Below are 56,464 nucleotides of genomic sequence, written 5' to 3'. Positions count from 1 at the left end.
GTCGAGGGCGAGCAGGGCGATCAGCAGCAGTGCAAGGTTGAGGGCCTGGGCCGGCGTGGAAGGCTGGTACAGGTTCAGATGAATCAGGAAGTCCTGGATTTGTTGTTCAAACAACAGAAAGCTGGCAATCACCAGTACAGAAAAGCACAACAATGACAGCCAAAAATGTTCGGCTGGCCCCTTTTTCGAAAACGCACGATACCACCGGCTGCGCTTCATCAAAGCATCCCTTTTGAGTGTTAAGACTTAAGTTCCGTGTCAGTGTCCGGGGCTGTTTTTAGAGCAATAAAATCCCTCGCCTGGTGGGCTGGTTTTATGCGTAATGGCTGATGGCTTTCACGGTATTCATGAACTTAGCCGGTTGTGGTTTTTTTGCAAGTTTGCGAATGAAGGAGTTTTAAACGGGGGCTTTAACGAGGGTGGCGTAACGCAATTTATGCAAATTTTACAATTAGTTGTATGGCTTTTTGCGAGGCGTCAAGAACGCGTTGGCGGCGCTTCGCATACGTATCAAGTTGATGACAAATCCTGTGTGTTCGTTATGTGCGTTATTGCCGCTGGCTATAAGTATTGTATTGATTTTAGGTTGTCGAGAATGACTCCACTTAACCCGTATGAATAAGGTTAAGACTTACCCCGTCAACCTGAAGCCGCCGGACAACTTATCCTTTAGATAGCTCACTAACGTACTGACCGACTTGGGTACATGAGGCGAGTAGGGGCGGATCAGGTAAATCTCATCGGCAAATGCGCCTTTGAGTGTCCACCCCTTGAGCACCTGTACCAGTTTGCCGCTGGTGAGCGCGGCATGGGCGCTGAAATCCGGGAGCAGGGCGATGCCCAGGTGGTTGAGCGCCGAATCACGCAAGGCTTCGCTGTTGTTAGTGGAAAAGCTGCCGGAGATCGGCACGGTGACGCGTTCGACCTTTTTGCCGCCGCGTTCGAACGTCCACGCGGGTTGGTCGGCGCCCCGTGGGTAATAGAGGCAGTTGTGCGCGGTGAGATCGCCGGGCTCGCGCGGTTCTCCGTGGTGTTGCAGGTAATCCTGTGTGGCGACCAACACCGACGTGGTGTCGCACAACTTCCATGCCACATGGGTTTCCGGCACCTGGAAGCCGTGCCGCACCGCCAGGTCGTAACCTTCGGCCGCCAGAGAACTCAAGGCATCCGACACATCCAACTGGATACGCACCTGCGGGTATTGCTGCAAGAACGCCGGCAGGTGCGGCACCAGTTGCTGCCGCGCAAACGCCACTGGCGCGGTGAGGCGCACCAGCCCGCGAATCTCCCCGGCCGAGTCGCGCACCGAGGAAAAACTGCGGGCGATATGTTCATAGGCGCTGCGCACTTCCCGGGTCAAAGACAGCCCTGCATCGGTCAGCCGTACGCTGCGCGTGGTGCGGGTGACCAACCGCGTGCCGGTGGCCTTTTCCAGGTCCGAGATGCGCTGGCTGACGGCGGATTTACTCACCCCCAGGCGTGCGGCGGCGGCGGTGTAGGTACCTTGCTCTTCCAGCACCGACAGCCAGTGAATGTGGGTCCACAACCCTTCGATCTCAGCTTTTTCCATGGTTCTATTGTTCGCATATGAGGACAATCAGTTCTGGATTCTGCTCTGGTTTGGAACAAACCGAAAGCCTATCGTGTGTCCCAACGTTACCGACCCAGGGGCCACTGCCATGACTGCAACGATCGAACATTACATCAACGACCAGCGCGTGAGCCGCGATGACCGCTATCAGGACGTCTATAACCCGGCCACCGGCGAAGTGACCGGCCGCGTCGCCCTGGCCAGCCGCCAGACCGTTGGCGAAGCCGTCGCTGCCGCCCAGGCCGCGTTCGCCAGCTGGGCTGACACACCGCCGATCCGCCGCGCCCGCGTGCTGTTCGAGTACCTGCACCTGTTGCGTGAACGCAAGGACGACCTGGCGCGCATCATTGTCGCCGAACACGGCAAGGTCTTCACCGACGCCCAGGGCGAGGTGGACCGTGGCATCGACATCCTTGAATTTGCCTGCGGCATTCCCAACCTGCTCAAGGGCGAACATTCCGACCAGGTTTCCCGTGGTATGGACAACTGGACGATGCGCCAGCCCCTGGGCGTGGTGGCCGGCGTTACGCCGTTCAACTTCCCGGTGATGGTGCCGATGTGGATGTACCCGATCGCCATCGCGGCGGGCAACACCTTCATCCTCAAGCCAAGCCCGACTGACCCGAGCGCCTCGCTGTTCATGGCCGAGTTGCTGCGTGAAGCCGGCTTGCCCAAAGGTGTGTTCAACGTGGTGCAGGGCGACAAAGAGTCGGTGGATGCGCTGATCGAACACCCGGACGTCAGGGCCGTGAGCTTCGTCGGCTCCACGCCGATTGCGCAATACATCTACGAAACCGGCGCCCGCCACGGCAAGCGCGTCCAAGGCCTGGGTGGCGCAAAAAACCACATGGTGGTGATGCCCGACGCTGACATCGAAAAAACCGTCGACGCACTGATGGGCGCCGCCTACGGCAGTGCCGGCGAGCGTTGCATGGCGATCTCGGTGGCGGTGCTGGTGGGCGATGTGGGGGACAAGGTGATTGCCGCCTTGACCGCGCGCGCTAAAGAACTGCGCATCACCGACGGCCGCGACTTGAAGGCCGAGATGGGCCCGATCGTCTCGCGTGCTGCGCTGCAACGCATCAGCGGCTATATCGAACAAGGCGTGCAAGCCGGCGCGCAATTGCTGCTCGACGGGCGCGACTATGTGCCCACCGAACCCGGCCTGGAGAATGGCTTCTGGCTTGGCGCAACCTTGTTCGACCACGTGACCCGAGACATGAGCATCTACCGCGAAGAAATCTTCGGCCCGGTGCTGGCCTGTGTGCGCGTGGATGACTTTGCCGAAGCGATCAAGCTGGTCAACGACCACGAATTCGGCAACGGCGTCAGCTGCTTTACCCGCGACGGCAACATCGCCCGCGAATTTGCACGGCGTATCGAAGTGGGCATGGTCGGCATCAACGTGCCGATCCCGGTGCCGATGGCCTGGCACGGCTTTGGCGGCTGGAAGAAGAGCCTGTTCGGCGACATGCATGCCTACGGCACTGAAGGCGTGCGCTTCTACACCAAGCAGAAGTCGATCATGCAGCGCTGGTCGGAGAGCATCGAGCAGGGCGCAGAGTTTGCGATGCCGGTGTCCAAATAACCCAAGAACGCTGTAGATCAACTGTGGGAGCGGGCTTGCTCGCGAATGCGGCGTATCAGTCAACACATGTAGCGCCTGGCACCCTGCATTCGCGAGCAAGCCCGCTCCCACATTTTTTACCGCGTTTCAGGTTTCAGGCATTCGATCGAGCGATCCACCGTCGTCCTGGCCATTTCCAGCAAATGCCACACCGCCAGAATCTTCGCCCGTTCGGGACTTGCAAGCTTCTCACTGCAATTGAGTGTCGTGGCCGAAGCGCTGTCGAGCAAGCTGGCGGTGTAGAGCAGGGCATCTTCGAAGCTCAAGTCTTCGATTTGAACACCGTGGGTGGGCAGGTAATGGTCGATGGCGCGGTTGAACGCGGCGCGGGCTTTGGCTGAGCTGAGGGGTGGGTCGGGGACGACTTTATTCATGGTGTAACTCCGTAATGGCTTAGGAGTCGACACCCGTCGCGACTAAACGAATGGGTGGCGGCTGTACGCAGGTTAGTCGACCGGCCATCACGGAAAATCCGGCGCACCCGAAGGTGCCCTGCGCACAGCCACCATAAAACTGATGGAAGACCGTGCACGTGATGAAAGGTCGGGCGACTAAACCCGATCACTGATGAGCAGTGAAGGATCGCAGACTAGCCATCGATTCCAACAGGCACAAGGCGGCAGGGATTGTCTAGGAAACGTCCTGCAATTAAAAGCGACGCGCCTTGCTGGCCCTTTACAAATCATGACGAAAGGCCAGCAATGCCCCGTCTTCACCTGATGCATTGAGGCCCCACTGTGGGAGCGGGCTTGCCCGCGATAGCGCAGGGTCAGTCAGCGCCTCGGGCACTGATAGGCCGCAATCGCAGGCAAGCCAGCTCCCACATTGTTCACCGCGTCAGGGCGCTAGAACACCGCCTTGACCTGCAACCCCAGCACCAACGCGTTATCGATGTTCTCACCCGAAAACGCCCCCGGCTCGATGATGTATTGCACATCCGGGCGCACCGTCAGCCACGGCGTGGCCTGGTAGCCATAACTCAGCTCAATCAACTGCTCGGCATTATTCAAGTTGGGGTAGTCCGTCCCCGCGGTAAACGCCGCCAATTCCTGTACATCACGACTGCGCGGGTTTGGCACTGCGCGGCCATAACCCAGGGCAACGGTATCGCGTGGGCGGCCGTCGAGCGGTTTGTACAGCACCATGCCCGCGCCATACCATTTTGTGAACGGTGAGGCCGCTTCACTGGCTGCCGAGTATTGGCCGAAGGCGTGCAGCACGCGGCCCGCCGACGCGCTGGACGCCCACACCGCCTGGTCGATCAACAGGTAGTGGCCGCCGCGACCGCTGACGTCTTTGTTGCTGCCGATCCGCTTCACGTCGGAACTGTCGTAGTAATACCCCAGCTTGTATTCACCCGGCAGCGGGCCTGCGTGTTTGTAGACCAGCTCAATCGGCACCACGGTGCCGGTGGTGCGCTTGGGGTTCAAATGCCAGGCGCGGCTAGAATTGCCGTTGCTGTCCGGGTCGACGTTGAACGCCGCCACGCGCAGTTGCCACGACGGTGAAAAGTCGTATTTCACCCGCGCGCCCAGGCGTGCATTCGGGTAGTTGGTCCAGCCGCTGCCGCCGGACATGTTCAACGGGTGCCCGCAGATACCGGCGTTCATGAAGTTGCACAGGATGCCGCTGTCGAGGCCGCCGAGGTCATTGCCCATGGCCATATAGCCCAGCTTGACGTTCAGCGCGGGAGTGAACAGCGTGCGCTCGTAGCTCAATTCGGTGAGACGGGTGTAGAGGCCGCCGTAGTTTTCCTGGATCGGCAGGCGGTTGCCCACCAGGTCTTCGGAGGCGCTCGTGCCGCGCCGGTCGTTGATGGTCAGCTGGATACGGTCGCCGTTGTTGAAACCGTAGAGCTTGCCCAGGTCGAACTGCACACCGAGCTTGATGTTCTGCGAGTAGCGTGCGGCGCGGTGCTGGCCGCCGTCGGCGTTGTAGGCGGTCTCGCCGCTGTAGTCGCCGGTAAAGCGCACGCCTTGCTCGTCGAGCTCACGGCGCAGGCCACCCCAGTCGCCGGTCAGGGTGGTGTCGTCGGCTTGAACGGGCAGGGCGGCAGCAAAGGCCAGGCCCAGAACCAGGCGCCCAAACGGTAGGTGAGAAGTGGAGGTCATGCGGGATTTTCCAAACTGCCTGTGTAGAAGGAACGCGCGGTGCGGGGGGCACCGCGCGAACAGCGGGTGGTTACGGCAGGGCGTAGGCGATCACGTAGTCGCCACGGTCAGTGGACTGGCGTGCGCCGCCGGCAGTGATGACGATGTATTGCTTGCCGGTTTTCGGCGAAACGTAGGTCATCGGGCCGCCTTGGCTGCCCACTGGCAGGCGGGCTTTCCAGACTTCATCACCGTTGCCGCTGTTGAAGGCGCGCAGGTAGAAGTCCTGGGTGCCGGCGATAAAGATCAGGCCGCCCTGGGTGGACAGTGTGCCGCCGAGGGTCGGCAGGCCAACCTTGATCGGCAGGTGCATGCGGATACCCAGTGGGCCGGTGTCTTCAACGGTGCCGACCGGCACTTGCCAGGCGATCTGCTGGGTCTTCATGTCGATGGCGGTGAGGGTGCCGAACGGCGGTGCCTGGCACGGAATGCCGGCCACCGAGAGGAAGCGGTTTTTGTTCACCGCGTACGGCGTGCCCTTGAGCGGCACGGCACCCATGCCGGTGTTCAGCGCTTCACCGCCGGACGAGGCCTGGGCCTTGTTCTGCGACGGCACCATCTGGATCCACAGGCCCAGGCGCATGTCATTGACGAAGATAAAACCGTGCACCGGGTCAGTGGAAATACTGCCCCAGTTCATGCCACCCAGGGAGCCCGGAAAGCTCAGGGATTTATCGGTACCCGGCGCGGTGTACAGGCCTTCGTAGCGCATGCCTTTGAAGTCGATACGGCACAGCAACTGGTCGTACGGCGTGGCACCCCACATGTCCGATTCGCTCAGCGTCTGCGCGCCGATCTGCGGCATGCCGACCGATTTTGGCTGGGTCAACGAGTAAGGCTCGTTAGGGATGTTCGCGGCTTTGACCGGGACTTCCTTGACGTCGGTCAGCGGCTTGCTGGTGGCGCGGTCGAGCACATAAATCTGCCCGGCCTTGGTGCCGATCACCACTGCCGGCACGGCCTTGTCGCTGCCCGGTGGGGTGAAGTCGATCAGGCTTGGTTGCATCGGCAGGTCGAAGTCCCAGAGGTCATTGTGGACGGTCTGGTACACCCACTTTTCGGCGCCGGTGGAGGCGTCCAGCGCCAGCACCGAGGCGCCGTATTTGTGGTTAAGCTGGGTGCGTTCCACGCCGTAGATGTCGGTGGATGAGCTGCCCATTGGCAGGAAAACAGTGTTCATCAGCGGGTCGTAAGACATCGGCGCCCAGCTGTTCGGCGTACTGCGCACATAGGTGCTGCCGGCGGCAGGGGCTTGCTTGTCTTCAGGGTTGCCCGGGTCGAAGGCCCAGCGCATTTGCCCGCTGATCACATCGAAACCACGGATCACGCCGCCCGGCATGTCGGTTTGCACGTTATCGGCGACACGCCCGCCAACCACCACGGTGGTGCCGGCGATCAACGGTGCCGAAGACAGTTGGTAGTAGCTGTCCGGTACATCGCCCAGGCCGGCTTTCAAATCGACTTGGCCATGGGTACCGAAGTCTTCGCAGAATTTACCGGTGTCGGCATCCACGGCGATCAGGCGTGCGTCGATGGTGTTGGTCAGCAGACGGCGCTGGCATTGCGCACCGGCAGGCACGCTGGCGGCAATGATCGGCGAGCTGTTCGGTTGGGTCGGCTGGGCGATCGGCGCGGTGGCGTCGAAATAGGCCATGCCGCGGCAACGCTGCCATACCGCCGACTTGGCGTTGACCTCGTTCTTCCACAACTCTTTGCCGGTGTCGGCGTCCAGGGCGATCAGGTTGTTATGCGGCGTGCAGATGAACACCTTGTTGCCGATCTGCAGGGGCGTCAGTTGGTCTTCGGCACCGTTGCCGTCGCTGATGGCCACGTCGCCGGTGTGGTAGGTCCACGCCACCTTGAGCTTATTGACGGTGTCGCGATTGATCTGGTCCAGCGCCGCAAAACGGCTGCCGCCTTCGGTGTTGCCGTAGTGCGCCCAGTCTTTCTGTGCATCGGCTGCGGCGACCGGCGTGATGCCAGGGCCGGCGCCGGTTGGGGCCACGCTAGGGTGGGCGACGAACATATTGCCCGCCGCGACCGCCACGCCGACCGCCATCACGGCGGCGATGCCATACGCGCCGCGCGCAGGCCGGCCTACCAGCAGCGGATACACCAGCGCCACCACCAGGCCGATCACCGCAAACATGAACACCCGCGAGAACAGCGGCCAGAACACCAGCCCCACATCCGCCACCGCCCAGACAGCCGTGCCGACCAGGAAGGCGGCGAACAGCCACGCGCCAGCCGGTTTGCGACGCGCGATCAGCAAGCCGGAAATGGCCATGGCCACGCCGCCGATCAGGAAGTACCAGGAACCGCCCAGGCTGACCAGTTTGGCGCCGCCAACGGCCAGGGCCACGCCGAGCACGGCAATGACGATGCCCAGGCCCAGCAGCAGATATCTTGAGGCGCCAGCGGCGCGGGATGCTCGTTTCATGTCGACAGGACTCGAAGGTGAGTGACTAAAGGTCGAATGTTAACAAGATAAGTAACTGGTTAGTACATTACGCTCGGTAATAGTCTGTTACAGGCTGGGTGATGATTACGTGAGTCCAACTACCGGCGCAGCGCGCGGGCCCGCCACACAACGTCTGGTCTCACTTCCTATGCCGAGGTCGGCGGCGCTGGCACTCGGCATTGTGGTGGTGATTGGGTGCAAGGCCAGCGGCGTTCGAGCGAGCTCAAGCCAAGGCATCACGCTGCATCGACTGCAGGTTCTTCTCGATGGTTTCGCAGATAGTCTCCATCTGGATCTGGTGTTCGCTGGAGTGAAACGGGCTTTGCAGGTCGGTGCCGATGCGCTCGATTGCCAGCAGCATGAAGCCCACCACCGTCGACGCCAGTGGGGTGAACCAGCCCAGAGACTCCACCAAACCTACCGGCACGATCAGGCAGAACAGCGAAATAAACAGCCGTGGAAAGTACACGTAGGGGTAGGGCAGCGGCGTGTTGGCGATACGTTCCATGCCGCCCTGGGCGTTGGACAGGTCCACCAGGGTCGATTCCAGCCGTGCCAGGCGAATGCTGTCCAGGTGGCCGGCCTTGTATTCATGCGCCAATAACGTCGCCGAGCTGGTAAGGATGTCATTGGCAAAGTTGTTGGTGGCGCCGTTGCGCGCGAACTCTTCGGCCGGGATAAACGCGCGCACTTCGTCCGGGCAGGGCTTGCCCCTGAGGTGCGCCGCCAGGCAATTCACGTAGGCCACATGGCGGCGCAGCAGAGTGGCTTTGACCGGGTTTACTTCGCCGTCCGCATCATCCAGCAGGGTCAGCACCTGGCGTGCAAAGCTGCGTGAATTATTCACCATCGCACCCCACAGCGTGCGCGCTTCCCACCAGCGGTTATAGGCGCTGCTGTTACGAAAACTGATCAGCACCACCAGCGCCGAACCCAGCAGTGTAAGGGGCATCAGCGGCAGGTTGATCTTGGTGGTCAGGAACAGCATGAAATCCACCGTGACGGCGACATCCCACAACAATAGCCAGAACAGGGACCAGCCCACATAGCCCATGGTCTTGATGACCAAGCGGTACTTTTTGATGATGGCGGCTTTCAAACGTGAACCTCGCGGCGGGCGATAAGCAACAGTGCTTAAGCTCGGACGCCCGTTTGCGGAGAAAGGTTCGCCTGGGGCCTGAATCGTTTAAGTTGCGGTGTATCAGGTTTCAAGCGCTCATCGAGAGGCGGGGGCGGGGGGCGGCTGGCGTGATTATTTCGAAGCGAAGACTTTGTTGATTTTTACACTGCGAAAAATCCAGTGATTTGGATGACAGTGAGGGCTTTATTTCCCCGTTGCATAAGCGAGTCTTGAAAGGGCGATCCTGTTATCTGATCGAGGTGCCAACCACAAATGCCTCCTGACTCTTGAAATTCAAGATGCGCCTGGCGGCAGACACTGCATGGTTGGAGAGCGCTTCCATGCGTGGCGATTGCAAAGCCCAGGCGTGCCAATACAACGCAACCTCGGTGAAATGGCCAGGGTCCAGATCCACCAGATCTCCACTTTTAAGCAAGGTACTGGCTTTCATCTGTGGAACCATGCCGTAGCCGAGGCCATGACGTATCGCCCGAAAGCGCGCTTCGGGGAGCGACAGGTAGTGGCTCGGAAAGGCATCTGCGTGCAAGCCTAAGCGCGACTGTAAAAATTCTGACTGCAATGTGTCTTTGCGAGAGTAGGCAAGCACCGGTGCCTTGCGTGCGGCGTCGCGTGTCAGCCCTGACGGGAACCATCGCTCCTGAAACGCCGTCGATGCCACCAGTTGGTAGCGAACCAACCCTAGCGGTTCTGCAAAGCAGCCACGCATCGGCACTGGGCGCGTGCCTATGCAACCAATGACTTGCCCACTCTCCAACAGGGCGTACGTATGATCCTGATCATCGACCACCAGCTCCAGAAGAATGTTTTCGCTGATAAAAGTATCTGCCAATGCCGGGAAAAACCAGGTGTTCAAGGTGTCGCCGTTGACGCCTATCACCAAGCGTAAATAGTCCTCGCCGTTTCCTTCTATATCGTTGAGTAGTTCTTCCTCCAGCACGGTCGCGCGACGGAGGTAATTCATCAACTTTCTCCCTACCTGAGTCGGCTCGCACGGCCGGCCCCGCACCACTACTGAACTCCCCAGACGCGCCTCAAGTGCATGTATTCGCTGCGAGACTGCCGACGGAGTCACGTTCAAGTATTCCGCAGCCTTTTCGAAACTGCCACCTTCGATGACGGCCAGAAATGCCTGCATTTGCTTCGCATCGAGCTTCATTGTCAAACTCCTGATTAAGTATTTCTTATCGGTACTGAAATATACTTCGTTTAACTTCACTTTTACTTCGATGCATCCCATGATGGCCTCAGGGCGACAGACGGTGAGTTTCGCCCATACAGTGCCCGACCCGATCGTCGTCCACAGTTAAAGGGCGGCGCAGTGGACGTGCTGGTTTACCCCAGGAGTTAACCATGAGATGTCTGTTGGTGATGTTGCTCACGTTGACGTTGTGTGCGTGCACAACATCGGTTCGTAATTGGACCAGAGTAGACGGGCGCGCAACTGATAGTGCGCACGACAAGGCCCAGTGTCAGTACGAGGCCAAAACAGCGACGGCAAGTTATCACTCTTCGCCTGCGGCTAACGACAAAACCTCCGGCATGGGCAATGCCGTGGGTGACGGGATTGTTATTGCGCAAAAACAGATTGAACTGATGAACGACTGCATGCGTTTAAAGGGTTATGTCGGACAGTAAAAATAGACACAGGGTGGGCCGTTGATAGCCGCCTTGCTGTTCTATTGCGTTGTTTGCCAGTGGTTTGATGCCGTCAATGTTTTCCTGATTATTCAAGAATAAGGTGTTTGGTTTCCAGCAAAGCACAGTCAAATTTATTTGTCAGTGCTCGCGTTATCGGCCGTCTTGACTTTGCATATGTGTTTGTCATGGAAGTTTGCCTCCAAAGGACTTTAGAGAAAGTAGTTGTAAAAGGTGTTTAAAAATGAAAACCGAAAAAGTTCTGGTTCTGCGAACATGCGCTAATAATATGGCCGACCACTGTGGTCTGATCTGGCCTGTTTCAGGAGTGGTCGAATGCAAGTTTTGGGAACCCACCATCAAGCTTGAAAACGGGTTGGCTGGCGTTTTGTGGGGGCAGGGCGCGAGTGCGCAGTTGAGCCCACAGGCAGACGCGAAATGGGTTGTGTGTGAAGTGGCAGTGGGTGAGCTGATTTTCCTCGAAGAGGATGAGGGCGTAAAATTTTCGCGTGCTGAAGTTGTTCACGTCGGCACGCGAAGCAGTGCACTGGACTTTATTTATAACAATGCTTGCAAGTATGAAGCCTCCACGACAAATTTGATTGAGGCATTTGTTAGTCCTGACGCGCAATCAGCGACGACGTCTGTCCTTCCCGTCCTGCCGGTTACTACTAACACTGCTCCCGATGTCGTCAATCGTCGTACCACTGTGCGTCATCCGCAAACGCTGGAAACGGCCGTGTATGGCAGTACGCTCACTGGCGCTAATCAGAGCCAACTCATTGCCGGCTACGGCAGCACTGAAACTGCCGGAGACAGCAGCACACTTATTGCAGGCTATGGCAGTACCGGAACGTCGGGTTCTGATAGTTCGATCATTGCCGGCTACGGCAGTACACAAACCGCCGGCGATGAAAGCTCCCTGATGGCGGGGTATGGCAGTACACAAACAGCCAAGGTAGGCAGTGATCTCACCGCAGGCTACGGCAGCACCGGCACCGCCGGCTCCGACAGCTCGCTGATTGCCGGGTATGGCAGCACGCAAACGGCCGGGGGCGAAAGCTCCTTGACCGCCGGTTACGGCAGTACCCAAACAGCTCAAGAAGGCAGTGATCTCACCGCCGGTTATGGCAGTACGAGTACCGCCGGCTCCGACAGCTCACTCATTGCCGGGTATGGCAGCACGCAAACAGCCGGGGGCGAAAGCTCCTTGACCGCCGGTTACGGCAGTACCCAAACGGCTCAGGTGGGCAGTGATCTCACCGCCGGCTACGGCAGCACTGGCACCGCCGGCTCTGACAGTTCGCTCATTGCCGGGTATGGCAGCACGCAAACGGCCGGTGGCGAAAGCTCCTTGACCGCCGGTTACGGCAGTACCCAGACGGCTCAGGTAGGCAGTGATCTCACCGCCGGCTACGGCAGCACTGGCACCGCCGGCTCCGACAGTTCGCTGATTGCCGGGTATGGCAGCACGCAAACAGCCGGGGGCGAAAGCTCCTTGACCGCCGGTTACGGCAGTACCCAGACGGCTCAGGTAGGCAGTGATCTCACCGCCGGCTACGGCAGCACTGGCACCGCCGGCTCCGACAGTTCGCTGATTGCCGGGTATGGCAGCACGCAAACAGCCGGGGGCGAAAGCTCCTTGACCGCCGGTTACGGCAGCACCCAGACGGCTCAAGAAGGCAGTGATCTCACCGCCGGTTATGGCAGTACGAGCACCGCTGGCTCCGACAGTTTGCTGATCGCTGGCTACGGGAGCACGCAAACGGCCGGCGGAGAAAGCTCTCTGACCGCAGGGTATGGCAGCACCCAAACAGCCCGCAAAGGCAGTGATCTCACCGCTGGTTACGGCAGTACAAGCACTTCGGGCTCCGACAGCTCACTGATCGCAGGTTACGGCAGTACGCAGACTGCCGGCACAGACAGCTCCCTGACTGCCGGTTACGGCAGTACCCAAACGGCTCAAGTGGGCAGTGATCTTACTGCCGGTTACGGCAGTACGAGCACTGCGGGTTCCGACAGCTCACTGATTGCCGGTTATGGCAGCACGCAGACTGCCGGGGGAGACAGCTCCCTGACTGCCGGTTATGGCAGTACGCAAACAGCTCAATTGGGCAGTGATCTCACCGCCGGTTACGGCAGCACGAGCACTGCGGGCTCCGACAGTTCGCTGATCGCCGGCTACGGCAGCACGCAAACTGCTGGCACAGACAGCTCCCTGACTGCCGGTTATGGCAGTACGCAAACAGCTCAATTGGGCAGTGATCTCACCGCCGGTTACGGCAGCACGAGCACTGCGGGCTCCGACAGTTCACTGATCGCGGGCTACGGCAGCACCCAAACTGCAGGGGGAGAAAGCTCCCTGACTGCGGGTTACGGCAGTACTCAGACGGCTCAGGAAGGCAGTGACCTGACTGCCGGCTACGGCAGCACGGCCACCACTGGACCTGGCAGTATGGTGACTGCCGGTTACGGCAGCTCGCAGACCGCCGGTCACGCAAGTGCGTTGATTGCAGGTTATGGCAGCACCCAGACTGCGGGTTACAAAAGCATTCTGACTTCGGGTTATGGCAGCACTCAGACCGCCCAGGAAAGCAGTGATCTCATCGCCGGCTACGGCAGTACTGAAACCGGTGGTTACGACAGTTCGTTGATCGCCGGTTACGGCAGTACCCAGACTGCCGGTTACGGAAGCATTCTGACTGCCGGATACGGCAGCACGCAGACGGCACAAGAAGGCAGTTCACTCACCGCAGGTTATGGCAGTACGAGTACCGCCGGCGCTGACAGCTCGCTGATCGCAGGCTACGGCAGTACTCAGACCGCAGGACACGAAAGTACACTCACTGCGGGCTACGGCAGCACCCAAACCGCTCAGGAGGACAGTTCGCTGACTGCGGGATATGGCAGTACCTCAACTGCCGGATTCAACAGTTCATTAATCGCCGGCTACGGCAGTACGCAAACATCGGGATATGAGAGCACCCTGACTGCCGGCTACGGCAGTACCCAAACGGCCCAGGACAATAGCTCGCTCACCACGGGTTACGGCAGTACCTCGACTGCGGGTTATCAAAGTTCGTTGGTCGCGGGTTACGGCAGCACCCAGACCGCTGGCTATGAGTCTACGTTGACAGCGGGTTACGGCAGTTGCCAGACGGCTCAGGAGCAAAGTTGGTTAACTGCCGGCTACGGAAGTACATCAACAGCCGGCTATGAAAGCAGGCTGATTGCCGGCTATGGCAGTACGCAAACCGCCGGCTACAAAAGCACCCTGACCGCAGGCTACGGCAGCACCCAGACCGCCCAGGAAGAAAGCTCGCTGACGACCGGTTATGGGAGCACTTCAACGGCGGGCTACAACAGTACGCTGATCGCCGGTTACGGCAGCACTCAAACTGCCGGCTACAACAGCAGCCTGACGACGGGTTATGGCAGTACTCAGACTGCGGGTTACGGCAGTGTCATGACCGCGGGTTATGGCAGTACGCTAACCGCTTTGGACAGCAGTACGCTAACCGCCGGCTATGGCAGCACGCAAACAGCCGGGTTTAGCAGTTCGTTGATGGCCGGCTACGGCAGTTCGCAGACCGCCGGTTTTGAGAGCACATTAACAGCGGGTTATGGCAGTACCCAGATGGCGGAGCGCGACAGCACGCTCACCGCGGGTTATGGCAGCACCGGGATTGCAGGGCAGGACAGCTCGCTGATTGCCGGTTATGGCAGCAGCTTGACCAGTGGCACGCGCAGCTGTTTGACCGCGGGCTATGGCAGCACACTCATCAGTGGACTGCACAGTGTACTGACGGCGGGCTACGGCAGCAGTCTTACCTCAGGCATGCGCAGCAGCCTGACGGCGGGATACGGCAGCAACCAGATTGCGAGCCATAAGAGTTCGCTGATTGCGGGCCATGAGAGCACTCAGATTGCAGGGCACAAAAGTATGTTGATCGCCGGCAAAGGCAGTTCGCAAACAGCGGGTTCTCGCAGCACGTTGATCGCCGGCGCTAACAGTGTCCAGATGGCGGGCGACCGCAGCAAGCTGACTGCCGGTGCAGACAGCACCCAGACAGCGGGCGATCGCAGCAAGCTCCTGGCCGGCAGCAACAGTTACCTGACTGCTGGCGACCGGAGCAAACTCACTGCCGGCGACGATTGTGTGCTGATGGCCGGGGATCGTAGCAAGCTGACGGCTGGCAAGAACTGCGTATTGACCGCAGGCGCTGACAGCCGGCTTATAGGGAGTCTCGGCTCGACGCTTTCAGGCGGAGAGAACTCGACACTGGTTTTCCGCTGCTGGGACGGTAAGCGTTACACCAACGTGGTCGTCAAGACGGGCATCGACGGTGTAGAAGCTGATGTTCCCTATCAAATTGACGAGGACAGTAACGTTCTGATCAAGGCTGAGGACAACAGCCACAGTGAGGCGGACCCGTCTCAGCTTCAGCCATGAAATTTCTCTCTAAAACAGCCTGAGGCCGAGTGCTGAAAACTTACCCCCCAGGTGCTATCAATCATGCTGGTGAAGGGAAGCATGCCCGGGTTGACGCTGTGACAACACCCTGATGAAGGCCAATGCAAAACGCCCCGATTTGTTTGGGGCGTTTTGTTATCAATCGGCGACAGGCCGGTCGAGGCAGCGAACGCGGTGATCCTCGTAGTCTGCACTCTTCTTCAATGAATATGCAGTTATGCATTTATATGTTTGCGTTAATGCATATTCACGCCTAGGGTTACCTCGAGCCAGATCGGAACGCGCCCTCGAATACGGGCATCCCGGAACGTCGATAGCTCAGCAACACCGCTGCACCTTTACACGCTGGACGCGTGTTTTCATTCATGGAGGATTGAAAAATGTTAACCCCTGAAACAACCCGATTCACCGGCGACACACAGCCCAACTGCCTGATCGGTCATCTGCTCGACCCGCAATTGGTCGAAGTCGAAGCGGCTCATCAGACTAAGGCAATGGCTGCCGCCAGCCTGAATTTCAGCATGCAGAAACAAACCCAGACCAACTGGTGCTGGGCGGCTGTTTCCGCGTCGGTCGGCAACTACTACGGCACCGGGTCCTGGACCCAGTGCGGTGTTGCCAGCAACGCGCTGGACCGCAACTGCTGCAACCAGCCGGGACCGTGCAACGTCTACGGCTACCTGGATTCCGCGCTTCGGATCACGCGCAGCTACAACGGCATGAATCAAGGCTCGCTGCAGATGTCGGCCATCCAGAACCAGCTCAACATGGGCCGCCCCATCGGTTTGCGTTGCGCCTGGTACGGTGGCGGTGCGCACTTTCTGGTGATCTATGGCACCAACGGCAACTACCTGTTGATCGCAGATTCGATCTACGGCTATTCGACCCGCGCATTGAACTCGTTCCCCGGTTCGTACAACGGCGGCGGCAATTGGACCAACACTTACTTCACCGTAAAAAACTGAGGAGGGCTGCATCATGCAACTGACTTATCCAAAGGCGCCTTCCAACGGCGTACAGGTACTGCGTCCAGCGCTGCAAGCCGCGCTGCAGACCCAGGGCTTCGGCATCAATCGCCAATTCGCAGCCGCCGTGCCGGGCCAAATCAGGCTGAGCGAAGGCTATCGTGGCTACTCGCTCAGCCTGGAGGACCTGAGCCTCGGTAAAGGCCTGAAAGACGCTGAGGTCGGCGATTGGCATTACCTGGTATTTGCCGATGGCGCGACGATTGCCGACGCGCAATTGGCCGACGTACGCGGGCATGTCGAGTTCGCGTCACTCAACCACGGGACGTTGGCAGCGGCGACGGTGGATGCGCTGAAACTGGCGGAACAGTCGCCGCAATTGCAGGGTAAAACCGTGGAGCTGCGCGTGTTATTCATCTCGGCACTGCACGTTGTGGCCATCTGGCTGCACGCCGACGGCGAAGAGTTGCTGATCCCGATTGAACCGACCCCCAAGGAGCTGGCGGTCAATCAGTTGTACAGTGAGGCGGCGCTGCTCGCTTTGCTCAAACCGGCGGCTGATCAGGCCCGTCAGCGCTTCGACGCAGACACCCGTGGCGAGTTGGGCAGTTGATAAAACCCTAGGGTAAGAAAACCCGGACAGTGTCCGGGTTTTTTATCGAAACGAGTCAGCTAACGCAGGTCCGTCAGGCGTGATACGGACCCAGAGGCGGGCGGAGCAAAACTCACATAGGTTTTTTGAGATCATCCGGCGGGTTTTTTCTACTGGACTCAGCCAATGCTTTTTCTTTTTGCCACTGACGGCGCAAAGACCGTATTTTCTGAAACGCACGCTGGCTGGTATTGATCCAGCCAGTGGGCCTGGGGTCTACCAGCATACTGAGCGCCCGCGCATAATCGAGTGCCAGGCCTGGCGTCCAAGCCATGGTTTGCGCGCGTTTACGGATTTGAATGGCCACCCATAATTCCGGCGTAGTGAATATTTTTCCCAGAATACGGTAGAGGCCGTAATGCCCCCAGATACGCCCTAAAGACCCTTCCAGAGCCGCTTCAAGCACCTGTATGACGCTGCTGGAACAATTGCGGTGGGTGAGGTTATAGGTGGTGTCTTTACGGTATGTCTCCCAAAAGTCATGCAAGTGCTGTGGGTCATAGTTACGCAGGTGTACTTGAACGGTAGACGGGCACCATGCCTGCGATTCCGTGAGGTAATCGGACTGAAACTCTCCCGGCATGTTGTTATCGTCGGTGGCCCGCAACAGGCGCATGAACTGGTCGGGCGAATGGTCGATGTCCTCCGCTGGGTAAAGGCTCACGTACAGACCATCCGGCGCTTCCAGTGCGGCGTGCCCCGTTGATATCACCCCATTCTTGTCCACGGCGGCGATATACCGTTCTATCAATGGGCGGCGCACAACTTCAGCATTCGCTACACCGAGGGGCGTCCATATATGGACGATAAGGGCCTGGGCATTGTCGTCTGTCGCACTGTCCCGCTCGGTTGGTTTTTTGTGACTTGGCCCAGGAATGGGACTCTGCGCATCACCCTCCAGCGCAGGGTTGGAGACCATTCGGCGGGCGCGGCCAGCAACAAGCAACATATTCCAACCTGCAAAAAACAATCCCAGCCCGAGGCAGTAGGGGACCGTGCCGATATAGTCTGTCGGGTAGGGTTGAAAGAAGAAGATGGCCAAAGCGATTTCGACCCCGCCGCCGAACATTGCGATGCGCCAGGTTCGGTAGCGGACAACATAAGCGGACACGATCTGCAGTAACCCGTCGGCTAAAAACAGCGTGCCGAATATCATCGAAAGAATAAAGTTGCCGTGGTGGTGGCCCGCCAGGATCAGTGATGCCGCCAGCACAAACGAGAAGCCTTTGAGGTAGCGCAGCTTGCGCTGCCCGACGATCCCACTGTGAGCGACGATCAACGTCGCACTGCCTTCGAGCAACAATAACCAGGCGAAGGGGTTTATCGGGAAGTACAGTGCATCATCCAGTGCATCAATAAACACGATGCTCCCGGCAAGGATGCCGACAACCCCAATGGCTGTCAGCGTGCGCCAATATGACCGAAGGTAATCAACCCCTAATAGCAGTATGACAAGCCTGACCATTGCATCATCCTCTACCTTTCAGACAGGCGTGGAGGGCGCCACGACGTCATGAATGCCGTGGTACTGCGAGCGTCGTCCGCGCATGGCCGGTTCCTCGAACTGCCCCCCTGAGCGTAGACGATGGATTTACAGCGGGGTCAGCACATTCATCACGGTGTCCAGCGCCACGCGGGTGTCATCCAGTTGCACCAGCGAGGCGTGCCGGGCGCCGAGGGCGTCACGGTTCTGGATGGCGGTGAGGATGGCCTTGTGGCGGGGCAGGCTGAGGCCCTGGATGTCCGGGCGGCGGTTGGTGATGTTGATCGACTCGCGCAACGGCAGCGACAGCATGTTGCACATGTAGGCCAGCAAGTCGTTGCGGGTGGCGTCGGCAATCGCACGGTGGAAGTCCAGGTCGGCCTGCAACAGGTCGTCGTGGGTCTTCGCGGTTTCCATGCCCACGTAGGCTTTTTCGATAGTAGCGATGTCTTCGTCGGTGGCGGTGGTCGCGGCCATGGCGGCGATTTCCGGTTCGAGGATGCGCCGCACACCGGCCAGGGTGTTGAAGAACTCACTGTGGGGCGTGGACTGCATCAGCCAGGACAACACGTCCGGGTCCAGCAGGTGCCATTTCAAGCGTGGCCGCACCACCGCGCCCACCCGTGGCTTGGAATACACCAGGCCCTTGGCGCTGAGCACCCGCGTCGCCTCACGCAACACCGAGCGGCTGACCTTGTACTCCTCGCAGAGCGTGGCCTCCATGGGCAGGCGTTCTTCGGGTTTGAAGCGGCCGGAAACGATGTGCATGCCCAAGTCCTGAACGATCTGGGCATGCATGCTCTTGCGCGGCTTGGGCGGCTGGTGATCCATAACGAACGGGAGGCTCTGGCTAAATAGGCGGCATCATAGCATCCCAATTAGTGGGAATGACGCGGGACTTCAGCCCCACGGCAGCCCACCAGGAAGTCAAAGTCGCAGCCTTGGTCCGCCTGCAGCACGTGGTCGATGTACAGCTGACGGTAGCCCCCGACGATCAGCTTCTGCGGTGGCGCCAGGTCGGCCATGCGCGCGGCCAGCTCTGCGTCGGGGATGTCCAGGTGCAGGCGGCCATTGGCGCAATCGAGTTCAATCCAGTCGCCTTCCTTCACCGTGGCCAGCGGGCCGCCGGCAGCGGCTTCCGGCGCCACGTGCAGCACCACCGTGCCGTAGGCGGTGCCGCTCATGCGCGCGTCGGAAATACGCACCATATCGGTCACGCCCTGGGCCAGCAGTTTGGCCGGCAAACCCATATTGCCGACTTCGGCCATGCCCGGGTAGCCCTTGGGTCCGCAGTTTTTCATGACCAGGATCGAGTTGGCATCCACGTCCAGCGCCGGGTCGTTGATGCGCGCCTTGTACATGTCGAAGTCCTCGAACACCACCGCACGGCCTCGGTGCTGCATCAACTGTGCGCTGGCGGCCGACGGTTTGAGCACGGCGCCCAACGGGGCCAGGTTGCCGCGCAGCACGCAGATGCCACCGTCAGCGCGGATCGGGTTGTCGAGGGTGCGGATCACTTCGTCCTGGCCGTAGATCGGCGAGTCCTTGGTGTTCTCGCCCAGGGACTTGCCGTTGACGGTCAAAGCATTCGGGTGCGGGATCAGGTTGGCTTCGCCGAGGCGGCGCAGCACGGCAGGCAGGCCGCCGGCGTAATAGAACTCCTCCATCAGGAAGCGCCCCGAGGGTTGCAGGTCGACGATGGTGGGTATGCCACGGCCTATGCGTGTCCAGTCATCGAGGTCGAGCTCGACGCCGATACGCCCGGCAATGGCTTTCAAGTGGATCACCGCGTTGGTCGAGCCGCCGATGGCCGCATTCACGCGGATCGCGTTTTCAAACGCTTCCTTGGTGAGGATCTTCGACAGCTTCAAGTCTTCGCGCACCATCTCCACCGCGCGCATGCCGGACATGTGCGCCAGCACGTAACGCCGCGCATCCACCGCCGGGATCGCCGCGTTGTGGGGCAGGGAAGTGCCCAGTGCCTCGGCCATGCACGCCATGGTCGACGCGGTGCCCATGGTGTTGCAGGTGCCCGCCGAGCGCGACATGCCACCCTCGGCCGCGAGGAAATCGTCCAGGGTAATCGTGCCGGCCTTGACCTGTTCGCTGAGCTGCCACACCACGGTGCCCGAGCCGATGTCCTGGCCCTTGTGCTTGCCGTTGAGCATCGGCCCGCCGGTGACCACGATGGCCGGCACGTCGCAACTGGCCGCGCCCATCAGCAAGGCCGGGGTGGTTTTGTCACAGCCGGTCAACAGCACTACGCCGTCGATGGGGTTGCCGCGAATGGCTTCTTCCACATCCATGCTCGCCAGGTTGCGGGTGAGCATGGCGGTGGGGCGCAGGTTGGATTCGCCGTTGGAGAACACCGGGAATTCCACGGGGAAGCCACCGGCCTCGATCACTCCGCGTTTGACGTGCTCGGCAATCTGGCGGAAATGCGCGTTGCACGGGGTCAGCTCAGACCAGGTATTGCAGATACCGATGATCGGTTTTCCGTGGAACTGATGGTCGGCGATGCCCTGGTTCTTCATCCAGCTGCGGTACATAAAGCCGTTCTTGTCGGCGGTGCCGAACCACTGGGCGGAGCGGAGGGCGGGCTTTTTATCAGGCATGATGGCTTCTCTTATTGTATGACTATATGTTCTATATGTGGCTAAACATAAGCGCAAAATCGAGGCTTTGGAAGTGTTGTTTTGTAAATAGTCCTACTATATAGTCCGTCTTAACTGAGGCATGGCCCTGGCGGATTTTCGCGAGAGGCAGCCCCCGAGCTTCTATAAAAACAACAATCGGAGATCGACCCCATGAGCCAGGAACTGCGGCTTATTCGGCGCATCACGCTGAAACTGATTCCCTTCCTGATCCTGCTGTACCTGGTCGCCTATGTGGACCGCTCGGCAGTGGGCTTTGCCAAGTTGCACATGGGCGCCGACGTCGGTATCGGTGACGCCGCGTATGGCCTGGGCGCGGGGCTGTTCTTCATTGGCTACTTCCTGTTCGAGATCCCCAGCAACCTGATGCTCGACCGCTTCGGTGCCCGGCGCTGGTTTGCCCGCATCATGCTCACGTGGGGCGCCATCACCATCGGCATGGCATTCGTGCAGGGCCCCCACAGCTTCTATGTGATGCGCTTTTTGCTCGGCGCGGCGGAAGCCGGGTTCTTTCCGGGCGTTCTCTACTACATCACCCAATGGTTTCCGGTACGCCATCGCGGCAAGATTCTCGGGCTGTTCATCCTGTCCCAACCCATCGCGATGATGATCACCGGCCCGGTGTCCGGCGGCTTGCTGGGCATGGACGGCATTCTTGGGCTGCACGGCTGGCAGTGGCTGTTTATCGTGATCGGCACCCCGGCGCTGCTGCTCACCTGGCCCGTGCTGCGCTACCTTCCGGACGGCCCCAAACAGGTCAAGTGGATGAGCGAGGACGAAAAGACCTGGCTCACCGGCGAACTCAATAAAGACCTGCAAGCCTACGGCCAGACCCGCCACGGCAACCCACTGCATGCGCTGAAAGACACACGCGTGTTGTTGCTGGCGCTGTTCTACCTGCCGGTGACCTTGAGCATTTATGGGCTGGGGCTGTGGCTGCCGACGTTGATCAAGCAGTTCGGCGGCAGTGACCTGGTCACCGGGTTCATCTCCGCGGTGCCGTACATCTTCGGCATCATCGGCCTGCTGATCATCCCGCGCAGTTCCGACCGTTTGAACGACCGCTACGGCCACCTCGCCGTGCTCTATGTGCTCGGCGCCATCGGCCTGTTCCTCAGCGCCTGGCTGAGTGTGCCGGTGCTGCAAATGGCCGCGCTGTGCCTGGCGGCGTTTGCGCTGTTTTCCTGCACGGCGGTGTTCTGGACCTTGCCGGGCCGGTTCTTTGCCGGTGCGAGTGCGGCGGCGGGCATTGCGCTGATCAATTCGGTGGGCAACCTCGGCGGCTACATCGGCCCGTTTGTGATTGGTGCACTCAAGGAATACACCGGCACCCTGGCTTCCGGTTTGTACTTCCTGAGCGGGGTGATGGTGTTCGGGCTGGTGCTGACCGGCGTGGTCTATCGCCTGCTGGAGCGCAAGCACGTGCTGCCTGTCGACCAATTCGCCGCCAGCGCGCGTGGCGCCACACGTACTTAATCGAGGAGTCACTTCATGCGTTTAGTTCAGTTCGAGTTACGTAACGGCGAGCGCCGCGTCGGCGTGGTGGAAGGCCGCACATTGCGCGAAGTGCAGAGCGCCCGCAGCGTGCGCGAGTTGGCGCTGGCCGCTATCGAAGCCGGCGAGGGCCTGGCGCAACAGGTCAAGCGCCTGGGCCTGGGTGACAGCTACGACTACGCGGCCCTGTTGGCCGACCTGAAAATCCTGCCGCCACTCGACCACCCGGACCCGGCGCACATGTTGATCAGCGGCACCGGCCTGACCCACCTGGGCAGTGCTTCGGCGCGAGACAAGATGCACAAGCAAGTCGGTGACGACAGCGCCATGACCGACACCCTGCGCATCTTCAAATGGGGCGTGGAGGGCGGCAAACCCGCCGCCGGCCAAGCGGGCGTACAACCCGAATGGTTCTACAAGGGCGACGGCAGCATCGTCGTGCGCCCGGGCGCAGCATTCCCGGTGCCGCCGTTTGCCGAAGATGCCGGCGAAGAGCCGGAGATCGGCGGCCTCTACGTGATCGGCCACGACGGCAAGCCTTATCGCCTTGGCTTCGCCGTAGGCAACGAGTTTTCCGACCATGTGATGGAGCGCAAGAACTACCTGTACCTGGCTCACTCCAAACTGCGCAGTTGCAGCTATGGCCCCGAATTGCGCGTGGGCGAGTTGCCCCAGCACCTGGCGGGCACCAGCCGCATCCTGCGCGACGGAGAAGTGATCTGGCAGAACGAATTCCTCAGTGGCGAGGCCAACATGTGCCACAGCCTGGAAAACCTCGAATACCACCACTTCAAATACCGCCAGTTCCTCACGCCGGGCGATGTGCATATTCACTTCTTCGGCACCGCCACCTTGTCATTCGCGGACGGTATACGTACCCAGCCGGGGGATGTGTTCGAGATCAGCCAAGCCGAATTTGGCGCGCCGTTGATCAACACGGTCGGTAAGGCCGATGCGGTGTTCGAACCCGGCAATGTCATCAGCCTTTAAGGAGAACAACATGACCTCGTTTCTCGGCCACAACTACATCGGCGGCCAGCGCAGTGCCAAGGGCAGTGTCACGCTCAACAGCGTCGACGCCAGTACCGGCGAATCCTTGCCCCAGGCCTTCTACCAGGCCACGCCCGAGGAGGTCGACGCCGCCGCCCGGGCCGCCGCAGCCGCTTACCCGGCGTACCGCACGTTGAGTGCCTCGCGTCGCGCGCAATTCCTGGACGCGGTGGCCGACGAGCTGGAGGCGCTGGGTGATGATTTCATTGAGTTGGTCTGCCGCGAAACCGCGTTGCCGGCTGCGCGTATCAAAGGCGAGCGCGGACGTACCAGCGGGCAGATGCGTTTGTTTGCCACAGTGTTGCGCCGTGGCGACTTCTACGGCGCACGTATCGACAACGCCTTGCCCGACCGCCAGCCGCTGCCGCGCCCGGACTTGCGCCAATACCGTATCGGCCTCGGCCCGGTCGCAGTGTTTGGCGCGAGCAATTTCCCCTTGGCGTTTTCCACGGCGGGTGGCGACACCGCTGCCGCGCTGGCGGCGGGTTGCCCGGTGGTGTTCAAGGCCCACAGCGGGCATATGGCGACGGCCGAGCGCGTCGCCGATGCAATCATTCGGGCGGCCGAGGCCACCGAGATGCCGGCGGGTGTATTCAACATGATCTTCGGCGGCGGCGTCGGCGAAGCACTGGTCAAGCACCCGGCGATCCAGGCAGTCGGCTTCACTGGTTCGCTCAAGGGCGGTCGCGCACTGTGTGATATGGCGGCGGCCCGCCCGCAGCCGATCCCGGTGTTTGCCGAGATGTCGAGCATCAACCCGGTGATTGTGTTGCCCCAGGCGTTGCAGGCTCGCGCGGAAACAGTCGCCCGCGACCTGACCGCGTCGGTGGTGCAGGGCTGTGGGCAGTTTTGCACCAACCCCGGCCTGGTGATCGGCATCGCCTCGCCGCAGTTCACGGCATTCACCCAGCAAGTGGCACAACTGATCGGCGATCAACCGGCGCAAACCATGCTCAACGCCGGCACCTTGAGCAGCTACGGCAAGGGCTTGGAAAAACTGCTCGCACACCCTGGTATTCAGCACCTGGCGGGTAATGCCCAAACCGGCAATCAGGCGCAGCCGCAGGTGTTCAAGGCCGATGTGCGTTTGCTGATCGACGGCGATGAAGTGCTGCAGGAGGAAGTGTTTGGCCCGACCACCGTATTTGTCGAAGTGGCCGACCAGGCCCAACTCAGCAAGGCTTTGCACGGCCTGCACGGGCAACTGACGGCGACGATTATCGGCGAGCCCACTGACTTTGCGCAGTTCGCTGAACTGACGCCGTTGTTGGAACAAAAGGTCGGCCGCATCCTGCTTAACGGTTACCCAACCGGTGTTGAAGTGTGCGATTCGATGGTCCACGGTGGCCCATACCCGGCGACCTCCGATGCCCGTGGCACCTCGGTCGGTACCCTGGCCATCGACCGTTTCCTGCGCCCGGTGTGCTTCCAGAATTACCCTGATAGCCTGCTGCCCGACGCGTTGAAAAACGCCAACCCGTTGCGTATTCAGCGGCTGGTGGATGGCACGCCTTGCCGCGACCCGCTGTAACACGTACCTGAGAACCCTGCTCCAGGAGGCAACATGCCGTGTACCGCAGTCACCCCGCACCGTGCGCAGTTGGGCGAAGGCCCGTTCTGGGACGTGCCGACCCAGGCACTGTATTGGGTCAATATCGCCGGCAAACAGGCGCTACGCCTGATGGGCGGGCAATTGCAGGTCTGGCAGTTGCCGGAGCATGTTTCGGCATTCATCCCGTGTGAAAGCGGCGATGCGCTGGTGACGTTGAGCAGCGGCGTGTATCGCCTGAACCTGGCAACCGAGGCCTTGACCCTGCTCTGTGTCGCCGACCCGCAACCCGGCAACCGGGGCAACGAAGCGCGCTGTGATGCTCACGGCCGGCTGTGGCTGGGCACCATGCAGAACAACATCGGCGAGCAAGGTGAGGACCTGCCCATCACGCGGCGTTCCGGTGGCCTGTTTCGCATTGATGCCGACGCGCAGGTAACGCCGTTGCTGCATGGCCTGGGCATTCCTAACACCTTGCTGTGGAACGAGGACGGCACCCAGGTGCATTTCGGCGACAGCATGGACGGCACGTTGTATCGGCATTCGATCCAGGCGGATGGCCAACTCGATCCGGCACAGGTGTGGTTCGGTCCACATGCTCGTGGCGGCCCGGACGGCTCGGCGATGGACCGCGAGGGCTATATCTGGAATGCGCGCTGGGACGGCAGTTGCCTGCTGCGCCTGACGCCCGAAGGTGAGGTGGACCGCATCCTCGAACTGCCTGTCAGCCGGCCCACCAGTTGCGTGTTTGGTGGCCCCGACCTCACCACGCTGTATATCACCAGCGCCGCCAGCCCCTTGGACCATCCGTTGGATGGCGCGGTATTGGCCATCGAGGTCGATGTGCCAGGCAAACCCTGTCACCGCTTTGCCGGTTAAACCCAAGACTTAAAAAACAACAACAAGGAGTCACCCCTATGAATCGTCGTCGTGGTATCCGTTCCCTGTGCTGCGCCGCTGTCGCGGTGTCGGCCCTGAGCTTGAGTGGCCTGTTGCTGGCCGCTGAAGAAGTGAAGATCGGTTTCCTGGTCAAGCAGGCCGAAGAGCCCTGGTTCCAGACCGAATGGGCCTTCGCTGAAAAAGCCGGCAAAGAGCATGGTTTCACCGTGATCAAGATCGCCGTGCCCGATGGCGAGAAAACCCTGTCGGCCATCGACAGCCTGGCTGCCAACGGCGCCAAGGGCTTTGTGATCTGCCCGCCGGACGTGTCCCTCGGGCCTGCCATCGTTGCCAAGGCCAAGGCCAACGGCCTGAAAGTGATTGCGGTGGATGATCGCTTCGTCGACGCCAAGGGCAACTTCATGGAAGACGTGCCGTACCTGGGCATGGCGGCCTTCGAAGTCGGCCAGAAGCAGGGCGCCGCGATGGCGGCTGAGGCGAAAAAACGCGGCTGGGACTGGAAGGAAACCTACGCGGTGATCAACACCTTCAACGAACTCGACACCGGTAAAAAACGCACCGACGGCTCGGTCAAATCCCTGGAAGACGCCGGCATTCCCAAGGACCACATCCTGTTCACCGCCGCCAAGACCCTCGACGTACCGGGCAGCATGGACGCGACCAATTCGGCGTTGGTCAAACTGCCCAGTGGCGCCAAGAACCTGATCATCGGCGGCATGAACGACAACACCGTGCTGGGCGGCGTACGCGCCACCGAAAGTGCCGGCTTTGCCGCGGCCAATGTGATTGGCATCGGCATCAATGGCACCGACGCCATCGGCGAATTGAAGAAACCCAACAGCGGCTTCTTCGGCTCGATGCTGCCGAGCCCGCACATCGAGGGCTACAACACCGCGAAGATGATGTTCGACTGGGTTACCACCGGCAAGGAACCGCCGAAGTACACCGCCATGGACGAAGTCACGCTGATCACCCGCGAGAACTTCAAGCAGGAGCTGGAAAAAATCGGTTTGTGGAACTGATGCATTTCCTCGGCGGCCCCGGCAGCGGGGCCGCCTGATCCGTGTGACGAGGTGGTTATGCACGCGCAAGTACAGACACACAACGCCGCTGCCCGGTTGTGCTTTAACGGCATCGGAAAAACCTTTCCCGGGGTCAAGGCGCTGGACGGCATCAGCTTCACCGCCTACCCGGGACAGGTGCACGCCTTGATGGGCGAAAACGGCGCAGGCAAGTCGACGCTGCTGAAGATTCTCGGCGGGGCCTATGTGCCCAGCAGCGGTACGTTGCAGATTGGCGAGCAGGTGATGGCGTTCAAATCCGCCGCCGACAGCATCGCCTGCGGCGTCGCGGTGATTCACCAGGAATTGCATCTGGTACCGGAAATGACGGTTGCCGAGAACCTGTTTCTGGGGCATTTGCCATCACGCTTTGGAGTGGTCAATCGCGGCCTTCTGCGCAAGCAGGCATTGGCGTGCCTGAAAGGCCTGGCCGATGAAATCGACCCTGAGGAAAAACTCGGTCGCCTGTCCCTCGGCCAGCGTCAACTGGTGGAAATCGCCAAGGCGCTGTCCCGTGGCGCGAGCGTGATTGCTTTCGATGAGCCGACCAGCAGCTTGTCGGCACGGGAAATCGATCGGCTGATGGCGATCATCACGCGCCTGCGTGACGAGGGCAAAGTGGTGCTCTACGTGTCGCACCGCATGGAGGAAGTGTTCCGTATCTGCAACGCCGTCACGGTGTTCAAGGACGGCCGCTACGTGCGCACCTTTGATGACATGAACGCGTTGACCCATGACCAGTTGGTGACCTGCATGGTCGGTCGCGATATTCAGGATATCTACGACTACCGTGCGCGCGAACATGGCGAGGTCGCGCTCAAGGTTGAGGCGCTGCTGGGCCCGGGCTTGCGTGAGCCAGTGAGCTTTGAGGTGCGCAAGGGCGAGATTCTTGGCCTGTTCGGGCTGGTGGGCGCGGGGCGTACCGAGCTGTTTCGGCTGCTCAGCGGTTTGGAGCGCGCCAGCGCCGGCCACCTGCAACTCTGTGGGCAACCACTGCAGTTGCGCTCACCGCGCGATGCCATCGCAGCCGGTGTGCTGCTGTGCCCGGAAGACCGCAAGAAGGAGGGCATCATCCCGCTCGCCAGCGTCGCGGAAAACATCAATATCAGCGCACGCGGTGCCCACTCCGCGTTCGGTTGGCTGCTGCGCGAGGGCTGGGAAAAGGGCAATGCCGACCAGCAGATCAGCGCCATGAAAGTCAAAACCCCGAACGCGGCGCAGAAAATCATGTACCTGTCCGGCGGCAATCAGCAAAAGGCCATTTTGGGCCGCTGGTTGTCGATGCCCATGAAGGTCTTGCTGCTCGACGAGCCGACCCGTGGCATCGACATCGGTGCCAAGGCCGAGATCTACCAGATCATCCACCACCTCGCGGCGCAGGGCATTGCGGTGATTGTGGTGTCCAGCGACCTGATGGAAGTCATGGGCATTTCCGACCGCATCCTGGTGCTGTGCGAAGGCGCCCTGCGCGGCGAACAACGCCGTGAACACGCCACTGAATCCAACTTGCTGCAGCTGGCCTTGCCACGCGGCCCGGCGAACTGAGAGATGACGATGACAACCCAACACAACGCGTTGCCCACGGCACGCAAACCCCTCGATGTGCGTGCGCTGCTCGATAACTGGGCAATGTTGCTGGCGGCGATAGGGATCTTTGTCCTGTGCGCCTTGCTGATCGACAACTTCCTCTCGCCGCTGAACATGCGTGGGCTGGGCCTGGCAATTTCCACGGTTGGTATCGCCGCCTGCACCATGCTGTTTTGCCTGGCGTCGGGGCATTTCGACTTGTCGGTGGGCTCGGTGATTGCCTGCGCCGGGGTCGTGGCGGCCATCGTGATGCGCGATACCGACAGCGTGATGCTGGGCATTGGCGCAGCGCTACTGATGGGGCTGATCGTCGGCCTGATCAACGGCATCGTGATCGCCAAGCTGCGGGTCAATGCGTTGATTACCACCCTGGCAACCATGCAGATCGTGCGCGGCCTAGCCTATATCTTTGCCAACGGCAAGGCTGTGGGGGTGTCCCAGGAGCAGTTTTTCATCTTCGGCAACGGCCAGTTGCTGGGGGTGCCGGTGCCGATCCTGATCACCATCGTGTGTTTCCTGTTTTTCGGCTGGCTGCTCAACTACACCACCTATGGGCGCAACACCATGGCCATCGGCGGCAACCCGGAAGCGGCGTTGCTGGCCGGGGTGAATGTGGACCGCACCAAGATCCTGATCTTTGCCATGCATGGCGTGATTGGTGCGCTGGCGGGGGTAATCCTGGCTTCACGCATGACCTCCGGCCAGCCGATGATTGGCCAGGGTTTCGAGCTGACGGTGATTTCCGCCTGCGTGCTCGGCGGGGTGTCGTTGAGTGGCGGGGTGGGCATGATTCGCCACGTGATTGCGGGGGTGTTGATCCTGGCGATTATCGAGAATGCGATGAACCTGAAGAACATCGACACCTTTTACCAGTATGTGATTCGCGGTTCGATCCTGCTGCTGGCCGTGGTCATCGACCGCATGAAACAACGCGGATAGCCCGGTTCTGTGAAGGTCAAAAGTGTGGGAGCGGGCAAGCCCGCTCCCAGCGTTTACTTGGCGGTGAACTTCAGGATGGTGTTTTGGCTGTAGGTCTGGCCCGGGTTCAGGCGTGTCGACGCAAACTTCGGCTGGTTAGGCGCATCCGGAAAGTGCTGGGTCTCCAGGGTGAAACCGCTCCAGTGCTGGTAAGTCTTGCCGGCCTTGCCCTTGACCGTGCCGTCGAGGAAGTTGCTGGTATAAAACTGCACGCCAGGCTCGGTGGTGTAGAGCTGTAAATGCCGGCCAGACGCTGGGTCGTGTACTTCGGCGGCAAGTTTTTTGATATCGCCCTGGGTGTCCAGCGCCCAGTTGAAGTCAAACCCGCCCTGTTTCGGCTCGGCGAATTTGAGCTGCGGATGGTCGTCCTTGATGTGCTGGCCGATCGGCGTGGGTTTGAGGAAGTCCATCGGCGTGCCCTTGACCGGCGCCAGTTCGCCGGTAGGAATCAAGGTGGCATTCACCGGCGTGTAGTGGCTGGCGTGCAAGGTCGCGACGTGCTTGAGGATGTCGCCGTTGCCCGCGCCGGCGAGGTTGAAGTAACTGTGGTTGGTGAGGTTGAGCACCGTGGGTTTGTCGGTGGTGGCCGTGTAATCGATGTGCAGTTCGTTGTTGTCGTTGAGGCTGTACGTGACCTCGGTTTTCAGGTTGCCCGGGAAGCCCATCTCGCCGTCTTTGGACAAGTAAGTGAGGGTCACGCCGACCGAGTCCTTGCCCTTGACTGGCTTGGCTTGCCACACGTGCTTGTCGAAACCCTGTGCGCCGCCATGCAGCGAGTTGGGGCCGTCGTTGAGCGGTACCTGATAGTGCTTGCCGTCGAGTTCGAAGGCGCCGCCCGCGAGGCGGTTGCCAAAGCGCCCGATGGTCGCGCCAAAAAATGCGCTGCCGGCCTGGTAACCCTGTACATCGTCAAAACCGAGCACCACGTCCTCGGCCTTGCCGTTTTTATCCGGTACTTTCAGCGACTGCAACACGCCGCCGTAGGTGATGACCGTGGCTTGCATGCCATGGCTGTTGCGCAACACGTACTGTTCGACGGCGGTGCCGTCATTGGTTTTGCCGAAGGGTTTTTGCTCGCTGGTGAGGCCTGCGGCCTGGACACCGCCGCTGGCAATCATCATGGAAAGGGCAAGGCCGGAAAGCAGGTGACGAGGGTGCTTCATGGTCGAACTTCCTTTTGTTGTTTTCAGTGGAATAGTTCTACTAATGTGCGATATTTTGTCGATGGGACAGCAGATTTATAGCCTTTTACTGCCTTTTTGCAAAATAAAATAAGACTAATTGAGTGAGGCAATCGTTATATGAATATTCCGCAGGCTGTGTATCCCGACCTTAAGGGTAAGACCGTGCTGGTCTCTGGAGGTGCCTCGGGCATTGGCGAATTCATAGTCCGGGCCTTCGCCGCGCAGGGCGCCAGGGTGGGCTTTGTGGACCGCGCGCAAAGCCAGGGCGAGCGATTGGCGGCGTTATTGAGTTCCCAGGGGCACACCGTGCAATTCGTGCAGTGCGACATCACCGATGAAATCGCCTTTCAGGCAGCGATAGAGCGTTTCGAACACTCGCTCGGCCCCATCACCGTGCTGGTCAACAACGCCGCCAATGATGTGCGCCACACTCTGGAAGAAGTTGATTCGGCCATGTTCGACAGGTTGATCGCGGTCAACCTCAAGCACGCCTTCTTCGCCGCCAAGGCGGTGGTGCCGATGATGAAAAAAGCCGGCGGCGGGGCAATCATCAATTTGGGCTCGGTCGGCTGGATGATGGCCTCTGCGGGCTACCCGGTATACGCGGCCAGCAAGGCCGCCGCCCATGGCATGACGCGGGCGCTGGCACGGGAGCTGGGCCCCAGCCGCATCCGAGTCAACACCCTGGTACCTGGCTGGGTCATGACCGAAAAACAACTGGCGATGTGGGTAGACGACTCGGCCCGCGAGCTGATCAGCCGCAGCCAGTGCCTGCCGGGCAGTGTGCTGCCGGAACACATCGCCAATATGGCGTTGTTTCTCGCCTCTGATGTGTCGGCGATGTGTTCGGCGCAGAACTTTATAGTGGATGGCGGTTGGGTGTAGATCCGTTATTCGATCGGATAGTTGCGAAAGGCCGGATGTTGCTCGAGCCGACTGGCATGGCGTTGCAGGTTGGGAAACGCATCGACCTCGAGCACCGTCGGCAGTTTGAGTTGGGTGAACGACCAGGCGACAGCGGCGGTCAGTGCAGCCTGGGTCAACGGTTCGTCGGTGGGTTGGGCGAGGTGTTTTTCCAGCAGCGAATAGGCCGCCACCAACTGCCCGGTCACGCGCTCGATCCACGGCTCGTGCAGTTTTTCTGCTGGGCGCAGGTGGTGTTCATAGACGATCTGCACGGTTTTCTCACACGCTGCCAGGGCCAACCCGAGCACTTGCAGCGCGTGGGCGCGTGCCTCGGCGTGTTGGGGCAAAAGCTTCTTGTCGGCCGGCGCGAGGGCTTCGAAATAGTCCAGGATCAGGCTGGAATCCATCAGCACCGTGCCATCCTCCAGCACCAGGCTGGGCGCCTTGACCACCGGGTTGATCCGTGCGAATTCGTTGAAGGTGCTGAACACGGACAAGGGTTCATGCACAAAGTCTACGCCGTACAACTCCAGGGAAATTGCCACGCGGCGAACGTAAGGCGAATCCAGCATACCGACCAGTTTCATGCAGCCTCCATTGCTATCAGGATCATTGGCTCAAGAGAGTAAGGGCGCTTGATCGGCGTGCGCAATGGCCTGACGCAACTGCCCATAGGCGCTCACCAATTGCTCCAGGCTGAATGCCAGGTTGCGCCCACTGGGGTTGGGCAACACCCACACCGACGCATCGCCCAATAATTGCGCTTGCAAGCCCCAGGCTATCTCGCGCTGGCCAGACAGCGCGCTGTAACCGGCCTTGCCGAGAAATGCCACGACGCGTGGCCGGTAATGGCGGATTTTCTGCTCAAACGCTGCCGCCGCTTCTTTGAATTCATGCCGTGCCAACTCGCTCGCACTCGCCGTCGGGCGCTCCACGACAGTGGTCAAGCCGCAGTGGTAGTGCAGCAAGGTGTGACCGTCCTCGGGAAGTATTTCATGGGGCGTGAAACCGGCCAGGTGCAGGGTGCGCCAGAAGCGGTTGCTGCGGTTGGCAAAGTGCTGGCCGACCGCGGCAGAACCCTTGCCGGGGTTGATCCCGCAAAACACGACGGTCAGGTGCTCGGCCAGGATGTCTTCGAGTCGTTCGCGCATGTCGGGTCTGCCTGTAAATGGGTCAGCAGCCATTCGGTAAAGCGCCGCGCCTGCGGGTCATATTCGCTGTCACGATGGGTCAGCAGCGCCCAGTTTGGGCCACGAATGGTGGCATCTACCAATGGCGTGAGCAAGCCATCTGGCTGAGCAATTGGCTGATGGCCCGGGCACCGGCATCATGACCGAAAGCAGTTTGATCAACCGCAACTGCAACCCTGGCTGGAGCAAGGTTATCAATGCGATTGCAGCGGGCGGTGGTGGTATCCACTGCGTGACAAGCCATCAGCCGATGGCTTAGACGTCCTTGGCCAACAGGGGCTGGCACACTCCGCGGAGGCGATAACGTCCAGGCCCGGTGCAGTTCACGCAGGCGCACCTGCAAAACCCGCAATTAAGCGCTAATGTGGGCCTGATCAAGGCGCTGGGTGGCGGCTGGAACGTGGCCCGATTGGCTGCGTCGAACCGTATTGAAACCAAGGAGAATTAAGCATGACCGATTACGTACCCCCGAAGGTGTGGACCTGGGACACCGAAAGTGGCGGCACCTTCGCCAGCATCAACCGGCCCATTGCCGGTGCGACCCATGACAAGGCATTGCCGGTCGGCAAGCACCCGCTGCAACTGTATTCCCTGGCCACGCCCAATGGGCAGAAGGTCACCATCCTGCTGGAAGAACTGTTGGCCCTGGGGCATACCGGTGCGGAATACGACGCCTGGCTGATCAAGATCGGTGATGGTGACCAGTTCGGCAGCGGGTTTGTGGCGGTCAACCCGAACTCAAAGATCCCGGCATTGATGGACCATAGCGCTGACACACCGATTCGGGTGTTTGAGTCTGGTGCGATCCTGCAATACCTGGCGGAGAAGTTCGGGGCGTTCTTCCCGACTGAGCCTGCGGCCCGTGCTGAGTGCCTGTCGTGGCTGTTCTGGCAGATGGGCAGCGCGCCGTATCTGGGCGGGGGCTTCGGGCATTTCTATGCGTATGCCCCGAGCAAGATGGAGTACCCGATCAATCGGTTTGCGATGGAAACCAAGCGCCAGTTGGATGTGCTGGACCGACGCCTGGCGGTGAGTGAGTACATTGCCGGGGATGAATACACCATCGCCGATATTGCGATTTGGCCCTGGTACGGTGGCTTGGTTAAAGGCCGCTTGTATGGGGCGGCAGAATTCCTTTCGGTGCAGGATTACACGCATGTGCTGCGTTGGGCTGAAGCGATTGAAGCGCGACCGGCGGTGCAGCGCGGGCGCAGGGTGAATCGGGTTTCCGGGGAACTTGCGGAGCAGTTGCCGGAGCGGCATGCCGCAAGCGACTTGGACTGATTGCAGTCACCCTGGCGGCCTTCGGGCCGTCCTTTGCGATTGCCAGGGCGTATGGCCGACCAGCTCGGAGCGCTGGCCGACCGCACGCCTGCGGCTTAGCTCAATGCGTCTTAACTTAACAGCCCGGTGCTGACTGCGACGATCAGGAAGATCCCCAGCAGCGCGCGGTAGATCACGAACGGCCAGGTGGAGAACCGTTCCAGGAACTTCATCAGGCCCCAGATCGCGAAGAACGCCGAGACGCTGGCAACCACCAGGCCGAAGATCAAGTGCGACCAGGCGTGAGCGGGCAGGTCGGCGTGCAGCAGCACCCACAGCTCTTTCAAACCGGCGAGGGCGATGGCCGGCAAGCCCAGCAGGAAGGAAAAGCGTGCGGCTTCTTCACGTTTGAAGTTGAGGAACAGTGCGGCGGTCAGCGTGGAGCCCGAACGCGAGACACCGGGAATCAGCGCGCCAATCTGTGCAATGCCGACAATCAGTGCATCGCGCAGGCGCATTTCGCTCATGTCCCGCGTGTGGCGTGCCCGCACTTCGGCGACTGCCAGCAACACCGCCATGACGACACAGGAAATGCCGATCACCATCAGGCCGCGCAACGGCGAGTTGCAGGTGTTGAGGGTCGAGGACAAGGCCAGCCCGGCAATCCCGATCGGGATGGTCGCCAAAACAATCGCCACCGCCAGCTTGAACCACCGGTCGTTGTAGTCACCCCGGCGCACCGCGCTGATGCTACCCGTGGTCACCTGGCGCACATCGCGCCAGAAGTAACTGACCACCGCCGCCAGCGCCGCCAACTGCATCGCAGCCGAAAACGCCGAGCCCGGGTCTTGCCAGCCGAGCAGGGCAGGCACCACGCGCATGTGGGCGGTGGACGACACGGGCAACAGTTCGGTAATGCCCTGGATCACGCCCAGGATGAAGATCTGCAGGTAATCCAGGGAAGCAAAACCCACATCCAGGCCGGCGGAACAGACGTTTGTCAAAGTACATGTCCTTGAAAAAATAGGGGAGAGCGAGCAAAGTTTATTCTAAATGTTTCAGGATTTTGGACGGGCCCCGACAAATCCGCAATCGGTTCAGCAAACAGAAAGGTTAGGCAATGTATTGGCCTGCCGCCGTGTTTTGTGAACAATGGCGCCCTGCTTTTTCTGACCGAGAGCCTCATGCCTGAAACCACCGTCGAATTGATCCAGACCGGCCCCGAAGCGTCTGAGCTGATCCGCAATCTTTACCAGTATTACGCCTACGAGTCGTCGGACTGGGAGCAGGAAGATGTGGAGGCGGACGGCCGTTTCTACATCCATGACGAGCACCTGACGCGCTATTGGCAGGACCCGCTATGGAGCGCCAATCTGCTGCTGGTGGATGGGTATATCGCCGGCTTCCTGTTGATCGAAGGCAGCGAACTGCCCGGCATCAATGCCCTGGAACTGGCTGACCTGTTCATCCTCAAGCGCTATCGCCGCAAAGGCATCGGCCGCGCCATCGCGACCCAGGTGTTGAGCAGCGGCCAGAACAATTGGCTGGTGCGTTTTTACGATCAGGATGAAGTGTCCCAGGCGTTCTGGCGCGCCGTGCTGGACGACCTGCCACGCCCGGCGCAGACCATTGAGCTGGATGATGACCCGCAGTTGGTGAATTACTTGATTACGCGGGCGGCGCTGCATTGAACGCTTGCTGCATCGCCTGAGGCGGCTGCCCGAACGCGCGCAGAAACGCCTGGCGCATACGCTCGCGATCACCGAAGCCGGTTTCGCGGGCCACCACTTCGACCGGGTGACGGCTGGTTTCCATCATTGCCCGGGCGGCTTCCACGCGCAGCGATTCTATGGCCTTGGCGGGTGTTTGCCCGGTTTCTTCGCGAAACACCCGGCTGAACTGGCGCGGGCTGAGCCGGGCCACATCGGCCAGGGCCTCCACTGACAGGTCGTGGGTCAGGTTTTCGCGGGCATAGGCCAATGCCAGTTGCACGCGGTCTGACTTGGGGTCCAGTTCCAACAAGGCCGACAATTGGGATTGCTCACTGCCTCGACGTTGGGCAATCACCAGTTTGCGCGCAATACGCCGGGCGAGGTCGCTGCCCAGGTCGGCTTCTACCATCGCCAGTGCCAGGTCCACGCCGGCGCTCATGCCGGCGCCCGTCCATACCTGGCCGTCGACCACGAACAACTTGTCTTCTTCCAGGTGAATATCCGGGTAGCGTTTGCGAAATGCGGGCGCGTGAATCCAGTGGGTGGTGGTGCGCTTGCCTTCCAGCAGGCCCGCTTCGGCCAGCACGAAGATGCCCATGCACAAGGAGGCGACCCGCCGTGATTGAGCGGAGGCGGCCTTTACCAGTTCCAGCAGGTTGGCCTCCGGCAGACGAAACTCCAGATAGCCGCTGACAATCAGCGTGTCATAGCCCTGCGGCCGGATGGGCGTGGTATTCACCGAAAAGCCCTGGGACGTCATGACGGCGCCGCCGCTCTCCGAAACCAGGTGGAACTCATAGGCTGACTCACCCCTCAGCAGGTTCGCGCACTCGAACACCGAACCCAGGCTGAGGCTCAGGGACTGGAAGTTCGGGTAAACCATCAGCGCAACGCTGTGCATCGTCATTCTCCAAGGGGGCGGGAGAGGGGATTGTCGGCGGGTGTCGGCGAAACGGCAACCGACTTTGCGTCATGTCCGGAAACCTTGCGGATATGACATTGTTGAAGTTTTTCTCGACGCCTAACATTCCCTCAACGAACTAGACGACTGGTCTAATCGGACGGGAAGAACAATGAATAACGACACTAAAAGTACAAGGCAGGCGATCCTGGATACGGCGCAATTAATTGTCGGCCGCAAAGGGTTTTCTGCGGTGGGGTTGAACGAAATACTTCAAGCCGCTGACGTACCGAAAGGCTCGTTTTATCACTACTTCAACTCTAAAGATGCCTTCGGTGTTGTCTTGCTGGATACCTACTTCGATCACTATGTGAAGGGCATTGAGCAATTGTTCCAACAACCCGAACTGTCCGGCTGCGCCAAATTGATGCGCTATTGGCAAACCTGGGTCGACAACCAGACCGGCTGCACCGATGCGGGCAAATGCCTTGCCGTCAAACTCGGTGCCGAGGTGTCAGACCTTTCAGAGCCCATGCGTTTGGCCCTGGATCGAGGCACCGCACGTACGATTGCTTTGCTTGCGCAAGCCTTGCTGCAAGGCGTCGAAGACGGCTCGCTGACGGTTCAGCAACCCCCGCAACGCCTGGCCCAACGCCTGTATGCGCTGTGGCTGGGGACCAGCGTGATGAGCAAGATCACCCGAACATCCGCGCCGTTTGACGAGGCGCTGCTTCTAACCCGACACCTGTTGGGTTGCCCTGCACACACCGACGCTTACACCTACTGAAACCCATCGATCGAGGCACTGGAAAATGAAAGTATTAATGGTACTGACCTCTCACGACCAGCTTGGCGATACCGGCCGTAAAACCGGCTTCTGGCTTGAAGAGTTTGCGGCTCCCTATTACACCTTCAAGGACGCCGGGGCCGAGCTGGTGTTGGCCTCCCCAGCGGGCGGCCAACCACCGCTGGACCCAGTCAGCGACCAGCCTGACGCGCAGACCGAGCAAACCCGACGTTTCGCCGCTGACCCGGCTGCGCAGCAGGCCCTGGCCAACACCGTCAAGCTGGACACGGTCAACGCCGATGACTTCGACACTGTGTTTTACCCAGGTGGGCACGGGCCGCTGTGGGACCTGGCGGAATCGAGCACGTCCATCGCGCTGATCGAGTCCTTCGAGCGTGCCGGCAAGCCCGTCGGCTTTGTCTGCCATGCGCCCGGCGCATTGCGTCACGTCAAGGCCGTCAATGGCGAGCCGTTGGTCAAGGGCCGTCGCGTTACCGGCTTCTCCAACGCTGAAGAGGCTGCGGTTGGCCTGACCGATGTGGTGCCGTTCCTGATCGAAGATGATTTCAAGGCACTCGGCGGCCACTATGAAAAGGGCGCCGATTGGCAATCCTTTGTACTTGAAGATGGTTTGCTGGTGACCGGGCAGAACCCTGCCAGTTCCAGTGATGTGGCTAAAGCACTGCTGAAACTCACCGCATAACTTAATTAAAACGCTTCATTCATTGACGGCTCTCAAGAGCCGTCAATGCGTTAGCGCGCCTTGAATTTGGAAGTTCTTAGATGACGAGTAGTTTGAATACCCCAATAAAACTGGGTCACCACACCTTGAACAACCGCGTTGTGCTGCCGCCGTTGACGCGCCAGCGCAGTGCCCAACCGGGTGATATCGCGACCGACTTGATGGCCGAGTATTACCGCCAGCGCGCCACCGCCGGTTTCATGGTCAGCGAAGGCACGCAGATCGAGCCGCGCGGCCAGGGTTACGCCTGGACGCCCGGTATCTACAGTCCGGCGCAGATCGACGGCTGGCGCAAAGTGACTGACGCGGTACACGCCGACGGTGGGGTGATCTTCGCCCAGCTGTGGCATGTCGGCCGCGTGTCCCACAACGCGCTGCAGCCAGAAGGCGCCGCACCGGTCGCGCCGTCGGCTATTGCAGCAGAGCAAGCAAAGGCCTTTATCGAAACCGGGCCTGGGGTTGGCGAGCTGAAACAGCCGCCTGTGCCACGCGCCTTAAGCGTGCTTGAGATCGAGGAGTTGGTGGGGCATTACGCCCAGGCCGCGCGCAATGCGTTGGACGCCGGGTTTGACGGGGTGGAAATCCACGCGGCGAATGGTTACCTGGTCAACCAGTTCATCTCGGCCCACGCCAACCAGCGTGATGATGAATACGGCGGCTCGCTGCACAACCGCCTGCGCTTTTTGCGCGAGATCGTCGAAGCCGTGACGGCCGTCGTCGGGCCGGAGCGTCTTGGTGTGCGTTTTTCACCGCTGTTCAGCGGCACCGACCAGGACCGCGTGTATATCGGCCTGGTGGAAGAAGACCCGCATCACACCTACATCGAAGCGATCAAGGTGCTGGAAGCGTCGGGCATTGCCTACGTGTCCATCGCTGAAGCCGATTGGGACAACGCGCCTGACCTGCCTGAAACCTTCCGCCAAGCGGTACGCAGCACCTTCAGTGGCCGGATCATCTACGCCGGGCGTTACACCGCTGAACGCGGTGCAACACTGGTGGAAGCAGGGCTGGCAGACCTGATTGCATTCGGACGTCCGTTCATTGCCAACCCGGATTTGCCGCAGCGGCTGTTCAACGGCTGGCCGCTGAACCCGCTGCGCGCCGAGGGCATGTATGGCGGTTCGGAGCAGGGCTACACCGATTACCCGGTGTACGCCGAGTAATCACTCCACCCGCAACACAATCTTGCCAATGTGGTCGCCGCCTTCCATCCGCGCATGGGCCTGGGCGGCGTCGGTGTATTCGTACACTTTGTCGATGATCGGCAGGCATCGTCCGGCGGACAGCACCGGCCACACGTATTCGCGCAGTTGTTCGGCGATTGCGGCCTTTTCGTCCTGGGTGCGTGCACGCAGCAGCGAGCCGGTGATGACGGCACGTTTGCCGAGGATGGTCAGCAGGTCGACGCCATTGGCCTTGCCGCCGCCGAGGAAACCCAGCATCACCAGATGCCCGTCCATGGCCAGGGCCTTGAGGTTGTTGTTGAGGTACGAGGCTCCCATGATGTCGAGGATCACGTTCACGCCTTTGTCGCCGGTCTTCTGTGCGATGACCTCGGCGAAGTCCTGCTCGCGGTAGTTGATGGGCTCTGCGCCCAGCTTGGCAATCGCCGCGCATTTGTCGGCACTGCCGGCGGTGGCGAATGCCTGAATCCCATACTCGCGGCAGAGCATCAGCGCGGTGGTGCCGATGCCGCTGGTGCCACCGTGGATCAGCACGCTCTGGCCGGTGTGCGCATCGCCAAGGCCGAACAGGTTGGCCCAGACGGTGAAAAAGGTTTCCGGCACGGCAGCGGCTTGAATCCAGTCCATACCCTCTGGGATCGGCAGCGCCTGGCTCGCAGGCACGGCGCAAAACTGCGCATAGCCACCGCCGTTGGTCAGGGCGCAGACCTTGTCGCCCAGGCTGTAGTCGGTCACGCCGTCGCCCAGTGCGACCACTTCACCGGCCACTTCCAGGCCGGGGATCGGGTTCATGCCGGGTTTCATCGGGTACTTGCCCGCGCGCTGCAGGGCGTCAGGGCGATTGACCCCGGCGGCATGCACGCGAATCAGGATTTCACCAGCGCCTGCCACGGGCACGTCGGCTCGGCGTGGTTGCAGGACTTCTGGGCCGCCGGGGGCGGTGATTTCGATCAGGGTCATTTCTTTGGGCAGGGTCATCGTGCAATTCCTTTAACCGGGAGCGTATGGAGTGGGACCACAGTACGCGAGCGTTGATTCAACCGGAACGCTGTCATGTCAGCACATGCCTGCAAGTCTACCGGCGTCTGTGCCGACACAATCGCACCGGCTCCGGCGCACAGGCGCCGGGGGATTCTACGGGGACAGGCATTTATGAACGAATCAAAGTACCAGGCTCTGGGGCTGTTGTTTCTGCGCGTCAGCGGCGCGGTGTTTCTGTTGTGGGTACATGGTTTGCCCAAGCTGCTGCACTACAGCGACCAATTGGCGTTGATCGAAGACCCGTTTCACCTCGGCGCCCACGTCACGCTGTGCCTGGCGATTGTTGCCGAAGTGCTGTGCCCGCTGCTGATTATCGTCGGTGTGCTGGCGCGCCTGGCGTGCTTGCCGATCCTGGCCGTGCTGTGGGTGGCCTTGCTGGTGGTGCATCCGCAATGGACTTTGTTCGAGGGGCAGTTTGGCTGGCTGCTGCTGATTATCTTCACCAGTATTCTGATCGCAGGACCGGGTCGGTTGGCGCTCAGCCAGCGGTATGCCTGAATAAAAAAGGCCGGGCAAGCCCCTAATGCCAGTCAGTTAAGCGCAGATCTCCTGTGGGAGCGGGCTTGCTCGCGAAAGCGGTGGGTCAGTCAACATCAATGTTTGCTGGGCCGACGTCTTCGCGGGCAAGCCCGCTCCCACATTTGATCTTCGCTGCATTGAGCATTTCAGTTCGCTTAACTGACTGGCATTAGGGCAAGCCCGGCCAACAAGGAGCGGGTGGTTCAGCCGTTTCAGCGCTTCAGGAACGCCAGCAAGTCTTCGTTCAACTGCTGGGTATGCGTGGCCGCAAAACCGTGCGGCGCATCCTTGTACACTTTCAGTTGCGCGCCATTGATCATCTCGGCTGCCACTTTGCCGGTGGTCTCGAAGGGTACGACCTGGTCGCCGTCACCGTGAATCACCAGGGTCGGCACGTCGATCTTGGCCATGTCCGGGCGGAAGTCGGTTTGCGAGAACACGGTGACGCAATCAACAGTCGACTTGAGCGACGCCAGCAACGCGATTTGCAGGGTCTGGGTCAGTACGCCCTCGGAGACTTTCTGACCCTTATTGATGCCATAGAGCGTCGGGTTGAAGTCGGCGATGAATTGCGCGCGATCTTTCAGTAGCCCGGCCTTGATGCCGTCGAACACTTCGGTCGGCACGCCCTGCGGGTAATCCGGTTTCTGGCCGAAGATCGGCGTTACGGCGCCCAGCAATACCAGGCCGGCCACGCGAGCCGTGCCATGGCGTGCGATGTAGCGTGCCACGTCGCCGCCACCCATGGAGAAACCCACCAGGGTCACGTCCTTGAGGTCCAGGTGTTCGATCAGTTGGGCAATATCGTCGGCGAAGGTGTCGTAGTCGTTACCGGTCCACGGCTGGTCCGAACGGCCGAAACCACGGCGGTCGAACGCAATGGTGCGAAAGCCACGGCTGCTCAGGTATTCCATCTGGTATTCCCACATGTCGGCATCCAACGGCCAGCCATGGCTGAACAGCACGGGCTTACCGCTGCCCCAGTCCTTGAAATAGATCTGGGTACCGTCTTTGGCAACGAATGTACTCATGGAAAACGCCTCGCGTGTCGGGGGGGGAATGTCAGCCTCACTATTGCGTTAAACCGGACGAAGGGCTTGTACGGATGTGCTCGGTTGAACGGTTCAGCGTCTATATTGGTCCACTGATCTCTACCGTCAGTTCAACAGGTGAACCAAATGGCCAAGACTTACAGCTACGCCGCTCGGGATTCCAAGGATGCGCTCAAACCCTTTACCTTTGAGCGCCGTGCGCCAGGGGCGGATGACGTCCAGATCGATATCCTCTACTGCGGCGTATGCCACTCCGACCTGCACACCGCGCGCAATGAGTGGCACAACACCTTGTACCCGTCGGTGCCCGGCCATGAGATTGTCGGCCGCGTGACAGCGGTCGGTGCCAACGTGACGAAATTCAAGGTGGGTGACCTGGCCGGCGTCGGTTGTATGGTCGATAGCTGCCAGCACTGCGCCTCCTGCGCCGAAGGCGAGGAGCAATACTGCGAGAACGGTTTTACCGGCACCTACAACGGCCCGGTGTTTGGTGGGGAAAACACGTTCGGAGGCTACTCGGACACTATCGTGGTCAAGGAGAAGTTCGTCCTGCGCATCTCCCATGACGATGCCAACCTGGCGGCGGTGGCGCCGCTGCTGTGCGCCGGCATCACCACCTACTCGCCGTTGCACCATTGGAAGGTGGGCCCCGGCAAAAAAGTCGGCGTGGTCGGCCTCGGCGGGCTGGGGCATATGGCGGTGAAGATCGCGCATGCCATGGGTGCCCATGTCACGCTGTTCACCACCTCACCGAACAAACGCGAAGATGGCCTGCGCCTGGGCGCCGACCAGGTCGTGGTGTCGAAGAACCCCGACGAAATGGCCAAGGTCGTCAACAGCCTGGACTTCATCCTCAACACGGTTGCCGCGCCGCATAACCTTGATCCTTTCCTCAACCTGCTCAAGCGTGACGGCACCATGACTCTGGTCGGCGCCCCCGACAGCCCGCACCCGTCGCCTACGGTATTCAACCTGATCTTCAAGCGCCGCAGCCTCGCCGGCTCGTTGATCGGTGGTATCCAGGAAACCCAGGACATGCTGGATTTCTGCGCCAAGCACAAGATTGTCTCGGACATCGAGATGATCGATATCCAGGGCATCAATGAGGCGTATGAGCGGATGCTCAAGGGCGATGTGAAGTATCGCTTCGTGATTGATATGGAGAGTTTGAAGAAGGAAAGCCACGCGGCTTGATAGAGCCGTCTATTCACAGCAGCACATTGCTTTTTGTGGGAGCTGGCTTGCCTGCGATACAGGCACCTCGGTCATTCAGTTGCATCGAGGTGATCACATCGCGGGCAAGCCCGGCTCCCACATAAAGCTATCCGCCATTTTGGTGTTTGGTTTTTTAAGCCGACAAGTGCTCATACAAAATCGTCGCACCCACCAGCATCAGCACCACGCCACCGACCATCTCGGCGCGCTTGCCGACCACCGTCCCCAGCACCCGACCGAGCATCATGCCGAGGGTCACCATGGTCATGGTCGCAAGGCCTATCGCCGCTGAAGCCAGCAGAATATTCACGTCGACAAATGCCAGGCCCACGCCCACCGCCATTGCGTCGATGCTGGTCGCAAATGCCGTCACGGCGAGGATCATGAACGAATGCTGAGTGGGTTTTTCAACCTCGTCATCATCCGGCTTGAGCCCGTTGTAGATCATGTGCAAGCCCAGCGCGACCAGCAGGGTAAAGGCGATCCAGTGGTCCCAGCTTTCTACCCAGCGCGTGGCGGCATGGCCGATAGCCCAGCCGATCATCGGCGTGATGGCTTCGATCACGCCAAAGATCAAGCCGGCGCGCAGGGCTTCGGTCAGGCGTGGTTTGTGCAGGCTGGAGCCTTTGCCGATGGCCGCCGCAAAGGCGTCCGTGGACATGGCAAGGGCGAGAAGAATGAGGGAAATGGGGTTCACGGTAAGGCTTCCAGTCGGGCTGTATGAGTCAACGACACAACCACACGCCCGACGTTAGGCATGGATGTGTCGCTGGTCTCACCAACCTCAACGGTGTTCGTACCACGGCAGGTTGCCGAATATGTTGATACGAACGCTTCTGCACGGGTCAGAAGCCGGTTACTCCCCAACGAAGCGCAGCATCCTAGACGATCAAATATGAAAAAACTGTCAACGCCCTTCAAACGCCGGTGGGCGACGTTCGGCAAATGCTGCCAGCCCTTCACCAAAATCTGCACTGGCGCAGGCCTGGCGGCGCAGTTCGGCGATCTGCTCCATGGCCTGCACGGGCATGGGTTGCAGGTCTTCGAGAATGCGCAATTGCTCCTTCACCGCCTGAATCGCCAACGGCGCCTTGGCGGCGATGCCTTGGGCGATTTCCAGGGCGGTGGCTTCCAGGGCCTCGGTGGGTACCAGGCGGTTGATCACGCCAAAGCGTTCGGCGCGTTCGGCGTCGAGTTTCTGCGCGCAGAAGAACAGTTCCTTGAGCACGTGAATCGGCAGGTTGTTGAAGAACCGCAGCAGGCCGCTGGTGGTATAGGGCAAGCCGATGTTGGCCGGGGTCATGGCGAAGCTGGCGCTGTGGTCGGCCACCACCATGTCGCAGCTCATGGCCAGGTCGACGGCGCCGCCCCAGGCCGAGCCCGAAATCGCCGCGATCACCACGCCGGGGTAGGCGCGGATTCGCCGCAGTACTTGCTCCAGCGGTTTGCCATAGGCAACGGGGTCGCGGTCGCGGGCCACTTCGCCAATATCATGGCCGGCGCTCCACACTGTCTGGCCGACGTCGGCACCGAGAATCACCACGCCGATGCGCTGGGCGGCGAGGGTGACCAGGCTTTCATCCAGGCTGTCGAGCAAGTGCGCACTGAGGGCATTGCGCTGAGTGGGGTTGCTGAAGGTCAGGCGTGCGATGCGCGTGTCGATAAGGTTGAGCGTCACTGTGGCAGTCATGATGCGGTTCCTGCTGAACATTCGGATGGGCTGGCCTGCACGAGCACGTTGGCCTTGAGCAGGCTCTGTATGGACGCCGGCTCAAAGCCCGCTTCGCGCAATACCTCGATGCTGTGTGCGCCGGGCAACGGCGGTGGCCGCGTCACGCCACCATAATAATTTTCGACACCAACTCCACCACCGTCTTGGCCTGCAACTTCCTCATCAACCGCGCCCGATGCACTTCCACCGTGCGGTGGGAGATTGCCAGGCGCAGGGCGATTTCCTTGGACTTGAGGCCGTTGACGATGTGCATGGCAATTTCCCGCTCCCGGGGCGTGAGGTCACCGGTGCCCTGGTGGGTGCGATCGAGGCGTTCGAAGTGCCAGATCATCAGCTTGAACGGGTCTTTGGGCGTGAGCGTGTAGCCGTGGGACTTGGCCCAGAACACTTCGCCGCTTTTGTGCTGCATGAAACGTTCGTCGGAGTAGCGGCCGTTTTCACTGTCCAGCAACCAATCGTGGCTGCGCTTGCCGATGGCGTGGTAGTCAGCCTGGGAGGGGTAGATCAGCAGGGTCAGTTGGTTGACCAACGCGTCGCGCGAATAGCCGAACAACTGCAGGAAGGCTTCATTGCAGTCGACGATCACACGGTTGCTGGTGACCAGTTGCGGTGCGGGGGACAGCTGGAACGCCAGGCGCCCGATATCTTGGAGTTGTTGTGCAAACACAGTCATTAGGCATCCTGCCTCGTTGTTTTTCTCACCTCGGGCTACTTATCCATGTAAGTAGTTACACGAATTGGCGCCGGCCCAGTGGTGGGTCATTGTAAGGAATGTCCGTATCAAGAACAGAAGAAATTGATTATGCCTGCTGATTGCGTCTCCATTGTTGCCGCCGGTCATTCGCGTTTTGGTCGCCTGGAAGGCACCACCCTTGAAGACCTGATCGTGCAGGTCACCCGCGAAGCCCTCACGGATGCGGCGATTGACGCGTCAGAAATCGATGCGTTGTTCCTGGGCCACTTCAACTCGGGGCTGGTGCCTGACGGGTTCGCCTCTTCGCTGTTGTTGCAGGCCGACCCCGGCCTGCGCTTCAAACCGGCCACCCGCTGTGAAAACGCCTGCGCGTCCGGCTCGGCGGCGATCCAGGCCGGGATCAATGCGATCCTGTCCGGCAGCGCGGAACTGGTGTTGGTGGTGGGCGCCGAAAAGATGACCCACACCTCCACCGCCGAGGTCACCCAAGCCTTGGCCGGCGCCGGCTATCAGAACGACCCGGCCGAAGCCGGCATGAGTTTCCCGCAACTGTTCGGTCGGGCTGCCCGGCAATATGCCGAGCGCTACCATTGCCCGCTGGGCTCGATGGCGGCCATCGCCACCAAGAACCACTCCAATGCCATGGCCAACCCGTTGGCGCAGATGCACCGGGTGATGGACTTCGAACACTGTAACAACGTGTCCAAGAGCAACCCGTTTGTGGCCGAGTCATTGCGCCTGACCGATTGCTCACTGATCAGCGACGGCGCCGCCGCGATCATTCTGGCCTCGCCCAAGCGCGCGCGGGCGTTTCGCCGCGATGTACAGATCTGCACGATGACTCAGGTCAATGACTGCCTGCCCATCGCCCAGCGCGACATCCTGGCCTTTGAGGGCCCGCAAAGGGCGATCCACACGGCATTGCGCGGCGCGAATATCACCCTGGCCGACTTGAGTTTCGCCGAGGTGCATGACTGCTTCACCATCGCCGAACTGCTGATCTACGAAGCCATGGGCCTGGCGCCCAAAGGCGAGGGCCATCGCGTGCTCGACAGCGGCGTGGTGCGCGCCGGTGGGCGGCTGCCGGTGAATCTTTCCGGTGGGCTCAAGGCCAAAGGGCATCCGGTGGGCGCCACGGGGGTGTCGATGCATGCCCTGGCGTTTCGGCAATTGACCGGTGAGCCGATTGGCCTGGCGGTGCCTGACCCGGAGTTTGGCCTGGTGTTCAACATGGGCGGCATGGCGGTGGCCAACTACGCCTCGGTCCTGCACGCACGCAGGTGCTGAGCCATGAACATTGCCAACTGGCTGCACGATACCCAGCGCCGTGATCCGCAACGCCCGGCGTTGTTCGAAGGCACCCGGCAAATCGCCGATTACGCCACCTTTGCGGCCCATGTTCGTCAACGCGCCGCGCACCTGGTGGACCAGCACGGCGTGACGGCGGGGGATGCCGTCGCGGTGCTGATGAAGAACAGCTGTGACTACCTGGAATTGCTCTACGCCATCTGGTGGCTGGGCGGGGTGGTCGTGCCGATCAACGCCAAGCTGCATCCGAGCGAAGCGGCCTGGATTGCCGATAACGCCCAGGCGCGCCTGATCTTTACCGACGGCGGCCGGGTGTTTTCGTCATCACGGGACTTGCCTCAGCGCTGTAAGGAGCTGGACGGCCACACGCTGCCGCCGACCCGCGGTTGGCCGACGCTGGAGCAGCCGGTGGCACGTGAGGATAAGGACCTCGCCTGGCTGTTCTACACCTCCGGCACCACCGGGCGTTCCAAGGGGGTGATGCTGAGTCATGGCAATCTGGTTGCCATGTCGCTGTGTTATGCCACGGATGTCGACCCGGTCAGCGCCGCTGACGCCGTGGTGTATGCCGCGCCAATGTCCCACGGTGCCGGGCTCTACAACTTTATTCATGTGCGTTGTGGCGCGCGGCATGTGGTGCCTGCGTCCCACGGTTTTGATGCGGCCGAGCTGTTCGGGTTGGCCGTCGAGTTGGGCGATGTATCGCTGTTTGCCGCGCCGACCATGGTCAAGCGCATGGTCGAACAGGCGCAGCGCCAGGGTTATGGCGGCGCAGGCATCAAGACCATCGTCTACGGCGGCGGCCCGATGTACCTGGCTGACCTGTGCGCGGCCGTCGATACGTTTGGCCCGCGCCTGGTGCAAATCTACGGCCAGGGCGAGAGCCCGATGACCATCAGCGTGTTGCCCCGCGCGCTGATCGCCGACCGCCAACGCGAGGGTTGGTCAACCCTGGCCGCCTCTGTCGGCCAGGCGCACGCTTGTGTCGAAATCCGCATTCTCGACGCGCAGCACCAGCCGGTGCCGACGGGGGAGCGCGGCGAGATTGCAGTGCGCGGTGCCACGGTGATGCAAGGCTACTGGCGCAACCCAGAAGCCACCCGCCAGACCCTGGTCGATGGCTGGCTGATGACCGGCGATATCGGCTTTCTCGACCCGGCCGGCTACCTGACCCTGACGGACCGCTCCAAGGACGTGATCATCACCGGCGGCAGCAACGTGTACCCGCGCGAAGTCGAGGAAGTGTTGGCGCAGCATCCCGAGGTGTTCGAGGTGTGTGTGGTGGGTGAGCCGGATGCGCAATGGGGCGAATCGGTGGTGGCTTTTGTGGTCACGCGCAACGGGCAGACGCTTGACGATGCCCGGCTCACCGCGTGGTTTGTCGAGCGCATGGCCTCGTTCAAGAAGCCGAAGAAATACGTGTTCCGCGACGAGTTGCCGAAAAACAGCTACGGCAAAATCCTCAAGACCGACTTGCGGCAGTGGTTGAAAGCAGCGAGTATCGCCGCGCTTCCCTAGACCCGCTGTTCATGGACAGATCATCAGACAAGGAGTCCCTTCGATGGGCAATCAAGCGCAAGACACGGTCCGCAAGCGGCGCCGTGCGTTTCTCGGTGCCACTTCCGGTCACTTGATCGAGTGGTACGACTACGGCGTCTACGGCTTTCTCGCCGTGTACATCGGCCAGGCGTTTTTCGTCTCCGATGACCCCACCACCAGCCTGCTCGCCAGCTTTGCCGCATTCGCCCTGAGCTTTTTCATCCGGCCCTTGGGTGGGCTGTTCTTCGGCCCGCTGGCGGACAAGATCGGCCGCCGTAAAACCCTGATCATGGCGCTGGTGATGATGACCGGCTCGACGGTGATGCTCGGCGTGTTGCCGACCTACGCGACGCTGGGCATCGCGGCGCCGATCCTGCTGATCCTGGTGCGCTGCGTGCAGGGTTTTTCGGCGGGCGGTGAGATCGGTACTGTTACCAGCTTTATCTCGGAATACGCCGGGCCGGGTCGACGCGGGTTCGCGACCTGCTGGTTAATGGTCACGGCCGTGCTCGGCCTGCTGCTGGGCGGCGCCGTGGCCAATGGCATGACCTGGATCCTCGGCGCCGACGTGATGCAGGAATGGGCCTGGCGCGTGCCGTTCCTGATTGCCGCGCCGTTGGGCTTTATCTCCATGTACATCCGCCTCAAGCTGGAAGACAGCCCCGAGTTTCTCGCCCTGCAACGCGCCGGCCAAACCTCCCGCGCACCGCTGCGTGAAGTCTGGCAATGGAAGCGGGCGATCGCCCTGGTGTTCTTTATCATCACCTTGCACAGCTCGATCTTTTACCTGGTGCTGACCTTCGCTTCGACCTACATGGCCAAGATCCTCAAGTTCGACAGTGGTACCACTTTGCTCTACGTATTTGTCGCCAGTTTTTCGGCGGCCTTCGTGATGCCGTTTGGCGGCGCATTTACCGATAAATACGGGCGCAAGCCGTTCCTGATGGTGATTGGCACCTTGGCCACGTTGGCGATGTTCTGGCTGTTCAAGGCGGCGCCGACCGCAACGGCCGCGTCGTTCTTCGCACCGTTGATGGCAGTGGCGATTCTGTTCGGGCTGTATGCCTCGTCGACGTATGCGCTGATGAGCGAACTGCTGCCGACACGCATTCGCTCTACCGGCATTGCGGTGGCGTACAACGTGCCGGTCGCCGTGTTTGGCGGCAGCGCGCCGCTGATCTCTACCTGGCTGATCAAGGTGACGGGCGATATCACCTCGCCGTGGTATTTCTACGTGGCCACCGGCGTGGTGTCACTGATTGCCCTGGTGGCGCTGCGCAAAGAAGATTTTGTCGCCAGCGGCAGCCCGGTCGTGCCTTCGGTGGGGGCCGCACAGTTACAGGCCCGGGCTTCCACCGCCACGGTGAGTGCAGAAGCCCCAGTGGCGTAAACCTCAGCGCGGCAACACGCCGCGAAACGTTGCGCTTAACGTGCGCAATGTTTCGCGGGACCGCAGGTCACTGATGCGGCTGTGAAGCACCACTTCACTGACGGGCAATGCGGGCAAACCGCATTGCTCGCTCACGTCCACCGCCCCGGCCGGGGCCACTCGGTGGGCGAGGGCGGCGACACCCAAGCCGGCGCTCACCGCCGCGCCCACCGCCATCACACCACCGCCGACAAACACTTCAGTCCAGTCGATATGGGCCTCATCCAACGCCCTGACCGCCAGATGCCGGACCCCGCACGGCGGCGCCATGGTTGCCAGGCGCAAGGGCAGGCCGGGGTTGTGTCGCCAGGTCGGCGCAGCGAACCAGCCAAAGCGTTCCACTGCCAACACTTCGCCGTCCCGGCGGTCGCCTTCGTTGCGCACGATCACCGCGTCCAGCTCGTTGCGGTCGAACGCGGCCACCAGATCGCGGGAGGAGGCGATGCGTATTTCGAGGATCAGCAAAGGGTCGTACGCGGCGAGGCGGCCGAGCCAGGTGGGCAAGTCCGGCCCGGCGACGTGGTCGCTGATGCCGATCACCAGACGCCGCGAGGGCTGGGTACCCATGTCGCCCAATGCGCGTTCATGGGCGTTAAGCAGGGCGCGAGCGGCCACGATGAACTGCTCGCCCTGGGGCGACAGCCTTACGTGGCGGGGCGTGCGCTCCAGCAGTCGATAACCGAGGCGTTCTTCCAGACGCTTGAGTTTGAGGCTGATGGCGGCCTGGGACGTGTCGAGGGCCTCGGCGGCACGGGTGAAACTGGCGAAGTCGGCGACCCGGACGAAGGCCTGCACGGTGTCGATATCCAGGGGTTTGAGCGCATCAGTCATATCAAGTCCTTATCGCACATATATCGGCTGATATCTTGTTGAAATCACTGCCACTGCGCAAGCTCAAACCTCATCTTGCACAGGAGCTTCGCCATGTTTGCCAAACAGTATTCACACCGCCTGCCTGCCGATTACAACATGGGGGTTATCCGCCGCCGCGCTGAGCAATTGGGGCCGTTGTGGGATCACGCTGAAGGGCTGCTGTTCAAGGCATTTATCGCCCAGGAACGCGGGCAAGCGACGGGCAATGTCTATGCGTCGGTGTACCTGTGGGCAGACCCGTTGCAGGCCGCCGACTTCTTGTTGGGCGAGCGTTTCCAGAAGGTGCTCGACAGCTTTGGCCGCCCGCACATCGAAAGCTGGTTGCCGCTGGACGTGCAGCAAGGGCCCGCGCGGCAGGCGTTGAGTTTGTACCGGGAGCAATGGTCATTGGAGCCAGGGGCGGATCGAGCCGGGATATTGGCCGAGGAAAAACGACGTAACCAGCAGTTGGCTGACAGCCCGGATACATTCGCGGTCTTCCTGGCGCTGGATGTGCAAGCGTGGCGCCTGGTGCGGATCACGCTCTCGGCCAAGCCGCTGCAGATGGACCACCCGGGCACGGGTTACCAGGTGCTCTATCTGGCGCAAGGCGTTGCGCGATAGCGTCAACTGCGCCAGTCTTGCAGGCTTCTAACTCGTTACCGGAGCGATCTGCGGTGCCAGCCACGCGTTTGACACTGATCTGCCATGCCGCTACGGCGTCGCAAAAGCTGGGGCGGTTTGCCGATGACGAGTCTGTCAGCATGGATTGGCAACACGCAGCGTTCTCCCTGGCCGGGCGCTTCAAGAAAAACCCGCGCCTGGTATGCGGGCCTGAAGCCAGGACCCGCGAGACGGCCGGGCTGTTCGGCGCTGACGCGCAAGTCGAAGATGCCTTGCGCGATGCTGACTTGGGTGCCTGGAAAGGCCAGGCGATCAACCAGTTGGACGGCGATGCATTGATGGCCTGGGCGACCGACAGCACCAGCACGCCCCACGGCGGCGAGTCGGTGGAACAGGTTTGTGCGCGGGTCGGGCAGTGGCTGCAATCCCTCGAAACCCAACCCGGTCATGTGTTGGCCATCACCCACCCGTTGGTGATTCGCGCCGCCTTGCTCTATGTCATGCAGTTCCCGGTGTCGATGTTCTACCGGATCGACATCGAGCCCCTGTCCGCCACCGAGCTGCGCTTCAACACTGTCTGGCGCCTGCGCCTGGAAACTCACGCCTGACCCGGCGAACATGGCAAAATCCACGCCCCGCAATGAGAGCAAACCATGAAACGCATCCTGATCATCGGCATTGGCGCCGGCAACCCTGACTACATCACGATGCAGGCCGTGAAGGCGCTGAACCGCACCGACGTGTTTTTCCTGATGGACAAGGGCCAGAGCAAAGACAAGCTGATCGACCTGCGCCGCGAGATCTGCGAGACCTACATCACCGAGCCCGGCTACCGCTTCGTCGAGGCCGACTGCCCCGAGCGCGTGCGCGGCGACATCGACTACACCACCGCCGTGCAGGACCTCAACCGCGACAAGCAACACACCTTCGAGCGCATGATCAATGAGCACATGGCGGATGGCGAAGTAGGCGCCTTCCTGGCCTGGGGCGACCCTGCGTTGTACGACAGCACCATCCGTATCCTGCAGGCGATCCTCGCCAGTGGCCACTGTGCGTTTGAGTTCGAAGTGATACCCGGCATCACCAGCGTGCAGGCCCTGGCGGCCCAGCACAAGGTGCCGCTGAATCGCATTGGCCGCTCCATCGAGATTACCACCGGGCGCCGGTTGGCGGCGGGGCAGGCGAGTGATGCGGACACGTTGGTGGTGATGCTCGATGCCAAAGATTCCTACCGTACCGTGGCTGATCAAGACCTGGATATCTACTGGGGCGCCTACCTGGGCACACCGGACGAAATCCTGATCAGCGGCAAAGTCAGTGACGTGGCTGAAGAAATCGAACGGGTGCGCAAGGCCGCACGCCTGGAAAATGGTTGGATCATGGACACTTATTTGTTGCGCAAACCCTGAGGAAACTTCCCCATGTTCAAGCTGTTTGCCCTGGCGCTGACCCTGATGGCCGGTGTCGCCCATGCCGATGCCACGCTGCACACCGACTTGCCGTTGGCGTACCTGGAACAGACGCAGAGCGATTCACGCAACCAACCGTTGGTGATTTTCCTGCACGGGTTCGGCAGCAACGAGGAAGACCTGTTTGGTATCAAGGACGCGTTACCTTCCAGCTGGACTTACCTGTCGGCGCGTGCGCCGATGCCGGTGGACCCGAACGGCTATCGCTGGTTTACAAAGACCGCGGGTGACGGCGATTACAATGGCGAGACCGCCGACTTGCAACGCAGCGCCAGGCTGATCGAAGACTTTGTCGGCAAGGCCACGGCCAAATACCACACGCAAAGCGATCGGGTGTTCCTGGTGGGTTTCAGCCAGGGCGCGATCATGTCCTACGAAGTGGGCTTGCGTCAGCCCGAGTTGGTGCGCGGGATCGCGGCCTTGAGTGGCAGTGTATTGCCAGTGCTCAAGGCTGAGCTCAAGCCCAATGAATCACTGGGCAAGTTGGCGATTTTTATTGGCCACGGCACGCTGGACCAGGCGCTGCCGTATGTGTCGGCGACGCGTGCGAATGAGGTGTTGGTGGGGCTGGGGTTGAAGCCGGAGTTCCACGGGTATCCGGGGATGCCGCACACCGTGAGTGAGGCGGAAGTGCAGGACCTGAAGGCGTGGCTAGAGAAAACCCTGAAGTAAGCGCGGTCAAAAATGTGGGAGCAGGCTTGCTCGCGAATGCGGTGTGTCAGTCAACTCATCTTTAACTGATCCACTGTATTCGCGAGCAAGCCCGCTCCCACATTTGATTTGTGTTGTCAGGGATGAGGCTTACTTGCCGCCGGTAATCTGCTTCACCAGTTCGGCGTGCCCCTTCACATCATCCGCCCGCGAAATGGCCTGGATCACCAGCAAGTGCTTGCCGGAACCGCCGAGGAACGTGGAGTTCAAGGTCTTGCCGCCGCCCTGGGTGGCGGTGCTGTCTACCTGGCGCAGGCCCAGGCCTTTGAAGGTCAGTTTTTTCTCGTTTTGCTTCTTGAAGTCGGGCAGGGCGGCGCTCTGGTCCTTGACGAAATCAGCCACGGCGCCATCGAGGAACTGCGGGTCATTGTCTTTGATGGTTGCCCCGTCGTTACGCACGGTTTCGGCGACGATCACCACACTTTTAGTCGCCGAGTTGGCGTACAGCGTGCCTTGGGTGTCGGCGGTGCCGTCGTCAGCCTTGCCGGTTGGCAGCGTGTCGGCGGTGTAGGCCTTGGGCAGGTTAAAGGTGAACTTGCCGCCCAGGGTCGAGATGGTCTGTGTGGCAGCGGGCTTGCTGGCGGCGAACACGCTACCGGCGCTAAGCGCAAGGGCCAGCAGGACGGCGGTCTTGGTGAAAGTGGCCATGAAGCGCTCCAGAGATGAACGAAATTGCGGCGTATTCTGTCAGAAAACTCGCAAGATCGTTCATACATAGCCTCACACCTTGTCGGACTCTTCTTCGAGACGGTCCATCTCAAACAGCCGCGCCAGTTCCGTACGGGCTTCCTGGGCGGACTGCATCACTTTGGCCGCGTCGTCATACACCGCGTGTTGGGCGGCGAGTAACTGCAGGTCGTGATTTTTGAAGCGGGTGATGCGCGCATCGGCCTGGGCCTGGCTCAAACCGAGGCCGACCAGGGTGCGGCGGCTCATTTCCAGGCTGGAGTAGAACGTTTCGCGCACGGGTGAGGCGTCCAGGTCCACCAGGCGGTGCACGTGCTGGCGGTTACGCGCGCGGGCGATGATTTTCATGTGCGGGTAGCGCGTGCGCACCAATTCGGCGGTCTTGATGTTGATCTCCGGGTCGTCCATGGCGATCACGAAGAATTCCGCCTGATCGACCTTGGCGGCGTGCAGGATCTCCGGGCGCTGCGGGTCACCATAAAACACCGGCATGCCGCCGAAACTGCGGGTCAGTTCGATGGTTTCGACCGAGGTGTCGAGGGCGATGAACGAGATGTTTTGCGCGCGCAGAATCCGCGCCACTATCTGGCCCATACGGCCCATGCCGGCAATCACCACACGCGGCGCATCGCTTTCGATGGCGCGGTATTCCTCGGGCACTTCCACGGGTTTGGCCTTGGACTTGAACAGCTTCGGGCATACCAGTAACAGCAGCGGGGTCACGGCCATGGACAGGGTAATGGTCAGTACCAGCACATCGTAAAGATGCGGCTCGAACAAGCCCTGGTCGCGGCCGATCTTGAACACCACGAAGGCGAACTCACCGCCTGCCGCCAGCACCACGCCCAGGCGCAGCGCACTTTCGCGATTAAGGTCACCCACCAGGCGGCCGACCGCATACAGCAGTGGCAGTTTCAGACCGATCAGCAGCAGGGTCAGGCCGATGACCACCAGCGGCGAGCTGAGCAGCAGGCTGAGGTTGGCGCCCATGCCCACGCTGATAAAAAACAGGCCGAGCAACAGGCCCTTGAACGGCTCGATCTGGGATTCGAGTTCGTGACGGTACTCCGAGTCCGCCAGCAGCAGCCCGGCGAGGAATGCACCGAGGGCCATGGATACGCCCACCAGTTCCATCAGCCAGGCGGTGCCGATCACCACCAGCAGCGCAGTGGCGGTAGACACTTCGCGCAGGCCGGTCTTGGCGACGATACGAAACACCGGGCGCAACAGGTAGCGCCCGCCAATGATCACCACGGCGATGCTGCCGAGGATCTGCAAGACGTGTTGCAGGCCTTGCGCTTCGGTGGTCGGGTGGTCGCTGCCGGCGAGCAGCGGCACCATGGCGATCAGCGGGATTGCGGCGATGTCCTGGAACAGCAGAATCGCAAAGGCCAGCCGCCCATGCGGCTGGTTCAGTTCCTTGCGCTCGGCCAGGCTTTGCAAGCCAAAGGCAGTGGAGGACAACGCCAGGCCCAGGCCCAGCACAATCGCGCTGTTCCAGGTTTGGCCAAACAGCCACAGCGCCACCGCGCCCATCACCAAACCTGTCAGCAACACCTGGGCCAGGCCGACACCGAACACCGCCTTGCGCATCACCCATAACCGTTTCGGCGACAGCTCCAGGCCGATGATAAACAGCAGCAACACCACGCCCAACTCAGAGAACTGCGCCACGCTTTGCGGGTTGCCCACCAGGCCCAAGACCGACGGGCCGATGATCACACCGGCGAACAGATAGCCCAGCACGGCACCCAGTTGCAGGCGCTTGGCCAGGGGCACTGTCAGCACGGCGGCGAGCAGGAACACCACGGCTGCTTGTAACAGGTTGCCTTCATGGGGCATTGCGAACTCCAGAATCTTTAAAACGAATCAACAGGGGGCTATTAGAGCGCTTTTTTACATTTCGAAACTTGTATTTTTGACGCGAAAGCCAATGGCTGCTGGCTGTAATCCCATTCTTACACGGGGCTTACGAAAGTATTAATACCATTTAATTCAATGGCTTCTCTGAGGGTCGACTACCGTTTCGAAAAACCAGATCAGTTGTCACCGCGGTCAGGTATTTCGCACTCAATGCGTGTGAGTCAATAGGGTTGGGCTTCTGCGCATTCATGGATGAAAGGCTTGGACCACCAAGGAGTTGGACGTGGATAGAAGACTTGCGACTGCCGTTACACCGCGTATTTCTGCGCTTTCGCTTGCTATCCGCCTCGGCGTGGCGGGGCTGGTGATCGGCCTGGCGAGCCCTCAGGCCTCGGCAGCGTGCACGCC

Annotated in this window: 53 protein-coding genes and 1 pseudogene (2 of these 54 cut by a window edge); 30 read left to right on the top strand and 24 right to left on the bottom strand. The window is 60.7% G+C overall.

The features are described 5' to 3' along the window. Together A7J50_RS16780 and A7J50_RS16775 are read right to left on the bottom strand one after the other, a co-directional pair. Nucleotides 1-219, bottom strand: partial view of a 3-dehydroquinate synthase gene (locus A7J50_RS16780; RefSeq protein ID WP_064452833.1) — the 5' portion only. It extends 1,647 nt beyond the left edge of the window; only the first 219 of its 1,866 coding nucleotides appear in the window; it begins with the start codon at nt 217-219; its stop codon lies beyond the left edge, outside the window. Between the two features lie 412 nt (nt 220-631). Continuing rightward, nucleotides 632-1,570 carry a LysR family transcriptional regulator gene (locus tag A7J50_RS16775; RefSeq protein ID WP_064452832.1) on the bottom strand — a complete coding sequence of 313 codons (939 nt, stop codon included), beginning with the start codon at nt 1,568-1,570 and terminating at the stop codon, nt 632-634. A gap of 109 nt (nt 1,571-1,679) precedes the next feature. Here A7J50_RS16775 and A7J50_RS16770 point away from each other — a divergent pair, with 109 nt between their 5' ends. Beyond that, nucleotides 1,680-3,179, top strand: coding sequence for a CoA-acylating methylmalonate-semialdehyde dehydrogenase (locus A7J50_RS16770; protein ID WP_064452831.1), 1,500 nt, complete (start codon nt 1,680-1,682; stop codon nt 3,177-3,179). 116 nt (nt 3,180-3,295) lie between these two features. Here the strand turns inward: A7J50_RS16770 and A7J50_RS16765 are convergent, their stop codons facing one another. The 5 genes from A7J50_RS16765 to argP form a co-directional block, all read right to left on the bottom strand. Continuing rightward, entirely contained in the window at nt 3,296-3,592 is a 297-nt protein-coding gene (locus tag A7J50_RS16765; protein ID WP_064452830.1) for a DUF6124 family protein, read from the bottom strand. A gap of 471 nt (nt 3,593-4,063) precedes the next feature. Continuing rightward, nucleotides 4,064-5,329, bottom strand: a complete 1,266-nt coding sequence (locus A7J50_RS16760; protein ID WP_064452829.1) for a carbohydrate porin — start codon at nt 5,327-5,329, stop codon at nt 4,064-4,066. Nucleotides 5,330-5,399: 70 nt separating this feature from the next. Then, the gene (locus A7J50_RS16755) at nt 5,400-7,808 is read right to left on the bottom strand and encodes a glucose/quinate/shikimate family membrane-bound PQQ-dependent dehydrogenase (protein ID WP_064452828.1); all 2,409 of its coding nucleotides are present in this window, start codon (nt 7,806-7,808) and stop codon (nt 5,400-5,402) included. Nucleotides 7,809-8,052: 244 nt separating this feature from the next. Then, nucleotides 8,053-8,928, bottom strand: a complete 876-nt coding sequence (locus tag A7J50_RS16750) for a bestrophin family protein (RefSeq protein ID WP_064452827.1) — start codon at nt 8,926-8,928, stop codon at nt 8,053-8,055. 268 nt (nt 8,929-9,196) lie between these two features. Further along, nucleotides 9,197-10,126, bottom strand: coding sequence for an HTH-type transcriptional regulator ArgP (gene argP, locus A7J50_RS16745; protein ID WP_064454956.1), 930 nt, complete (start codon nt 10,124-10,126; stop codon nt 9,197-9,199). A 194-nt stretch (nt 10,127-10,320) separates the two neighbouring features. On the opposite strand from argP, the gene A7J50_RS16740 reads away from it, so the two are divergent. The 4 genes from A7J50_RS16740 to A7J50_RS16725 all read left to right on the top strand — a co-directional run bounded on the left by A7J50_RS16740 (nt 10,321) and on the right by A7J50_RS16725 (nt 16,657). After that, nucleotides 10,321-10,605 (top strand): hypothetical protein, encoded by a 285-nt coding sequence (locus tag A7J50_RS16740; protein ID WP_064452826.1) that lies wholly within the window; start codon nt 10,321-10,323, stop codon nt 10,603-10,605. A 739-nt stretch (nt 10,606-11,344) separates the two neighbouring features. Next, nucleotides 11,345-15,058 carry a beta strand repeat-containing protein gene (locus A7J50_RS16735; protein ID WP_410524772.1) on the top strand — a complete coding sequence of 1,238 codons (3,714 nt, stop codon included), beginning with the start codon at nt 11,345-11,347 and terminating at the stop codon, nt 15,056-15,058. A gap of 401 nt (nt 15,059-15,459) precedes the next feature. Then, the gene (locus A7J50_RS16730; protein ID WP_064452824.1) at nt 15,460-16,044 is read left to right on the top strand and encodes a papain-like cysteine protease family protein; all 585 of its coding nucleotides are present in this window, start codon (nt 15,460-15,462) and stop codon (nt 16,042-16,044) included. A gap of 13 nt (nt 16,045-16,057) precedes the next feature. Then, entirely contained in the window at nt 16,058-16,657 is a 600-nt protein-coding gene (locus A7J50_RS16725; protein WP_064452823.1) for a hypothetical protein, read from the top strand. 112 nt (nt 16,658-16,769) lie between these two features. On the opposite strand, the gene A7J50_RS16720 is transcribed toward A7J50_RS16725, so the two are convergent. The 3 genes from A7J50_RS16720 to A7J50_RS16710 all read right to left on the bottom strand — a co-directional run bounded on the left by A7J50_RS16720 (nt 16,770) and on the right by A7J50_RS16710 (nt 20,794). Next, the gene (locus A7J50_RS16720; RefSeq protein WP_064452822.1) at nt 16,770-18,161 is read right to left on the bottom strand and encodes an HdeD family acid-resistance protein; all 1,392 of its coding nucleotides are present in this window, start codon (nt 18,159-18,161) and stop codon (nt 16,770-16,772) included. Between the two features lie 126 nt (nt 18,162-18,287). Next, on the bottom strand, nt 18,288-19,010 hold the full coding sequence (locus tag A7J50_RS16715; protein ID WP_064452821.1) for a FadR/GntR family transcriptional regulator: 723 nt from the start codon (nt 19,008-19,010) through the stop codon (nt 18,288-18,290). Nucleotides 19,011-19,057: 47 nt separating this feature from the next. Then, nucleotides 19,058-20,794, bottom strand: a complete 1,737-nt coding sequence (locus A7J50_RS16710; protein ID WP_064452820.1) for an IlvD/Edd family dehydratase — start codon at nt 20,792-20,794, stop codon at nt 19,058-19,060. 192 nt (nt 20,795-20,986) lie between these two features. Between A7J50_RS16710 and A7J50_RS16705 the strand changes: the two genes are divergently transcribed. From A7J50_RS16705 to araH, 7 genes are read left to right on the top strand one after another with little or no spacing between them, the layout of a single operon-like run. Next, nucleotides 20,987-22,309 (top strand): MFS transporter, encoded by a 1,323-nt coding sequence (locus A7J50_RS16705; protein WP_064452819.1) that lies wholly within the window; start codon nt 20,987-20,989, stop codon nt 22,307-22,309. Between the two features lie 15 nt (nt 22,310-22,324). Then, nucleotides 22,325-23,317, top strand: a complete 993-nt coding sequence (gene araD1, locus A7J50_RS16700) for an AraD1 family protein (protein ID WP_064452818.1) — start codon at nt 22,325-22,327, stop codon at nt 23,315-23,317. Nucleotides 23,318-23,327: 10 nt separating this feature from the next. Further along, entirely contained in the window at nt 23,328-24,908 is a 1,581-nt protein-coding gene (locus A7J50_RS16695) for an aldehyde dehydrogenase (NADP(+)) (RefSeq protein WP_064452817.1), read from the top strand. A 33-nt stretch (nt 24,909-24,941) separates the two neighbouring features. After that, complete coding sequence (locus tag A7J50_RS16690; RefSeq protein ID WP_064452816.1) at nt 24,942-25,805, top strand: SMP-30/gluconolactonase/LRE family protein; 864 nt, start codon at nt 24,942-24,944, stop codon at nt 25,803-25,805. A gap of 38 nt (nt 25,806-25,843) precedes the next feature. Beyond that, complete coding sequence (locus A7J50_RS16685) at nt 25,844-26,848, top strand: substrate-binding domain-containing protein (protein WP_064452815.1); 1,005 nt, start codon at nt 25,844-25,846, stop codon at nt 26,846-26,848. A 57-nt stretch (nt 26,849-26,905) separates the two neighbouring features. Then, nucleotides 26,906-28,432 (top strand): L-arabinose ABC transporter ATP-binding protein AraG, encoded by a 1,527-nt coding sequence (araG, locus tag A7J50_RS16680; protein WP_064452814.1) that lies wholly within the window; start codon nt 26,906-26,908, stop codon nt 28,430-28,432. A gap of 9 nt (nt 28,433-28,441) precedes the next feature. Next, nucleotides 28,442-29,413: an L-arabinose ABC transporter permease AraH gene (araH, locus tag A7J50_RS16675; protein WP_064452813.1), complete on the top strand. Its 972-nt coding sequence runs from the start codon at nt 28,442-28,444 to the stop codon at nt 29,411-29,413. A gap of 53 nt (nt 29,414-29,466) precedes the next feature. Here the strand turns inward: araH and A7J50_RS16670 are convergent, their stop codons facing one another. Further along, a complete protein-coding gene (locus A7J50_RS16670; RefSeq protein ID WP_064452812.1) occupies nt 29,467-30,615 on the bottom strand; it encodes an aldose epimerase family protein in 1,149 nt (382 codons plus the stop codon). A gap of 138 nt (nt 30,616-30,753) precedes the next feature. Between A7J50_RS16670 and A7J50_RS16665 the strand changes: the two genes are divergently transcribed. After that, nucleotides 30,754-31,521 (top strand): SDR family NAD(P)-dependent oxidoreductase, encoded by a 768-nt coding sequence (locus A7J50_RS16665; protein WP_064452811.1) that lies wholly within the window; start codon nt 30,754-30,756, stop codon nt 31,519-31,521. A gap of 5 nt (nt 31,522-31,526) precedes the next feature. Here the strand turns inward: A7J50_RS16665 and A7J50_RS16660 are convergent, their stop codons facing one another. From A7J50_RS16660 to A7J50_RS31955, 3 genes and pseudogenes are all read right to left on the bottom strand, one after another. Next, nucleotides 31,527-32,129: a glutathione S-transferase family protein gene (locus tag A7J50_RS16660; protein ID WP_064452810.1), complete on the bottom strand. Its 603-nt coding sequence runs from the start codon at nt 32,127-32,129 to the stop codon at nt 31,527-31,529. Between the two features lie 30 nt (nt 32,130-32,159). Continuing rightward, nucleotides 32,160-32,693 (bottom strand): G/U mismatch-specific DNA glycosylase, encoded by a 534-nt coding sequence (gene mug / locus A7J50_RS16655; RefSeq protein WP_064452809.1) that lies wholly within the window; start codon nt 32,691-32,693, stop codon nt 32,160-32,162. Then, a pseudogene (locus A7J50_RS31955) lies at nt 32,654-32,842 on the bottom strand (LysR family transcriptional regulator); the annotation flags it as partial. The gene mug and the pseudogene A7J50_RS31955, both read right to left, overlap by 40 nt. 29 nt (nt 32,843-32,871) lie before the next feature. On the opposite strand from A7J50_RS31955, the gene A7J50_RS31950 reads away from it, so the two are divergent. The 3 genes from A7J50_RS31950 to yghU are packed head-to-tail and all read left to right on the top strand — an operon-like array spanning nt 32,872 to nt 34,016. Continuing rightward, nucleotides 32,872-32,991 (top strand): agmatine deiminase family protein, encoded by a 120-nt coding sequence (locus A7J50_RS31950; protein ID WP_167353704.1) that lies wholly within the window; start codon nt 32,872-32,874, stop codon nt 32,989-32,991. Nucleotides 32,992-33,048: 57 nt separating this feature from the next. Next, the gene (locus A7J50_RS32090) at nt 33,049-33,180 is read left to right on the top strand and encodes a hypothetical protein (protein WP_257784278.1); all 132 of its coding nucleotides are present in this window, start codon (nt 33,049-33,051) and stop codon (nt 33,178-33,180) included. 2 nt (nt 33,181-33,182) lie between these two features. Then, nucleotides 33,183-34,016 (top strand): glutathione-dependent disulfide-bond oxidoreductase, encoded by an 834-nt coding sequence (yghU, locus tag A7J50_RS16650; protein ID WP_064452808.1) that lies wholly within the window; start codon nt 33,183-33,185, stop codon nt 34,014-34,016. A 110-nt stretch (nt 34,017-34,126) separates the two neighbouring features. Here yghU and A7J50_RS16645 read toward each other — a convergent pair whose 3' ends face one another. Next, entirely contained in the window at nt 34,127-34,999 is an 873-nt protein-coding gene (locus A7J50_RS16645) for an undecaprenyl-diphosphate phosphatase (RefSeq protein ID WP_064452807.1), read from the bottom strand. A 180-nt stretch (nt 35,000-35,179) separates the two neighbouring features. On the opposite strand from A7J50_RS16645, the gene A7J50_RS16640 reads away from it, so the two are divergent. Beyond that, complete coding sequence (locus A7J50_RS16640; protein WP_237140851.1) at nt 35,180-35,686, top strand: GNAT family N-acetyltransferase; 507 nt, start codon at nt 35,180-35,182, stop codon at nt 35,684-35,686. Here A7J50_RS16640 and A7J50_RS16635 read toward each other — a convergent pair. After that, a complete protein-coding gene (locus A7J50_RS16635; protein WP_064452805.1) occupies nt 35,664-36,608 on the bottom strand; it encodes a GlxA family transcriptional regulator in 945 nt (314 codons plus the stop codon). The two genes, A7J50_RS16640 and A7J50_RS16635, sit on opposite strands and share 23 nt — an antisense overlap. 172 nt (nt 36,609-36,780) lie before the next feature. On the opposite strand from A7J50_RS16635, the gene A7J50_RS16630 reads away from it, so the two are divergent. The 3 genes from A7J50_RS16630 to A7J50_RS16620 all read left to right on the top strand — a co-directional run bounded on the left by A7J50_RS16630 (nt 36,781) and on the right by A7J50_RS16620 (nt 39,300). After that, nucleotides 36,781-37,395 carry a TetR/AcrR family transcriptional regulator gene (locus A7J50_RS16630; protein WP_064452804.1) on the top strand — a complete coding sequence of 205 codons (615 nt, stop codon included), beginning with the start codon at nt 36,781-36,783 and terminating at the stop codon, nt 37,393-37,395. Between the two features lie 25 nt (nt 37,396-37,420). Next, nucleotides 37,421-38,098, top strand: a complete 678-nt coding sequence (locus A7J50_RS16625) for a type 1 glutamine amidotransferase domain-containing protein (protein ID WP_064452803.1) — start codon at nt 37,421-37,423, stop codon at nt 38,096-38,098. Between the two features lie 80 nt (nt 38,099-38,178). Next, a complete protein-coding gene (locus tag A7J50_RS16620; RefSeq protein ID WP_064452802.1) occupies nt 38,179-39,300 on the top strand; it encodes an alkene reductase in 1,122 nt (373 codons plus the stop codon). Here the strand turns inward: A7J50_RS16620 and A7J50_RS16615 are convergent, their stop codons facing one another. Further along, nucleotides 39,301-40,299, bottom strand: a complete 999-nt coding sequence (locus A7J50_RS16615) for an NAD(P)H-quinone oxidoreductase (protein WP_064452801.1) — start codon at nt 40,297-40,299, stop codon at nt 39,301-39,303. It abuts the gene before it with no gap. A gap of 174 nt (nt 40,300-40,473) precedes the next feature. Between A7J50_RS16615 and A7J50_RS16610 the strand changes: the two genes are divergently transcribed. Then, nucleotides 40,474-40,860 carry a DoxX family protein gene (locus A7J50_RS16610; RefSeq protein ID WP_064452800.1) on the top strand — a complete coding sequence of 129 codons (387 nt, stop codon included), beginning with the start codon at nt 40,474-40,476 and terminating at the stop codon, nt 40,858-40,860. Between the two features lie 233 nt (nt 40,861-41,093). On the opposite strand, the gene A7J50_RS16605 is transcribed toward A7J50_RS16610, so the two are convergent. After that, complete coding sequence (locus A7J50_RS16605; protein ID WP_064452799.1) at nt 41,094-41,912, bottom strand: alpha/beta fold hydrolase; 819 nt, start codon at nt 41,910-41,912, stop codon at nt 41,094-41,096. 147 nt (nt 41,913-42,059) lie between these two features. Here A7J50_RS16605 and A7J50_RS16600 point away from each other — a divergent pair, with 147 nt between their 5' ends. Next, nucleotides 42,060-43,127, top strand: coding sequence for an NAD(P)-dependent alcohol dehydrogenase (locus A7J50_RS16600; protein WP_064452798.1), 1,068 nt, complete (start codon nt 42,060-42,062; stop codon nt 43,125-43,127). A gap of 154 nt (nt 43,128-43,281) precedes the next feature. On the opposite strand, the gene mntP is transcribed toward A7J50_RS16600, so the two are convergent. The 3 genes from mntP to A7J50_RS16585 form a co-directional block, all read right to left on the bottom strand. Continuing rightward, a complete protein-coding gene (gene mntP, locus A7J50_RS16595) occupies nt 43,282-43,845 on the bottom strand; it encodes a manganese efflux pump MntP (RefSeq protein ID WP_064452797.1) in 564 nt (187 codons plus the stop codon). A 210-nt stretch (nt 43,846-44,055) separates the two neighbouring features. Then, nucleotides 44,056-44,838, bottom strand: a complete 783-nt coding sequence (scpB, locus tag A7J50_RS16590; RefSeq protein ID WP_064452796.1) for a methylmalonyl-CoA decarboxylase — start codon at nt 44,836-44,838, stop codon at nt 44,056-44,058. Between the two features lie 142 nt (nt 44,839-44,980). After that, complete coding sequence (locus A7J50_RS16585) at nt 44,981-45,553, bottom strand: LuxR C-terminal-related transcriptional regulator (RefSeq protein ID WP_064452795.1); 573 nt, start codon at nt 45,551-45,553, stop codon at nt 44,981-44,983. A 129-nt stretch (nt 45,554-45,682) separates the two neighbouring features. On the opposite strand from A7J50_RS16585, the gene A7J50_RS16580 reads away from it, so the two are divergent. Genes A7J50_RS16580 through A7J50_RS16570 form a run of 3 tightly spaced genes read left to right on the top strand, consistent with a single transcriptional unit; the run spans nt 45,683 to nt 49,811 of the window. Then, nucleotides 45,683-46,861, top strand: coding sequence for an acetyl-CoA acetyltransferase (locus A7J50_RS16580; RefSeq protein ID WP_064452794.1), 1,179 nt, complete (start codon nt 45,683-45,685; stop codon nt 46,859-46,861). Between the two features lie 3 nt (nt 46,862-46,864). Further along, the gene (locus A7J50_RS16575) at nt 46,865-48,400 is read left to right on the top strand and encodes a class I adenylate-forming enzyme family protein (RefSeq protein WP_064452793.1); all 1,536 of its coding nucleotides are present in this window, start codon (nt 46,865-46,867) and stop codon (nt 48,398-48,400) included. A gap of 43 nt (nt 48,401-48,443) precedes the next feature. Then, a complete protein-coding gene (locus tag A7J50_RS16570) occupies nt 48,444-49,811 on the top strand; it encodes an MFS transporter (protein WP_064452792.1) in 1,368 nt (455 codons plus the stop codon). Nucleotides 49,812-49,814: 3 nt separating this feature from the next. Here A7J50_RS16570 and A7J50_RS16565 read toward each other — a convergent pair whose 3' ends face one another. Continuing rightward, nucleotides 49,815-50,681, bottom strand: a complete 867-nt coding sequence (locus A7J50_RS16565; protein WP_064452791.1) for a LysR family transcriptional regulator — start codon at nt 50,679-50,681, stop codon at nt 49,815-49,817. Between the two features lie 93 nt (nt 50,682-50,774). On the opposite strand from A7J50_RS16565, the gene A7J50_RS16560 reads away from it, so the two are divergent. The 4 genes from A7J50_RS16560 to A7J50_RS16545 are packed head-to-tail and all read left to right on the top strand — an operon-like array spanning nt 50,775 to nt 53,467. Further along, nucleotides 50,775-51,326, top strand: a complete 552-nt coding sequence (locus A7J50_RS16560; RefSeq protein WP_064452790.1) for a DUF4865 family protein — start codon at nt 50,775-50,777, stop codon at nt 51,324-51,326. A gap of 53 nt (nt 51,327-51,379) precedes the next feature. Beyond that, complete coding sequence (locus A7J50_RS16555) at nt 51,380-51,934, top strand: histidine phosphatase family protein (RefSeq protein ID WP_064452789.1); 555 nt, start codon at nt 51,380-51,382, stop codon at nt 51,932-51,934. Nucleotides 51,935-51,979: 45 nt separating this feature from the next. Next, on the top strand, nt 51,980-52,735 hold the full coding sequence (gene cobF, locus A7J50_RS16550) for a precorrin-6A synthase (deacetylating) (protein ID WP_064452788.1): 756 nt from the start codon (nt 51,980-51,982) through the stop codon (nt 52,733-52,735). 12 nt (nt 52,736-52,747) lie between these two features. Continuing rightward, the gene (locus tag A7J50_RS16545; protein WP_064452787.1) at nt 52,748-53,467 is read left to right on the top strand and encodes an alpha/beta hydrolase; all 720 of its coding nucleotides are present in this window, start codon (nt 52,748-52,750) and stop codon (nt 53,465-53,467) included. A 129-nt stretch (nt 53,468-53,596) separates the two neighbouring features. On the opposite strand, the gene A7J50_RS16540 is transcribed toward A7J50_RS16545, so the two are convergent. Together A7J50_RS16540 and A7J50_RS16535 are read right to left on the bottom strand one after the other, a co-directional pair. Beyond that, the gene (locus A7J50_RS16540) at nt 53,597-54,154 is read right to left on the bottom strand and encodes a hypothetical protein (RefSeq protein WP_064452786.1); all 558 of its coding nucleotides are present in this window, start codon (nt 54,152-54,154) and stop codon (nt 53,597-53,599) included. 72 nt (nt 54,155-54,226) lie between these two features. Continuing rightward, on the bottom strand, nt 54,227-56,035 hold the full coding sequence (locus A7J50_RS16535) for a monovalent cation:proton antiporter-2 (CPA2) family protein (RefSeq protein WP_064452785.1): 1,809 nt from the start codon (nt 56,033-56,035) through the stop codon (nt 54,227-54,229). Between the two features lie 304 nt (nt 56,036-56,339). Here A7J50_RS16535 and A7J50_RS16530 point away from each other — a divergent pair, with 304 nt between their 5' ends. After that, on the top strand, nt 56,340-56,464 hold the start of the coding sequence (locus A7J50_RS16530) for an autotransporter-associated beta strand repeat-containing protein (protein WP_064452784.1). The gene runs 10,387 nt beyond the window's last position; the window shows 125 of its 10,512 coding nt (coding positions 1-125); its start codon is at nt 56,340-56,342; its stop codon lies off the right edge, out of view.

This window comes from Pseudomonas antarctica (assembly GCF_001647715.1).
In the GTDB taxonomy this organism is placed as follows: domain Bacteria; phylum Pseudomonadota; class Gammaproteobacteria; order Pseudomonadales; family Pseudomonadaceae; genus Aquipseudomonas; species Aquipseudomonas antarctica_A.
Note: the sequence above shows the minus strand (reverse complement) of the source record. Positions and strands in the feature narration are given on the sequence as shown.

Excerpts from the sequence above, each read along its gene's own strand:
- araH (WP_064452813.1), top strand. The coding sequence starts at position 28,442 with ATGACAACCCAACACAACGCGTTGCCCACGGCACGCAAACCCCTCGAT.
- A7J50_RS16565 (WP_064452791.1), bottom strand. The coding sequence starts at position 50,681 with ATGACTGATGCGCTCAAACCCCTGGATATCGACACCGTGCAGGCCTTC.
- A7J50_RS16740 (WP_064452826.1), top strand. The coding sequence starts at position 10,321 with ATGAGATGTCTGTTGGTGATGTTGCTCACGTTGACGTTGTGTGCGTGC.
- A7J50_RS16775 (WP_064452832.1), bottom strand. The coding sequence starts at position 1,570 with ATGGAAAAAGCTGAGATCGAAGGGTTGTGGACCCACATTCACTGGCTG.
- A7J50_RS16545 (WP_064452787.1), top strand. The coding sequence starts at position 52,748 with ATGTTCAAGCTGTTTGCCCTGGCGCTGACCCTGATGGCCGGTGTCGCC.
- A7J50_RS16625 (WP_064452803.1), top strand. The coding sequence starts at position 37,421 with ATGAAAGTATTAATGGTACTGACCTCTCACGACCAGCTTGGCGATACC.
- A7J50_RS16570 (WP_064452792.1), top strand. The coding sequence starts at position 48,444 with ATGGGCAATCAAGCGCAAGACACGGTCCGCAAGCGGCGCCGTGCGTTT.
- A7J50_RS16640 (WP_237140851.1), top strand. The coding sequence starts at position 35,180 with ATGCCTGAAACCACCGTCGAATTGATCCAGACCGGCCCCGAAGCGTCT.
- mug (WP_064452809.1), bottom strand. The coding sequence starts at position 32,693 with ATGCGCGAACGACTCGAAGACATCCTGGCCGAGCACCTGACCGTCGTG.
- A7J50_RS16575 (WP_064452793.1), top strand. The coding sequence starts at position 46,865 with ATGAACATTGCCAACTGGCTGCACGATACCCAGCGCCGTGATCCGCAA.
- A7J50_RS16615 (WP_064452801.1), bottom strand. The coding sequence starts at position 40,299 with ATGACCCTGCCCAAAGAAATGACCCTGATCGAAATCACCGCCCCCGGC.
- A7J50_RS16720 (WP_064452822.1), bottom strand. The coding sequence starts at position 18,161 with ATGGTCAGGCTTGTCATACTGCTATTAGGGGTTGATTACCTTCGGTCA.
- A7J50_RS16685 (WP_064452815.1), top strand. The coding sequence starts at position 25,844 with ATGAATCGTCGTCGTGGTATCCGTTCCCTGTGCTGCGCCGCTGTCGCG.
- A7J50_RS16730 (WP_064452824.1), top strand. The coding sequence starts at position 15,460 with ATGTTAACCCCTGAAACAACCCGATTCACCGGCGACACACAGCCCAAC.
- A7J50_RS16610 (WP_064452800.1), top strand. The coding sequence starts at position 40,474 with ATGAACGAATCAAAGTACCAGGCTCTGGGGCTGTTGTTTCTGCGCGTC.
- A7J50_RS16770 (WP_064452831.1), top strand. The coding sequence starts at position 1,680 with ATGACTGCAACGATCGAACATTACATCAACGACCAGCGCGTGAGCCGC.
- cobF (WP_064452788.1), top strand. The coding sequence starts at position 51,980 with ATGAAACGCATCCTGATCATCGGCATTGGCGCCGGCAACCCTGACTAC.
- A7J50_RS16560 (WP_064452790.1), top strand. The coding sequence starts at position 50,775 with ATGTTTGCCAAACAGTATTCACACCGCCTGCCTGCCGATTACAACATG.
- A7J50_RS16690 (WP_064452816.1), top strand. The coding sequence starts at position 24,942 with ATGCCGTGTACCGCAGTCACCCCGCACCGTGCGCAGTTGGGCGAAGGC.
- argP (WP_064454956.1), bottom strand. The coding sequence starts at position 10,126 with ATGAAGCTCGATGCGAAGCAAATGCAGGCATTTCTGGCCGTCATCGAA.
- A7J50_RS16620 (WP_064452802.1), top strand. The coding sequence starts at position 38,179 with ATGACGAGTAGTTTGAATACCCCAATAAAACTGGGTCACCACACCTTG.
- A7J50_RS16765 (WP_064452830.1), bottom strand. The coding sequence starts at position 3,592 with ATGAATAAAGTCGTCCCCGACCCACCCCTCAGCTCAGCCAAAGCCCGC.
- A7J50_RS16760 (WP_064452829.1), bottom strand. The coding sequence starts at position 5,329 with ATGACCTCCACTTCTCACCTACCGTTTGGGCGCCTGGTTCTGGGCCTG.
- A7J50_RS16670 (WP_064452812.1), bottom strand. The coding sequence starts at position 30,615 with ATGAAGCACCCTCGTCACCTGCTTTCCGGCCTTGCCCTTTCCATGATG.
- A7J50_RS16605 (WP_064452799.1), bottom strand. The coding sequence starts at position 41,912 with ATGAGTACATTCGTTGCCAAAGACGGTACCCAGATCTATTTCAAGGAC.
- A7J50_RS16725 (WP_064452823.1), top strand. The coding sequence starts at position 16,058 with ATGCAACTGACTTATCCAAAGGCGCCTTCCAACGGCGTACAGGTACTG.
- A7J50_RS16580 (WP_064452794.1), top strand. The coding sequence starts at position 45,683 with ATGCCTGCTGATTGCGTCTCCATTGTTGCCGCCGGTCATTCGCGTTTT.
- araD1 (WP_064452818.1), top strand. The coding sequence starts at position 22,325 with ATGCGTTTAGTTCAGTTCGAGTTACGTAACGGCGAGCGCCGCGTCGGC.
- A7J50_RS16660 (WP_064452810.1), bottom strand. The coding sequence starts at position 32,129 with ATGAAACTGGTCGGTATGCTGGATTCGCCTTACGTTCGCCGCGTGGCA.
- A7J50_RS16665 (WP_064452811.1), top strand. The coding sequence starts at position 30,754 with ATGAATATTCCGCAGGCTGTGTATCCCGACCTTAAGGGTAAGACCGTG.
- A7J50_RS16635 (WP_064452805.1), bottom strand. The coding sequence starts at position 36,608 with ATGCACAGCGTTGCGCTGATGGTTTACCCGAACTTCCAGTCCCTGAGC.
- A7J50_RS16715 (WP_064452821.1), bottom strand. The coding sequence starts at position 19,010 with ATGGATCACCAGCCGCCCAAGCCGCGCAAGAGCATGCATGCCCAGATC.
- yghU (WP_064452808.1), top strand. The coding sequence starts at position 33,183 with ATGACCGATTACGTACCCCCGAAGGTGTGGACCTGGGACACCGAAAGT.
- A7J50_RS16705 (WP_064452819.1), top strand. The coding sequence starts at position 20,987 with ATGAGCCAGGAACTGCGGCTTATTCGGCGCATCACGCTGAAACTGATT.
- A7J50_RS16755 (WP_064452828.1), bottom strand. The coding sequence starts at position 7,808 with ATGAAACGAGCATCCCGCGCCGCTGGCGCCTCAAGATATCTGCTGCTG.
- A7J50_RS16630 (WP_064452804.1), top strand. The coding sequence starts at position 36,781 with ATGAATAACGACACTAAAAGTACAAGGCAGGCGATCCTGGATACGGCG.
- A7J50_RS16540 (WP_064452786.1), bottom strand. The coding sequence starts at position 54,154 with ATGGCCACTTTCACCAAGACCGCCGTCCTGCTGGCCCTTGCGCTTAGC.
- A7J50_RS16585 (WP_064452795.1), bottom strand. The coding sequence starts at position 45,553 with ATGACTGTGTTTGCACAACAACTCCAAGATATCGGGCGCCTGGCGTTC.
- A7J50_RS31950 (WP_167353704.1), top strand. The coding sequence starts at position 32,872 with ATGACCGAAAGCAGTTTGATCAACCGCAACTGCAACCCTGGCTGGAGC.
- araG (WP_064452814.1), top strand. The coding sequence starts at position 26,906 with ATGCACGCGCAAGTACAGACACACAACGCCGCTGCCCGGTTGTGCTTT.
- scpB (WP_064452796.1), bottom strand. The coding sequence starts at position 44,838 with ATGACTGCCACAGTGACGCTCAACCTTATCGACACGCGCATCGCACGC.
- A7J50_RS16600 (WP_064452798.1), top strand. The coding sequence starts at position 42,060 with ATGGCCAAGACTTACAGCTACGCCGCTCGGGATTCCAAGGATGCGCTC.
- A7J50_RS16695 (WP_064452817.1), top strand. The coding sequence starts at position 23,328 with ATGACCTCGTTTCTCGGCCACAACTACATCGGCGGCCAGCGCAGTGCC.
- A7J50_RS16710 (WP_064452820.1), bottom strand. The coding sequence starts at position 20,794 with ATGCCTGATAAAAAGCCCGCCCTCCGCTCCGCCCAGTGGTTCGGCACC.
- A7J50_RS16535 (WP_064452785.1), bottom strand. The coding sequence starts at position 56,035 with ATGCCCCATGAAGGCAACCTGTTACAAGCAGCCGTGGTGTTCCTGCTC.